This window comes from Pseudoxanthomonas sp. CCNWLW251, from assembly GCF_037402255.1.
Lineage (GTDB): Bacteria > Pseudomonadota > Gammaproteobacteria > Xanthomonadales > Xanthomonadaceae > Pseudoxanthomonas_A.
On record NZ_JBBEGA010000002.1, the window covers coordinates 1 to 55,439 of the forward strand.

Annotated in this window: 59 protein-coding genes (1 of these 59 running past the window's edge); 34 read left to right on the forward strand and 25 right to left on the reverse strand. The window is 66.9% G+C overall.

What is annotated here, in order from left to right; genetic code table 11:
- Window positions 1–119: 119 nt before the first annotated feature.
- Window positions 120–530, forward strand: coding sequence for a GFA family protein (locus WBN46_RS06835; protein WP_337730904.1), 411 nt, complete (start codon window positions 120–122; stop codon window positions 528–530).
- A gap of 450 nt (window positions 531–980) precedes the next feature.
- Here WBN46_RS06835 and lolD read toward each other — a convergent pair whose 3' ends face one another.
- Genes lolD through WBN46_RS06885 form a run of 10 tightly spaced genes read right to left on the reverse strand, consistent with a single transcriptional unit; the run spans window position 981 to window position 7,654 of the window.
- Entirely contained in the window at window positions 981–1,706 is a 726-nt protein-coding gene (gene lolD / locus WBN46_RS06840) for a lipoprotein-releasing ABC transporter ATP-binding protein LolD (RefSeq protein ID WP_337730905.1), read from the reverse strand.
- Window positions 1,699–2,946, reverse strand: coding sequence for a lipoprotein-releasing ABC transporter permease subunit (locus WBN46_RS06845; RefSeq protein ID WP_337730906.1), 1,248 nt, complete (start codon window positions 2,944–2,946; stop codon window positions 1,699–1,701). Before WBN46_RS06845 ends, lolD begins: the two co-directional genes overlap by 8 nt.
- A 6-nt stretch (window positions 2,947–2,952) precedes the next feature.
- On the reverse strand, window positions 2,953–3,408 hold the full coding sequence (locus WBN46_RS06850) for a hypothetical protein (protein WP_337730907.1): 456 nt from the start codon (window positions 3,406–3,408) through the stop codon (window positions 2,953–2,955).
- Window positions 3,359–3,607, reverse strand: coding sequence for a succinate dehydrogenase assembly factor 2 (locus tag WBN46_RS06855; protein ID WP_337730908.1), 249 nt, complete (start codon window positions 3,605–3,607; stop codon window positions 3,359–3,361). The genes WBN46_RS06850 and WBN46_RS06855 overlap by 50 nt, the downstream gene beginning before the upstream one ends.
- A complete protein-coding gene (locus tag WBN46_RS06860) occupies window positions 3,604–4,035 on the reverse strand; it encodes an MAPEG family protein (RefSeq protein WP_337730909.1) in 432 nt (143 codons plus the stop codon). Before WBN46_RS06860 ends, WBN46_RS06855 begins: the two co-directional genes overlap by 4 nt.
- A gap of 4 nt (window positions 4,036–4,039) precedes the next feature.
- Complete coding sequence (locus WBN46_RS06865; RefSeq protein WP_337730910.1) at window positions 4,040–4,822, reverse strand: succinate dehydrogenase iron-sulfur subunit; 783 nt, start codon at window positions 4,820–4,822, stop codon at window positions 4,040–4,042.
- Window positions 4,823–4,840: 18 nt separating this feature from the next.
- Window positions 4,841–6,631, reverse strand: a complete 1,791-nt coding sequence (sdhA, locus tag WBN46_RS06870) for a succinate dehydrogenase flavoprotein subunit (protein WP_337730911.1) — start codon at window positions 6,629–6,631, stop codon at window positions 4,841–4,843.
- A gap of 5 nt (window positions 6,632–6,636) precedes the next feature.
- The gene (gene sdhD, locus WBN46_RS06875; protein ID WP_192201314.1) at window positions 6,637–7,020 is read right to left on the reverse strand and encodes a succinate dehydrogenase, hydrophobic membrane anchor protein; all 384 of its coding nucleotides are present in this window, start codon (window positions 7,018–7,020) and stop codon (window positions 6,637–6,639) included.
- Window positions 7,017–7,409: a succinate dehydrogenase, cytochrome b556 subunit gene (gene sdhC, locus WBN46_RS06880; RefSeq protein WP_192201315.1), complete on the reverse strand. Its 393-nt coding sequence runs from the start codon at window positions 7,407–7,409 to the stop codon at window positions 7,017–7,019. The genes sdhD and sdhC overlap by 4 nt, the downstream gene beginning before the upstream one ends.
- Before the next feature lie 59 nt (window positions 7,410–7,468).
- Window positions 7,469–7,654, reverse strand: a complete 186-nt coding sequence (locus WBN46_RS06885) for a DUF1674 domain-containing protein (RefSeq protein WP_192201316.1) — start codon at window positions 7,652–7,654, stop codon at window positions 7,469–7,471.
- Between the two features lie 123 nt (window positions 7,655–7,777).
- On the opposite strand from WBN46_RS06885, the gene WBN46_RS06890 reads away from it, so the two are divergent.
- Window positions 7,778–8,560, forward strand: coding sequence for a folate-binding protein (locus WBN46_RS06890; protein WP_337730912.1), 783 nt, complete (start codon window positions 7,778–7,780; stop codon window positions 8,558–8,560).
- An 88-nt stretch (window positions 8,561–8,648) separates the two neighbouring features.
- Window positions 8,649–9,878, forward strand: coding sequence for a 5-demethoxyubiquinol-8 5-hydroxylase UbiM (gene ubiM / locus WBN46_RS06895; RefSeq protein ID WP_337730913.1), 1,230 nt, complete (start codon window positions 8,649–8,651; stop codon window positions 9,876–9,878).
- A 17-nt stretch (window positions 9,879–9,895) separates the two neighbouring features.
- Here ubiM and WBN46_RS06900 read toward each other — a convergent pair whose 3' ends face one another.
- The 8 genes from WBN46_RS06900 to WBN46_RS06935 form a co-directional block, all read right to left on the reverse strand.
- Window positions 9,896–10,441, reverse strand: coding sequence for an NADPH-dependent FMN reductase (locus WBN46_RS06900; protein ID WP_337730914.1), 546 nt, complete (start codon window positions 10,439–10,441; stop codon window positions 9,896–9,898).
- 29 nt (window positions 10,442–10,470) lie between these two features.
- The gene (locus tag WBN46_RS06905) at window positions 10,471–12,732 is read right to left on the reverse strand and encodes a thiamine pyrophosphate-dependent enzyme (RefSeq protein WP_337730915.1); all 2,262 of its coding nucleotides are present in this window, start codon (window positions 12,730–12,732) and stop codon (window positions 10,471–10,473) included.
- A gap of 8 nt (window positions 12,733–12,740) precedes the next feature.
- Window positions 12,741–13,397: a glutathione S-transferase family protein gene (locus tag WBN46_RS06910; RefSeq protein WP_337730916.1), complete on the reverse strand. Its 657-nt coding sequence runs from the start codon at window positions 13,395–13,397 to the stop codon at window positions 12,741–12,743.
- Window positions 13,387–13,872, reverse strand: a complete 486-nt coding sequence (locus WBN46_RS06915) for a hypothetical protein (RefSeq protein WP_337730917.1) — start codon at window positions 13,870–13,872, stop codon at window positions 13,387–13,389. The genes WBN46_RS06910 and WBN46_RS06915 overlap by 11 nt, the downstream gene beginning before the upstream one ends.
- Window positions 13,872–14,423 carry a GNAT family N-acetyltransferase gene (locus WBN46_RS06920; RefSeq protein WP_337730918.1) on the reverse strand — a complete coding sequence of 184 codons (552 nt, stop codon included), beginning with the start codon at window positions 14,421–14,423 and terminating at the stop codon, window positions 13,872–13,874. Before WBN46_RS06920 ends, WBN46_RS06915 begins: the two co-directional genes overlap by 1 nt.
- A gap of 6 nt (window positions 14,424–14,429) precedes the next feature.
- Complete coding sequence (locus WBN46_RS06925; protein ID WP_337730919.1) at window positions 14,430–17,057, reverse strand: DUF3857 domain-containing protein; 2,628 nt, start codon at window positions 17,055–17,057, stop codon at window positions 14,430–14,432.
- A 22-nt stretch (window positions 17,058–17,079) separates the two neighbouring features.
- Complete coding sequence (locus WBN46_RS06930) at window positions 17,080–18,243, reverse strand: acyl-CoA dehydrogenase family protein (protein WP_192201323.1); 1,164 nt, start codon at window positions 18,241–18,243, stop codon at window positions 17,080–17,082.
- 145 nt (window positions 18,244–18,388) lie between these two features.
- On the reverse strand, window positions 18,389–19,204 hold the full coding sequence (locus WBN46_RS06935; RefSeq protein WP_337730920.1) for a glycine zipper 2TM domain-containing protein: 816 nt from the start codon (window positions 19,202–19,204) through the stop codon (window positions 18,389–18,391).
- 173 nt (window positions 19,205–19,377) lie between these two features.
- Here WBN46_RS06935 and WBN46_RS06940 point away from each other — a divergent pair, with 173 nt between their 5' ends.
- A complete protein-coding gene (locus tag WBN46_RS06940) occupies window positions 19,378–19,596 on the forward strand; it encodes a DUF6116 family protein (protein ID WP_192201324.1) in 219 nt (72 codons plus the stop codon).
- Window positions 19,596–20,378, forward strand: coding sequence for a TatD family hydrolase (locus WBN46_RS06945; RefSeq protein WP_337731883.1), 783 nt, complete (start codon window positions 19,596–19,598; stop codon window positions 20,376–20,378). The genes WBN46_RS06940 and WBN46_RS06945 overlap by 1 nt, the downstream gene beginning before the upstream one ends.
- A gap of 4 nt (window positions 20,379–20,382) precedes the next feature.
- On the opposite strand, the gene WBN46_RS06950 is transcribed toward WBN46_RS06945, so the two are convergent.
- Together WBN46_RS06950 and WBN46_RS06955 are read right to left on the reverse strand one after the other, a co-directional pair.
- Window positions 20,383–21,798, reverse strand: coding sequence for a nuclear transport factor 2 family protein (locus WBN46_RS06950; protein ID WP_337730921.1), 1,416 nt, complete (start codon window positions 21,796–21,798; stop codon window positions 20,383–20,385).
- Window positions 21,799–21,905: 107 nt separating this feature from the next.
- The gene (locus WBN46_RS06955; RefSeq protein WP_337730922.1) at window positions 21,906–22,715 is read right to left on the reverse strand and encodes a tRNA threonylcarbamoyladenosine dehydratase; all 810 of its coding nucleotides are present in this window, start codon (window positions 22,713–22,715) and stop codon (window positions 21,906–21,908) included.
- Between the two features lie 76 nt (window positions 22,716–22,791).
- Here WBN46_RS06955 and WBN46_RS06960 point away from each other — a divergent pair, with 76 nt between their 5' ends.
- Both WBN46_RS06960 and WBN46_RS06965 read left to right on the forward strand, forming a co-directional pair.
- A complete protein-coding gene (locus tag WBN46_RS06960) occupies window positions 22,792–23,232 on the forward strand; it encodes a cytochrome c (RefSeq protein ID WP_192201327.1) in 441 nt (146 codons plus the stop codon).
- Between the two features lie 141 nt (window positions 23,233–23,373).
- A complete protein-coding gene (locus WBN46_RS06965; RefSeq protein WP_192201328.1) occupies window positions 23,374–23,850 on the forward strand; it encodes a glycine zipper 2TM domain-containing protein in 477 nt (158 codons plus the stop codon).
- 91 nt (window positions 23,851–23,941) lie between these two features.
- Here WBN46_RS06965 and WBN46_RS06970 read toward each other — a convergent pair whose 3' ends face one another.
- Window positions 23,942–24,151: a cold-shock protein gene (locus WBN46_RS06970; protein WP_055944114.1), complete on the reverse strand. Its 210-nt coding sequence runs from the start codon at window positions 24,149–24,151 to the stop codon at window positions 23,942–23,944.
- A 229-nt stretch (window positions 24,152–24,380) separates the two neighbouring features.
- On the opposite strand from WBN46_RS06970, the gene WBN46_RS06975 reads away from it, so the two are divergent.
- From WBN46_RS06975 to WBN46_RS06990, 4 genes are all read left to right on the forward strand, one after another.
- Window positions 24,381–24,866 carry a DUF456 domain-containing protein gene (locus WBN46_RS06975; protein ID WP_192201329.1) on the forward strand — a complete coding sequence of 162 codons (486 nt, stop codon included), beginning with the start codon at window positions 24,381–24,383 and terminating at the stop codon, window positions 24,864–24,866.
- A 70-nt stretch (window positions 24,867–24,936) separates the two neighbouring features.
- Window positions 24,937–26,124 carry a phospholipase A gene (locus tag WBN46_RS06980; RefSeq protein WP_337730923.1) on the forward strand — a complete coding sequence of 396 codons (1,188 nt, stop codon included), beginning with the start codon at window positions 24,937–24,939 and terminating at the stop codon, window positions 26,122–26,124.
- Window positions 26,124–26,543 (forward strand): arsenate reductase (glutaredoxin), encoded by a 420-nt coding sequence (gene arsC / locus WBN46_RS06985; protein ID WP_337730924.1) that lies wholly within the window; start codon window positions 26,124–26,126, stop codon window positions 26,541–26,543. Before WBN46_RS06980 ends, arsC begins: the two co-directional genes overlap by 1 nt.
- A gap of 46 nt (window positions 26,544–26,589) precedes the next feature.
- Entirely contained in the window at window positions 26,590–27,699 is a 1,110-nt protein-coding gene (locus tag WBN46_RS06990; RefSeq protein WP_337730925.1) for a sterol desaturase family protein, read from the forward strand.
- A 176-nt stretch (window positions 27,700–27,875) separates the two neighbouring features.
- Here the strand turns inward: WBN46_RS06990 and WBN46_RS06995 are convergent, their stop codons facing one another.
- Window positions 27,876–28,511 (reverse strand): glutathione S-transferase family protein, encoded by a 636-nt coding sequence (locus WBN46_RS06995; protein WP_337730926.1) that lies wholly within the window; start codon window positions 28,509–28,511, stop codon window positions 27,876–27,878.
- A gap of 150 nt (window positions 28,512–28,661) precedes the next feature.
- Window positions 28,662–30,179 (reverse strand): fumarate hydratase, encoded by a 1,518-nt coding sequence (locus WBN46_RS07000; protein WP_337730927.1) that lies wholly within the window; start codon window positions 30,177–30,179, stop codon window positions 28,662–28,664.
- A gap of 114 nt (window positions 30,180–30,293) precedes the next feature.
- On the opposite strand from WBN46_RS07000, the gene WBN46_RS07005 reads away from it, so the two are divergent.
- The 11 genes from WBN46_RS07005 (at window position 30,294) to WBN46_RS07055 (ending at window position 43,201) form a co-directional block, all read left to right on the forward strand.
- Window positions 30,294–31,181: an RNA polymerase sigma-70 factor gene (locus tag WBN46_RS07005; RefSeq protein WP_337730928.1), complete on the forward strand. Its 888-nt coding sequence runs from the start codon at window positions 30,294–30,296 to the stop codon at window positions 31,179–31,181.
- A 37-nt stretch (window positions 31,182–31,218) separates the two neighbouring features.
- Entirely contained in the window at window positions 31,219–31,665 is a 447-nt protein-coding gene (locus tag WBN46_RS07010) for a carboxymuconolactone decarboxylase family protein (protein WP_337730929.1), read from the forward strand.
- 65 nt (window positions 31,666–31,730) lie between these two features.
- Window positions 31,731–32,375 (forward strand): trimeric intracellular cation channel family protein, encoded by a 645-nt coding sequence (locus WBN46_RS07015; RefSeq protein ID WP_337730930.1) that lies wholly within the window; start codon window positions 31,731–31,733, stop codon window positions 32,373–32,375.
- Between the two features lie 108 nt (window positions 32,376–32,483).
- Entirely contained in the window at window positions 32,484–33,569 is a 1,086-nt protein-coding gene (locus tag WBN46_RS07020) for a histidine kinase (protein ID WP_337730931.1), read from the forward strand.
- Window positions 33,570–33,573: 4 nt separating this feature from the next.
- Window positions 33,574–34,422 (forward strand): LytTR family DNA-binding domain-containing protein, encoded by an 849-nt coding sequence (locus WBN46_RS07025; RefSeq protein ID WP_192201339.1) that lies wholly within the window; start codon window positions 33,574–33,576, stop codon window positions 34,420–34,422.
- 315 nt (window positions 34,423–34,737) lie between these two features.
- Window positions 34,738–37,833, forward strand: a complete 3,096-nt coding sequence (locus WBN46_RS07030; protein ID WP_337730932.1) for an efflux RND transporter permease subunit — start codon at window positions 34,738–34,740, stop codon at window positions 37,831–37,833.
- A gap of 26 nt (window positions 37,834–37,859) precedes the next feature.
- On the forward strand, window positions 37,860–38,957 hold the full coding sequence (locus tag WBN46_RS07035; protein ID WP_337730933.1) for an efflux RND transporter periplasmic adaptor subunit: 1,098 nt from the start codon (window positions 37,860–37,862) through the stop codon (window positions 38,955–38,957).
- 282 nt (window positions 38,958–39,239) lie between these two features.
- Window positions 39,240–41,132, forward strand: coding sequence for an ABC transporter ATP-binding protein (locus WBN46_RS07040; protein WP_337730934.1), 1,893 nt, complete (start codon window positions 39,240–39,242; stop codon window positions 41,130–41,132).
- A gap of 26 nt (window positions 41,133–41,158) precedes the next feature.
- Window positions 41,159–42,367 (forward strand): PQQ-dependent sugar dehydrogenase, encoded by a 1,209-nt coding sequence (locus tag WBN46_RS07045; protein ID WP_337730935.1) that lies wholly within the window; start codon window positions 41,159–41,161, stop codon window positions 42,365–42,367.
- A gap of 10 nt (window positions 42,368–42,377) precedes the next feature.
- Window positions 42,378–42,758, forward strand: a complete 381-nt coding sequence (locus WBN46_RS07050) for a hypothetical protein (protein ID WP_337730936.1) — start codon at window positions 42,378–42,380, stop codon at window positions 42,756–42,758.
- Window positions 42,755–43,201 (forward strand): PaaI family thioesterase, encoded by a 447-nt coding sequence (locus WBN46_RS07055; RefSeq protein ID WP_337730937.1) that lies wholly within the window; start codon window positions 42,755–42,757, stop codon window positions 43,199–43,201. Before WBN46_RS07050 ends, WBN46_RS07055 begins: the two co-directional genes overlap by 4 nt.
- A gap of 881 nt (window positions 43,202–44,082) precedes the next feature.
- Here the strand turns inward: WBN46_RS07055 and WBN46_RS07060 are convergent.
- Window positions 44,083–44,880 carry an amidohydrolase gene (locus tag WBN46_RS07060; RefSeq protein WP_337730938.1) on the reverse strand — a complete coding sequence of 266 codons (798 nt, stop codon included), beginning with the start codon at window positions 44,878–44,880 and terminating at the stop codon, window positions 44,083–44,085.
- Window positions 44,881–45,007: 127 nt separating this feature from the next.
- On the reverse strand, window positions 45,008–46,159 hold the full coding sequence (locus WBN46_RS07065; protein WP_337730939.1) for a pyridoxal phosphate-dependent aminotransferase: 1,152 nt from the start codon (window positions 46,157–46,159) through the stop codon (window positions 45,008–45,010).
- A 70-nt stretch (window positions 46,160–46,229) separates the two neighbouring features.
- Between WBN46_RS07065 and WBN46_RS07070 the strand changes: the two genes are divergently transcribed.
- The 12 genes from WBN46_RS07070 to WBN46_RS07125 all read left to right on the forward strand — a co-directional run.
- Window positions 46,230–46,727: a DUF3293 domain-containing protein gene (locus WBN46_RS07070; protein ID WP_337730940.1), complete on the forward strand. Its 498-nt coding sequence runs from the start codon at window positions 46,230–46,232 to the stop codon at window positions 46,725–46,727.
- A gap of 118 nt (window positions 46,728–46,845) precedes the next feature.
- Window positions 46,846–47,496, forward strand: a complete 651-nt coding sequence (gene ccmA / locus WBN46_RS07075; RefSeq protein WP_337730941.1) for a heme ABC exporter ATP-binding protein CcmA — start codon at window positions 46,846–46,848, stop codon at window positions 47,494–47,496.
- 85 nt (window positions 47,497–47,581) lie between these two features.
- Complete coding sequence (gene ccmB / locus WBN46_RS07080; RefSeq protein ID WP_337730942.1) at window positions 47,582–48,268, forward strand: heme exporter protein CcmB; 687 nt, start codon at window positions 47,582–47,584, stop codon at window positions 48,266–48,268.
- A gap of 13 nt (window positions 48,269–48,281) precedes the next feature.
- On the forward strand, window positions 48,282–49,037 hold the full coding sequence (locus WBN46_RS07085) for a heme ABC transporter permease (RefSeq protein WP_192201350.1): 756 nt from the start codon (window positions 48,282–48,284) through the stop codon (window positions 49,035–49,037).
- The gene (gene ccmD, locus WBN46_RS07090; RefSeq protein ID WP_337730943.1) at window positions 49,034–49,201 is read left to right on the forward strand and encodes a heme exporter protein CcmD; all 168 of its coding nucleotides are present in this window, start codon (window positions 49,034–49,036) and stop codon (window positions 49,199–49,201) included. Before WBN46_RS07085 ends, ccmD begins: the two co-directional genes overlap by 4 nt.
- A gap of 3 nt (window positions 49,202–49,204) precedes the next feature.
- Complete coding sequence (gene ccmE / locus WBN46_RS07095; protein ID WP_337730944.1) at window positions 49,205–49,666, forward strand: cytochrome c maturation protein CcmE; 462 nt, start codon at window positions 49,205–49,207, stop codon at window positions 49,664–49,666.
- Window positions 49,667–50,015: 349 nt separating this feature from the next.
- Window positions 50,016–51,956: a heme lyase CcmF/NrfE family subunit gene (locus WBN46_RS07100; RefSeq protein ID WP_337730945.1), complete on the forward strand. Its 1,941-nt coding sequence runs from the start codon at window positions 50,016–50,018 to the stop codon at window positions 51,954–51,956.
- Window positions 51,957–52,003: 47 nt separating this feature from the next.
- Window positions 52,004–52,549 carry a DsbE family thiol:disulfide interchange protein gene (locus WBN46_RS07105; protein WP_337731884.1) on the forward strand — a complete coding sequence of 182 codons (546 nt, stop codon included), beginning with the start codon at window positions 52,004–52,006 and terminating at the stop codon, window positions 52,547–52,549.
- Between the two features lie 17 nt (window positions 52,550–52,566).
- Complete coding sequence (locus WBN46_RS07110; RefSeq protein WP_337731885.1) at window positions 52,567–53,004, forward strand: cytochrome c-type biogenesis protein; 438 nt, start codon at window positions 52,567–52,569, stop codon at window positions 53,002–53,004.
- Window positions 53,004–54,014: a tetratricopeptide repeat protein gene (locus tag WBN46_RS07115; RefSeq protein WP_337730946.1), complete on the forward strand. Its 1,011-nt coding sequence runs from the start codon at window positions 53,004–53,006 to the stop codon at window positions 54,012–54,014. The genes WBN46_RS07110 and WBN46_RS07115 overlap by 1 nt, the downstream gene beginning before the upstream one ends.
- Before the next feature lie 316 nt (window positions 54,015–54,330).
- Complete coding sequence (locus tag WBN46_RS07120) at window positions 54,331–55,263, forward strand: endonuclease/exonuclease/phosphatase family protein (RefSeq protein ID WP_337730947.1); 933 nt, start codon at window positions 54,331–54,333, stop codon at window positions 55,261–55,263.
- 27 nt (window positions 55,264–55,290) lie between these two features.
- Window positions 55,291–55,439, forward strand: the beginning of a protein-coding gene (locus WBN46_RS07125) for a homoserine O-acetyltransferase (RefSeq protein WP_337730948.1). Its footprint extends 979 nt past the window's final position; 149 of the gene's 1,128 nt are visible here — the first part of the coding sequence; the start codon lies at window positions 55,291–55,293; its stop codon lies off the right edge, out of view.

Below are 55,439 nucleotides of genomic sequence, written 5' to 3' on the forward strand. Positions count from 1 at the left end.
AGGGCGGCGCCTGAGTGCACGCCTTCGGCTATATTCGCACCCAGTCGCCGCCCTGCTGCGGGTCGGCTTAATTCAGGTGTTAGGTACCATCAAGTTATCTCGCCTCCGCAAGGAAGAACATGGACCAACAACACACCGGCTCCTGCCTTTGTCGAACCGTCACCTTCAAGATAGACGGCGCGTTTGAACGTTTTTTCCTTTGCCATTGCTCTCATTGCCGCAAAGACACCGGATCAGCGCATGCCGCAAACCTGTTCTCATCGGTCGCCAAGCTCGAATGGCTCTCTGGTGGGGAGAACGTGCAGACGTACAACCTTCCAAGCACCCGCCATACACGCTGCTTCTGTTCTGTTTGCGGTTCTGCAATGCCACACGTCGGGCACGAGTTCGTTGTCGTACCGGCTGGTTGCCTCGACACGGATCTCACCATGACGCCTGACGCACATATTTTTTCTGGCAGCAAAGCTGCTTGGGACAAGAACCTCGCTTCCATCCAGGAATTTGATACGTTTCCTCAGAGCGGCCCCTAACAATTCGTTCAAGCCGGGCCCCCTTCGCGGTCTTGGGCGTAACCGGACCGCATCGGGCGGGCCGGTTTAACTCAGGCGCTAGGCTGCATGAAGAAACTTCTCGCGAACTTAGTTCTAGTTCTTGGCATAGCCCTCGCAGCCCATGGCCTACTCAGCATGTTTTTCATCCAAGATCTGCTGCCGGCTGACCTCGTTTCGCCGCTCGACAGCCAGAGCTCTCGATACTGGCGCGCGGTCCCCGCCGAGCCTCAGGACGACGTTTACCCGCCCTATGTCATTCTCGCGGCAGGGCTTGCGCTCTGCATGGCTGGAGTAGTGTCTCGTCGCAGGTTGGGCGGCACTGCGGCCTAACAATTCATTCAAGCCGGACCCGCTTCGCGGGTCGGCTTAATTCAGCAACTGTCTTCCAGCCAGCGGTCAGATGGAATGACCCAACGGTTTCTGCACAGGTCAGATCGCGTCGTGGGCCAGTTCGCGCAGTTTGCCCTCGTGCAGTTCCAGCACACGGTCCAGCCGGCGTGCCAGCCGGCGGTCATGGGTCACCAGCACGAGACTGGTCTTCTGCGCACGGTTGAGTTCAAGCATCAGGTCGAACACCGTCGCGGCTGTCTTTTCATCAAGATTGCCGGTCGGCTCGTCGCCCAGCACGCAGGCGGGCTGGTTCACCAGCGCCCGCGCCACCGCCGCACGCTGGCGCTCGCCGCCTGACAGCTCACCCGGCTTGTGCGCCAGACGATGACCAAGCCCCACCGCTTCGAGCAGCGACCTGGCCTTGCTGCGCGCGTCGTCCGTAGCGGCACCGCCGAGCATCACCGGCATCATGACGTTCTCCAGCGCAGTGAATTCAGGCAGGAGATGATGGAACTGGTAGACGAAGCCCAATGCCCTGTTGCGCAGCTGGCCACGCGCGGCATCGGACAATGAAGACATCTTCTGGCCGGCCACGTACACCTCGCCCGAGGTGGGCGTATCCAGTCCGCCGAGCAGATGCAGCAACGTGCTCTTGCCGGCACCGGATGCCCCGACGATCGCCACGGTCTCGCCGGGCTGCACGTTGAGCTCCAGTCCATCGAACACGGGCGTGCGCAGCTTGCCTTCCGCGTAGGTCTTGCCGAGGGCCTCGGCGTGGATGACGGCGGTGCGGATGGCGTCGTTCATGCGGTTCGGTTCACTCATAGCGAAGCGCCTCCGCCGGTTGCGTGCGGGCGGCGCGCCACGCGGGATACAGCGTGGCCAGGAAGCTCATGGTGAGGGCGACGGCGGCGATCAGCACGACCTCGCCCGCGTCTAGCTCATACGGCAGGCCGGTGATGTAGTACACGTCGGGAGGCAGCAACGTCACCTTGAACACCGCTTCGATGGCGGCAAGGATGTATTCCAGATTGATGGTCAGCAGAATGCCGCCGACCACGCCCAGCACCGTGCCCATCACGCCGATCAGGACGCCCTGCACCATGAACACCTGCATGACACCGCGCGGCGTGAGGCCCAGGGTGCGCAGGATGGCGATGTCGGCCTGCTTGTCGGTCACCAGCATGACCTGGGAGTTCACCAGCGAGAAGGCGCCCATCAGGATGATGAAGGACAGCAGGATGCCCATCACCGTCTTTTCCATCTTCAGCGAGTGATAGAGATTGGCGTTCTCGCTGGTCCAGTCGCTGATGCGGTACGGGCCCTGCAGACGCAACGCCAGGTCGCGCGCCACTTCCCAGGACTGATACATGTCGTGCAGCTTCATGCGTACGCCGGTGACACCCTCGCCCATCCTCAACACGCGCTGCAGATCGCCCATGTGGACCAGCGCCAGGTTGCGGTCGACGTCGTTGTGGCCGACGGAGAAGATGCCGGTGACAATGAACCGCTTGATCTTGGGCATCGCCCCCATCGGCGTACCCTGGAAATCACCCGCGGTGACGACCACGCTGTCGCCCACGCCCACGCGCAGCCATGCGGCCAGTTCCTGCCCCAGCAGGATGTGGAACTCGCCCGGCTGCAGCGATTCCAGCGTTCCGGCCTTCATCTTGTCGCCGATCACCGAGACCTTCGGCTCTTCGCCCGGAAGGATGCCGGTGACCAGGGCACCCTGCGGATCGGCATTGCCGGTCAACATGGCCTGCACGTGGATGAAGGGCGCGGCCCCGGACACGCGCGGATCGTCCATTGCGATCCGGGTGGCGTGCTGCCAGTCCTGCATCGCCTCGCCCGCCCCCATCACGGTAGCGTGCGCGGTGGCCTGCAGCAGGCGGTCGCGGATCTCGCGCTGGAATCCGCTCATCACCGACAGCGTGGTGATCAGGATCATCACGCCCAGCGCAATGCCGACGACCGAGGCCAGCGAGATGAAGGAAATGAAACCGTTGCGGCGCTTGGCGCGGAGATAGCGCAGGCCGATGGCGACTGGAATGGGCTTGAACATAGGGCCCTATGGTGCCCGATCCCCCTGACGCCGCCCAGCGCCCTCCATGTCCGCAGCAAGGCGCAGTTCACGCCGCGATGCCGCCGGCAGCGTGTCGGGCCACCACGACACGTGCCGCCAGCGGCCGCCGGGGCCCTCGTGCCACCGCAGGAACGCCAAGGGCCCGCGCCAATGCAGGCGGGCCTGGTGCAGGGGGACGCCATCGACCGTGGGCATGCGTCCGTTTCCGGGAAACCAGAACGCGAGGCGGGGACTTCGGCTTTCGCGGCGGGCGCGCCACACACCGTAGGCAAGCGCCGTCAGGGCCAGCGGCCAGGCGAACATGCGCGGCATCTCGCTGGTCAGCACCGACATCGCGCCCAGCAGTCCCAGCAGGATCAGCAACGCCTGCAGCAGGCGCGACGGTCGCCATTCAAGCCGGCAGTTGACGGATCCGTTCGACCAGCGCGGCGAGTTCGGCATCGGGACACTGCTCATAGCCCATGAACCAGCGCCAGAGCTTATCGTCCTCGCAATCGAGCAGGCGTAGGAAAACCCCGCGCTGCGCCTCGGATTCCGTCGGCCAGCTTCGGTCGAGATAACGTCCGAACAACTGGTCCAGTTCGCGCATGCCGCGCCGGCAGCGCCAGCGGATGCGCTTGAGTTCGGGATCGTCCGTCATGCGGCGGCCAGGGCGATGGCGAGCCGCACCCAAAACGCGATCAGCACCAGCGTCGCCAGCGCATAGGCGATGAAGCGGGTCATCACATGATTGAAGGTGCAGTGGACCACGCTGTGCACCACGCGCAGGCCGACGAAGGCCCATGCCAGCGCGAGCGATGCGCTATCCGATACGCTCAGTTCCGCGGCCAGCAGCACACCGGCGTAGAACAGGACCGGTAGCTCGAACAGGTTGCGGAAGTTGTCGGAAGCACGGGTATCGAGCAGCAGGCGGGCCGAATCGGCAGCACTGGCGAGCGCCTGTGCGTCGATGCGCTTGCGTGCCATTTCACCCAGCCGCAGGTGGTACAGCCTGACCCACACGAGGAAGGTCAGGCTGGCCATGGCCACCGCGGGCCAGAGGATCGCCGTGGCAGGTGCGCCGGTCATGCGATCAGGCGCGACGCGCCATCATCAGCTTCTTGATCTCGGCGATCGCCAGCGCCGGGTTCAGGCCCTTCGGGCAGGTGCGCGCGCAGTTCATGATGGTGTGGCAGCGGTACAGCTTGAACGGATCTTCCAGGTCGTCCAGGCGAGCACCGGTGTCTTCGTCGCGCGAGTCGATGATCCAGCGGTAGGCCTGCAGCAGGATTGCCGGGCCGAGGTAGCGTTCGCCGTTCCACCAGTAGCTCGGGCAGCTGGTCGAGCAGCAGGCGCAGAGGATGCACTCGTACAGACCGTCGAGCTTCTTGCGGTCTTCCGGCGACTGCAGGCGCTCGCGATCCGGCGGCGCCGGGGTTTGCGTGCGGATCCACGGCTTGATCGAGGCGTACTGCGCGTAGAAGTGGGTCAGGTCGGGAACGAGATCCTTCACCACCTCCATGTGCGGCAGCGGATAGATCGGCACTTCGGCCTTGGTGCAGTCACCGATCGCCTTGGTGCAGGCCAGCGTGTTGGTGCCGTCGATGTTCATCGCGCACGAACCGCAGATGCCTTCGCGGCACGAACGGCGGAACGTCAACGTGGGGTCGATCTCGTTCTTGATCTTGATCAGCGCGTCCAGGACCATCGGGCCGCACTTGTCGAGATCGATCTCGTAAGTATCGGTGCGCGGATTGGCGCCGTCGTCCGGGTTCCAGCGGTACACCTTGAAGGTGCGCACGTTCTTGGCGCCCTTCGCGGGGAAGTGCTTGCCCTTGGTGACGCGCGAGTTCTTCGGGAGTGAAAATTCGGCCATGTGTCAGGTCTCCCGGGCTCAGTAGACGCGCGGCTTGGGCGGCACCACATCCACGTCCTTGCTGAGCGTGTACATGTGCACGGGGCGGGAATCGAAGCTGCACGTGCCGTCATCGGCGACGTTCACCAGCGTGTGCTTGTGCCAGTTGACGTCGTCGCGGTCCGGGAAATCCTCGTGCGCGTGCGCGCCGCGGCTCTCGTGGCGCTGCTCGGCCGAGTTGATCGTGGCCACGGCGTTGAGCAGCAGGTTGTGCAGTTCGTAGGTCTCGATCAGGTCCGAGTTCCAGACCAGCGAGCGGTCGCTGACCTTGACGTCCTGGAAGCTCGAGAAGATGTCGGCCATCTTGTCGCAGCCTTCCTTCAGCGTCTTGCTGGTGCGGAAGACCGCAGCGTCGGCCTGCATGGTGCGCTGCATGTTGTCGCGGATCACCGACGTCGGCGTGTCGCCGTTGGCGTTGCGCAGCTTGTCCAGGTGCGCCAGCGCCTTGTCGCAGGCGTCGCCCGCCAGCGGCTTGTGCGACGAACCGCTCTTGATCGTCTCGGCACAGCGGTTGGCCACCGCGCGCCCGAACACCACCAGGTCGAGCAGCGAATTGGAGCCCAGCCGGTTGGCGCCGTGCACGGACACGCAGGCGGCTTCGCCGATCGCGTAGAGGCCGGGAACGACCGCATCCGGATTGTCGCCGACCTTGCGCACCACTTCGCCGTGGTAGTTGGTCGGGATGCCGCCCATGTTGTAGTGCACGGTCGGAATGACCGGGATCGGCTGCCTGGTCACGTCCACGCCGGCGAAGATGTGGGCGCTCTCGGCGATGCCGGGCAGCTTCTCATTGATGACCTCGGGGCCCAGGTGGGTCAGGTCGAGCAGGATGTGGTCCTTGTGCTCGCCCACGCCGCGGCCTTCGCGGATCTCGATGGTCATCGAGCGGCTGACCACGTCGCGCGAGGCCAGGTCCTTGTAATGCGGTGCATAGCGCTCCATGAAGCGCTCGCCGTTGCTGTTGCGCAGGATGCCGCCTTCGCCGCGCACGCCCTCGGTGATCAGGCAGCCCGCGCCGTAGATGCCGGTGGGATGGAACTGCACGAACTCCATGTCCTGCATCGGCAGGCCGGCACGCATCACCATGCCACCGCCATCGCCGGTGCAGGTGTGCGCCGACGTGGCCGAGAAATAGGCGCGGCCGTAGCCGCCGGTGGCCAGCACCACGCCATGCGAACGGAACAGGTGCAGCGTGCCCGTGGCCATGTCCAGCGCGAGTACACCGCGGCAGGCGCCTTCCTCGTCGAAGATCAGGTCCAGCGCGAAGTACTCGACCATGAAGCGCGCATCGTGCGCCAGCGACTGCTGGTACAGCGTGTGCAGCATGGCGTGGCCGGTGCGGTCGGCGGCGGCGCAGGTACGTTGCGCCGGCGGGCCCTCGCCAAACTTGGTGGTCATGCCACCGAACGGACGCTGGTAGATCTTGCCGTCCTCGGTGCGGGAGAACGGCACGCCGTAATGCTCCAGCTCGATGATGGCCGGGATGGCCTCGCGGCACATGTACTCGATGGCGTCCTGGTCGCCCAGCCAGTCCGAGCCCTTGATGGTGTCGTAGAAGTGGTAGCGCCAGTCGTCCTCGCCCATGTTGCCCAGCGCGGCGGAAATGCCGCCCTGCGCCGCCACGGTGTGCGAGCGGGTCGGGAAGACCTTGGTCAGGCAGACGGTCTGCAGGCCCTTGGCGGCCAGGCCGAAGGTCGCGCGCAGGCCGGCACCGCCGGCGCCCACCACGACCATGTCGTACTTGTGTTCGGTGATCTTGTAAGCGGACATGGTGCTCAGTTCCCCAGCGCGATGCGGGCCACGGCGAAGACGCTCACGATGGCGCCCAGCACGGCGATGAATTTGACGGTGGTCTGCACCGCGAGGGCGAGCAGCGAGTTGTGGACGTAGTCTTCCAGCACGACCTGGAGGCCGAGCTGGGCGTGCCAGAACATGGCCACCAGGAAGCCGACCAGCAGCACGGCGTTCCAGGGCTTGGCAACCGCAGCGGTGGCGGTGACGTAGTCGGCACCGATCAGGCTGAGCACGAACACCAGGAACCAGATCGTCAGCGCGACCAGCGCGGTGGCGGTCAGGCGCTGGTGCACGAAGTGCTCGGTGCCGGTTTTCGCGGAGCCCAGGCCACGCGCATTCTTGATCGGCGTACGGAAGTCGCTCATGCGCCACCTCCCAGCAGCACATAGGCCCACACCAGGGCGGTGATCACCAGGCTGGCGATCACCGACAGCCAGCTGCTGCGCACGAACGTGGCAACGCGGTAGCCGATGGCGAAGTCCTGCACGATGTGCCGGATGCCGTTGCACAGGTGGTAGGCGAAGGCCCAGGTCCAGCCGAACAGGAAGACCTGCCCGTACCAGGCGCCCGCCAGCGTGGTGAAGCAGTTCCAGGCTTCAGGGCCGATCACCAGCGTCAGCAACCCCGCAGTGATCAGCAAGGCGCCGGCGGCGAGGACGATGCCCGTGGCGCGATGCAGGATGGAGGTCGCCATCTGGATCTGCCAGCGGTAGACCTGCAGATGGGGGGAAAGCGGACGTTGTGGAGTCGCCATTCGTTGCGCTCGTTGTCTCGGCTGGGCGGTCAGGACCGCGTTGGCTTTACGTACGCTGCTCAAAAATCGATGCAGCGCCCGTTCTTTTCCCAATCCCCGTAACGCGTGGGCTCGGGCCCGTCGCGTCCACCGATCTCCTTCTGCGCAGCCGGTTCCCCTGCCCCTGCGCCTGCGGTCGGCGGTGAGGTTTCGGGCGGCTGTGTTCCGGGATCGGGGTCGGGAGTTGGAGGAGTTTGACCTATCATGTTGGTCTCGCAACGCACAAAATTTTAATCCTCACCCCCTTGGCTTACAACCTTTCCCCTACCAGTGCACCGGTTTTCACCCTTCCCGACCATGCGCTGATAACGCTGGAAGGACCGGATGCCGTGGCTTTCGCCCATGCGCAGTTCGCCAACGACGTGGCAGGTCTTGCCCCGGGACATTGGCAGTGGAATGCGTGGCTGACGCCCAAAGGGCGCGTGATCGCGGTCTTCGCGCTGGTCAGGTTGTCCGGGGATCGCCTGTGGCTGGTGCTGCCCGATCACCCCGTCGACGTGTTTGCCGATGCCCTGCGGCGTTTCGTGTTTAGACGAAAGTTGAAGATCGAGGTGCCAGCGGACACCGGCATCGCGGGCACGTTCGCGACGCCTGCCAGCGCACAGGGTGCCGCCGTGGGCGAGCGACAGGATGTGCTGGAACTGGATTTCAGTGGCGATGGAGGCGCGCGTACCTTGTACGCGGGGCGGCTGGTGGCGTCGGACGATGCCGCCCTGTCCGCCGCGTGGCGCGTCGCCGACCTGTGCCACGGCCTGCCACGCCTGCCCGAATCGCAGCGCGAACAATGGACGCCCCAGCAACTGGCTCTCGACCGACTGTCGGCGTACAGCGTCAAGAAAGGGTGCTACCCGGGCCAGGAGATCGTCGCGCGCACGCATTTCCTTGGTAAAGCCAAACGCGCCCTGCGCTGCTTCCGCACCGACGGCCCGGTAATCGCGGGCGTTCCGGTGCGCGAGAGCGACCGCGATATCGGCGAAGTCGTCTGCACGGCGCAGGACGGCGAGCGCACAATTCTGCTCGCGGTGCTACCGCTGGAGCATGCAGGTGGTGGGCTTGCCGCCGGCGACGGTGTACTGGAACCATGCCCCTTGCTGGACGGCCTGCGTCGCTGAGCATCATCTGCAGGGCGATTGATCCACGTCAATGACGCCCACGCACGCCGCCCTAGACTGCTCGTGAACCCGAGCAGGAAGCCTGCGCATGCAGCATGACGTCATCATCATCGGGGCCGGACCGGCGGGTCTCTGCCTGGCCAAGGCCCTGTGCGACCTCGACCTGAAAGTGGCGCTGGTGGAACGCCAGCCGCGCGCGGCCATCGCCGAGCCCGCCTTCGACGGGCGCGAGATCGCCCTGACGCATGCGTCGATGCGGCAGCTGCGCGACCTAGGCATTTGGCAGCACCTGCCCGAGGACGCCTGTTCGCCGCTGCGCGCTGCGCGCGTGATGGAGGGCGATTGCCTGCACGACATGCGCGTCGATGCCGGCCTGGCCGGCAAGCCGGAGCTGGGCATGCTGGTTCCCAACCACCAGATTCGCGCAGCCGCCTGGAACGCCGTCTGCGACCTGCCCCACCTGGACGTGTTCGACAACGCACGGATACACGCGGTCCGCACCACCGACGACCAGGCCTGCGTGACGCTGGGCGACGGCCTGCGACTGGAGGCGCCCTTGCTGGTCGCCGCGGACAGCCGTTTCTCCGAGACCCGCCGCGCCATGGGGATCGGCGCGGACCAGTACGACTTCGGCAAGAGCATGCTGGTGTGCCGGATGCACCATGAGCAGCCGCATCAGGGCGTGGCGTGGGAGTGGTTCGGCCACGGCCAGACGCTGGCGCTGCTGCCGTTGCAGGAACATCTGTCCTCCGTCGTCGTCACCCTGCCTGACAGTGCGGCCAAGCGCCTTGCATCACTGGACGTGGATGCCTTCGCCCACGAGATGGAACAGCGCTACGGGCATCGCCTGGGGCACATGCGGCTGGAGAGCAGTCGCCATGTCTACCCGCTGGTCGGCGTGTATGCGCGCCGCTTCGTCGGGCGCCGCTTTGCCCTGGTGGGTGACGCGGCGGTGGGCATGCATCCGGTGACGGCGCATGGCTTCAACCTGGGGCTTGCCAGCGTGGAGCGCTTGGGCGCAATGGCGCGCGACGCACGGCAGCGTGGCGGCGACCTGGGATGCGCGGAGGCCCTGGCGCGCTATGAACGCCGGCATCGTCGCGGCACACGGCCGCTCTACCTGGCCACCCGTGCCATCGTGGAGCTCTACACCAACGATCACGCGCCAGCGCGCATCGTGCGCGAGGCCGTGCTGCGCGCAGGTCGCCGGCTTACCCCCTTCCGGCGCGCGCTTGCCCGGACGCTGGCGGACGAGCATCCGGCTGTCCGCCCGCCGCTGCAACGCTTGCGCGACGGGCTGGCATTGCTGCGCCCCTAGCGTGCACCGGGCAAACGCTACGCCGCCAACCAGCCTCCGAAGCGATCGAGGAACAGTTGCAACCGCTTGCGCAGGCGCTCATCGGTGATCGCCCCGTCCGCGTCGACCTGGCCTTCGCGGTACTGGATGGCGATCTCGGGCTGCGGCAACACCGCGACATCCACCGCCGCCAGGACATTGCGCAGGTGCTGCTGGGCCGACACGGTCCCGTGCGCGCCCGGCGAGGTGCCGATCACCGCGGCACGCTTGCCGGCAAATGAATTGCTCCCGCCCGGCCGTGAGCCGATGTCGATGGCATTCTTCAGCACGCCGGGAATCGACCGGTTGTACTCCGGCGTGATGAACAGCAATGCGTCGCAGATCTCCACTTGCTGCTTGAAGCGCAGGCCGGCGGCGGGGAAATCCGCGTCGTCATCCTGGTCGTAGAGTGGCAGGTCACCGATGTCGATGTCCTCGAAGGCGAAACGCTCTCCCGCCAGCGTTCGCACGGCATGGCCGAGCTGCCGGTTGAAGGAGCCTGCGCGCAGGCTGCCGACGATGATGCCGATGCGCGGCGCAGTCATGTTCCGATCTCCAGACGGGGCTGGCGACATCATGCCAGCCGGTCCGCCGCCGCGACGATGTCCTCGTCGCCCGGGAGCACCAGGAATGCCGCGCCTGCCAGCGGCGTGTACGTATCCGCGCCGACCACGCGCTGGAACGGCCGCGCACCATGGCCCGCCTCCGCGATGGCGGTGATGACGCCCTCGCCCACTCCCGCCGCGTGGCGACCCTCGTCGACGACCAGGATGCGCCTGGCGGTCTTCGCCTGCGCCGCGATGAAGGCGTCGTTGAGCGGCACCAGCCAGCGCAGATCGACCACGCGCACCTTCCAGCCGTGCTTGTTCTCGATGCTGCGTGCCGCGCGCAGGCTCATCGGCACGCCATTGCCGTAGGTGAAGATGACCAGATCGTCCGCATCCTCGCCATATACGCGGCCTTCGCCCAGCGGCATCGCCTCGTCCTGCACCGGATACGGGAACAGCCATTGCCCGTCACCCGCCTCGTGCAGATCCTTCGTCATGTACAGCGCGATCGGCTCCAGGAACACGCTCACGCGTCCGTCCACCTTCGCCAGAGCGGTCAGCGTACGCAGCATGGTGGCCGCATCGTCGCCGCGCGACGGACAACCGACGACCAGACCCGGGATGTCGCGCAGCGCGGTGATCGAATTGTCGTTGTGGAAGTGGCCGCCGAAACCGCGCTGATAACCCAGACCCGCGATCCGCACCACCATCGGATTGCGGTACTGGTCGTTGCTGAAGAACTGAAGGCTGGCCGCCTCGCCCCGGATCTGGTCGCAGGCGTTGTGGAAATACGCCAGGTACTGGATTTCCGGCAGAGGCAGCATGCCCATGTTGGCGTAGCCTTGCGCCAGGCCGAGGATCATCGTCTCGTCCAGCAGCGTGTTGAACACGCGACTGCCCTTGAACGCCTTCTGCAGCCCCTTCGTGACGGTATAGACGCCGCCCTTCTGCGCCACGTCCTCGCCGAACAGCAGTGCCTCGGGGTATTTGCAGAACAGGTCGTGCAGGGCGTTGTTGATCTGGATGGCCAGATGCCGTGGCGGCAGTTTCTCCGGCAGCTTGTCTTCGCTGCCGAAGGCAGCGACGCGCACGTCGTGAGGTGCGGCACGCGCGGCTTCCTTCGCCACCGCGTCGGGCGTACACGGCGCCAGCGGCGCCATCACGTGCTCCAGCGTGGTGATGCGGGGACGGCCATCGGCATCCTCGGCGGCCGCGAAGCAGCGTTTGCGCGTGGTTTCGTACAGCACCAGCAATGCCTCTTTCGAGAGCAGGCCGGATTCCAGGGCGATGGCCGCAGAACGCAGCAGCGGATCGGTCGCCTCCACGGCGCACAGTTCCTCCAGCGGGCGCCATTCGATCTCGAAGTCGGTACCCGCATGACCCATGATGCGGGTCGTGCGCAGATGCAGGAATGTCGGCCGGCGCGTGCGCCGGCAGTGATCCACCGCCGCCTGCACTTGCCCGTAGCCCGTCGCCAGGTCGAGGCCGTCGGCGTGGAAGTAGTCCAGGTCCTTGCGATCACGGAAATTGCGCCCGATCCAGCCATCCGGCGTCTTCACCGAAATGCCGATGCCGTTGTCCTCGCAGACGAACAGCACCGGCGCGGGCAGCTTCTGGTAGGCGGTCCACGCCGCCGCATTGAACGCGGTCTGCGCGGTGGCATGGTTGCTCGACGCGTCGCCGAAGGAGCAGATCGCAATGCTGTCGTCGGGAATCGGCAGTGCATGGCCGATGCGGCGCGCCTGCTCGATCGCCACCGCCGTGCCCAGCGCCTTGGGAAGGTGGGAGGCAATGGTCGAGGTCTGCGGCAACACCCACAACGGCTTGCTGCCCCAGACCTTGTGGCGGCCTCCTGACGCGGGATCTTCGGCGCTCGCGGCGAACGAGAGCGCGGAGTCCATCACCGGATCCATGCCCGGCAGCTTGCGGAAGCGCTCGGCCATGAAGCCGCCGCTGCGGTAGTGCAGGAAGGCAGGATCGGTATGGCGTGCCAGCCGCGCGACCATGGCGTTGCCTTCGTGGCCCGAACTTCCGATGGTGTAGAAGACCTTGTTCTGCACGCGCAGTACGCGCGCCATCAAGTCGAGGTGACGCGAGATCAACTGGGATTCCAGCAGCTCGATGAAGCCTTTCGCATCCAGCGCACTGCCCGGCAGGACGGCATCACCGGCAGCAGGCCTGTCGCCGACGTGCCCCTTCCATTCCTTCACGAACTCGATGAAGTTCTGGTCGCAGATCTCGGCACGGTTGAGGCCCTTCATGCGGGCGGGAATGGGGTTTGCGGTCATGTGCTCGCTCAGGATCGGGAAGACGCCAGGCGCGCGGCGACATCGTCGCTCACGCCCGGCATGGGAACAAAACCCGGCGTGGCGTACACACGCGCCAGCCAGTCGGTGATGCGGGGATACGCCGCCAGGTCGAAGCCGCCGTCGTTCGCGCAATGGGTGTAGGCGAACAGTGCGATGTCGGCCACGCCGTACGCCGGACCGGTGAACCAGATCGCGGTCTCCAGGTGTCTTTCCATCACCGCCAACGCCTGAGCGCCCCGTTCGACCAGGCGGGGAAGGTCCGCGCGACGCGGTGAATCCAGCGGCGTCCAGCCACGGATGAAGCGCGCCACGGCAATGTAGGGCTCATGGCTGTACTGCTCGAAGAACAGCCAGCTCAGTGCCTGTGCCCGCTGCCAGGCATCGCCGGGCAGGAAGGGGGTGCCTTCCGCCAGCCAGCACAGGATGGCATTCGACTCGACGAGGATGCCGCCATCGGCGCGCTCCAGCATCGGCACCTTGCCGTTCGGATTCCTGGCCAGGTACTCCGGCGTGCGCGTGCCGCCGTTGGCGCTGTCGACGTCGATCCACGCGTAGGACCGACCCAGCTGTTCAAGCAACAGGCGGACCTTGTGGCAGTTGCCGGAGGTGGACATGCCATGGACGGTGACGGGATCAGGCGACATGCGGAGGCTCCGGCAACGGGGGAATGCGGGCGGCCTTGGCGAGATCCTTGTCGCGACCGAACGCGAGCAGGATGCGGCGCTGTTCCCGCAGCGTCGGGATGCGCAAGGCATCGCCCGCGATGTCCAGGCGCACGTCTTCGTGCACCACCAGGGCCTGCCAGCCGGCGGCGGTCATGACTTCCAGCCCGCCCATTACTTCGACCGGCATCGGCAGATGCACGAAACGCGAGAAGGTGGAACGGAACCGCGTTCCATCCGCGGGACGATATTCCGCATCGGCATGGCCGCACCATGCTTGGCGCAGCCGCAGCGCATCCGCGCGGCTGCAGAGCACATCGATATCCTGCGGCGCGATGTCGTCAATGCCGGCAAGTACCATCGCGGTACTGCCGATGATCCACCAGGGATCGCGCAACGTCCGCGCCAGCTCCGGCAAGGCATGGTGCAGGCCTGCGTGCAGGGCGGAAGCCGGCATCACGATTGCGTGGCCCTGCGGGCTTTCCACTGCGCTCGCGTCTGGCCCCAGACCTCGACCGGCTTCTCGTGGTGCGGCTCGGGCAGGCGATCCATCCGCAGGTAGGTCGAACCGAGCTTGGCGGCCACCGTCCTAGAGTTGGCGTTGGCTGGATCGATGGTATGGATCACCTCGTCCCAGCCCAGATGATCGAACGCCCAATCGATGCTGGCCACGGCCGCTTCCGGCGCATAACCGCGACCCCAGGCTTCCCGCGCGATGCTCCAGCCGACCTCGGTGCCCGGCCATCCTTCCGGTTGCCACGGTCCTACCCTGCCAACCCAGCGACCCGTGGCCTTCTCGATCACCGAGAACATGCCGAATCCCTGCAGGTGCCAGCTCCCCAACGTCGCGGCGAGGCTGCGCCACGCGGGCGAGCGCGCCTGCGTTCCGCCGATGTAGCGCATGGTCTCTTCGTCGGTCGCAAACGCGGCCCACGACTCATAGTCCTCGCGCCGCGGGAGCCTCAGCAGCAGGCGGGGGGTTTCGAGCTGGAAAGCGGTCGGATCCATCGCGACTCAACCCGGCAGGACAAACGCGATGAAGATGATGGCCCCGAGCACGATGGGCAGTACGCTGACGCCCACCACGAGGGCACCTTTCCGGCGTCGCGTGCCCGCTACACCTGCGCAAGCTCCCGCAAGGGAGGCCAGCCACCAGCACATCCCCGTCAACAGCAGCAGACTCGCGGTGATCTGGGCCGGCATCCGCACCGGGTCGGTGAGCAGCTCATCGTCCATCCAATGCAGCCTGAAACCCAGTGCAAGCGAAGCCAGGCACATGAACACCAGCATTGGCGCCATCGCCATGCCATATGCCTGCAGGGTCTGCGAGTAGGAGACACGATTACCGAACACTCTCATCGCGAATCTCAGCAATCCCGCGAAGAACGCCCAGCGGAGCCACAGTACGATCATCGTGCCGATCACCGTCCCGAAAAGGAACGCCGAAGGGTTCTGAAGCAGGGCACCGCCGCGCTCGAAGAGCGCCTCCACCACCACGCATGCGAAGCCCAGACCTGCGCCCACTGCGAGGCGGCCGGCCGAAAGCCGCGCGGCGACGGTTTTACGTGGTCGGAAAAGCATGCCCGCCGTCACCCAGCGATGGCGTGCGAACCAAAGGCCCGCCAGCACCAATCCACCCGTCAGCAACGAGGCCAAGGGCCACGCCCAATCGCGCAACGATCCGCTCGGCATGGCCCAGCCGGCGTCGAGGTCGATATCGTATTGCATCAGGTCGCGTGCCGCCCGCAGGTCCTGGCGTACTCGTGCATAGTCTGCCGCGGGCACTTCGTCGGCCAGTCGCCTCCACTCGATGGTGATCTTCAGCATGTTGCGCTGGACTTCGATCTTGCGACGGACATGGAAATATGTGTTTTCCACCACGTCCTCGCGCGCCTTGATGCTCCATCCCTCGGGGTGGAAACTGCGGATCACCTGCCGCCCATGGCGGGGCCCACCCAGCGACAACGGCGTGCGCCTGGCCTGGTCCGCCAGGCTAGGCGCCCAGTCCAGCACCTGGAACAGAACAACGCCGAACAGCGAACCGTCCATCTCGCCGTCCCATTCCAGGGAATAGGCTTCGCTGACCTTGACGTCCTGCTCGCCGTCCACCAGGACAGGATCGCGTTTGTCGCGCAATCCTTCGTAGAAGTTCTGCATGTAAGCCAGGTAGCGCTTCCCCACCTCGGCGCTCCCCTCGCTGTCGAAGCTGTTGCGAACGTCGGTGGCCTGATCCCGCCGGTACGTCGTCTCGACCAGGAAGTCGACCTTGTACTTGTTGTCTTTCGTGCTGAAGTCCAGGCGCTGCTCGACATCCACCACCGGCTCCGTCGGAAACGGTGCAGGTACTTCCATCAGATCGGCGCTACCGGGGGCAATCTCCAGTCCCAGCCCGAAGGTGAGTGGTGAGCGTCCCGCCAGCGGGCCGCGCTCACGGTCGCGGGTCGGGTCAATCCAGACCGGGCCATCGGGCAACTCCGCACGCACGACCACGTGATCGAAGGCCAACGGACTGGGAAGGCGCTGGGCTATCGCTGCCTTCAGGCGCGTATTGACGAGCACCGGCGATGCGGGAACGCCGGCTTCATGCAGCAGCGCGATCAGCAGCTGCGTCTTGTCTTTGCAATCGCCGAAGCGACGCTCGATCACCCGTTCGGGGCGGTTCGGCGCATGCGATTGCAGGCCCATGTCCAGGCCGGTGTAGCGCACCTCGCCCTGCACGAAGGCGGTTGCACGCGACAAGGATCCTGCGGGGTCTGCATTGTCCAGTTGCAATCGCCGTACCCACTCGGCTGCCATGGCGCGATCCTCGAATCGCCCCGGATAAAGCGGCAATGCCCACTGCACGACATCGCGCCACCCTCGTGCGGTCGATATCTCGACCTCTTGGCTGTCGGTGTAGCTGGCCGGGGTGCCCTCTTCTTCGTCCAGCTTGGAGAGGCCGACGCCGCGTAGTTGCCACCACTGCCCGTCGGCTTGCATGCCATGGCTGGCTGTATAGCCTGACGGGGTCTTTGGCAAAATCAGCGAGAAATCTGCCGGATAGTCGACGCGGATCAAGCGCTCGCCGAGTGGAACGCTGTAGCGCGCGTTCCAGTAATCGTGGTAGTCGTCTCCGAAGACCGGGTTGTAGCCGTGGATCGTATAGCGGTACTCGATGCGGTCGCCTAACCTGATGTCCGGGATAGTTACCGACAACTCCCGTCCCCCGTCGAGTAAACCGGCCTCCAGGCCGGCCTCGCGCCGCAGTACTTCGATCCTCGAGTCCTTGCGGCGGTCAAGGCGTTGGCCGCCGCGCCACACATCAATCGCATGCACCACCACGCTGTGGTACGCGGGCTGGTAGCTGATGCTGAACTGACCCGCCGAAGCCAGGCCGCGCTCCGCCACCACTTCGTAACTGACATGGCGATGCCAGGCTGGTCGTTCGCCTCTCAGGTCGACGCGATCCGCAACGCCCAGATAGCGCACGCCGTCCGAAGCGACGGCAGTGGCGTCGCGCTCCTGATAGACCCAAGGATCAGGTCCCGGCGCATCGTTGGCGAAACGATAGTCCGCCGCTAGCGCAGCGGCGCACTGATACGCCAGCACGAGTGCAAGCCACCACGCTCCCCGGCGCGGACGGTGATCGCCTTGGATACCCAATCGCGGCTCCCCTAGATCGGTCTCAGAACGCGTTGATGCCCGTCAGCTCGCGACCGATCACCAGCTGGTGCACGGTCTCCGTGCCCTCATAGGTGATCACCGATTCCAGGTTCAGCGCGTGGCGGATGGCCGCGTGTTCGGTGGTAATACCGGCGCCGCCCAGCAGGTCGCGGCATTCGCGCGCGATGTCGATGGCCATGCGGCAGTTGTTCCACTTCGCCAGCGACACCTGCGAGGGCTGCATGGTGCCGGCGTCCTTCAGGCGGCCGAGTTGCAGCGACAGCAGCTGCGCGAGTGTGATGCGGCGTGCCATTTCGGCCATCTTGATCTGCGCGCTCTGCGTCGCTGCGACGGGACGGTCGAACAGGATGCGTTCCTTGGTGTAGCCCAGCACTTCGTCGAGGCAGGCGATCGCCGCGCCAATCGGGCCCCAGGTGATGCCGTAGCGGGCCTGGGTCAGGCAGCCCAGCGGCCCCTTCAGGCCTTTTACGTTGGGAAGGCGGCTGCTGTCGGGCAGGCGCACATTGTCGAAGAACAGCGCGCTGGTCACCGAGGCGCGCAGGCTCATCTTGTGCTTGATCTCCTGCGCGGTGAAGCCGGGCGTGCCCTTCTCGATCAGGAAGCCCTGGATGCCGTCATCGGTCTGCGCCCAGACGATCGCGATGTCGGCCAGGTTGCCGTTGGTGATCCACATCTTGGAGCCATTGATGACCCAGTCATCGCCATCACGGCGCGCGGTGGTCTTCATGTTGGCCGGGTCGGAACCGCCGTGGGGTTCGGTCAGGCCGAAGCAACCGATGACCTTGCCCGCCGCCATGTCCGGCAGCCAGCGCTGGCGCTGCTCTTCGCTGCCATAGGCGTAGATGGGGTACATGCACAGTGAGGACTGCACGCTGACGAAGCTGCGGATGCCGCTGTCGCCGCGTTCCAGTTCCTGGCAGATCAGGCCATAGCTGACCGCGTTGAGGCCGGCGCAACCGTATTTCTCGGGCAGCGAAGAACCCAGCAGCCCGAGTTCGGCGATCTCGGGAACGAGTTCTTTCGGGAACCGGCCCTGGTCGAAGGCGTCGCCGATGATCGGCCGCACGCGTTCGTCGGTGAAGCGGGCCACCGCGTCCTGCACGGCACGCTCTTCTTCACTCAGGAGGGAACGGACATCGAACAGGTCGTACGGGTTCAGAGCCATCGTGCTTCAACCGGCGTCAGGTATTCACCGCATTGTATGCGTTGGCCCTTGAGGCCGGTAAGCGCCAGTCCGCACAGCAAAGGCCGGCGAAACGCCGGCCTTTGCGGGGTACCCCGTTGAAACGCAGGCCTGCCCGGCCTGCGTGTCAGCCCTTGTCGGGGGTGTCGACGCTGGCGGTCTGCGTGACCACCTGGCCATCGATCACCGGCAGGCGCTCACCCGGCTTCTGGTCCATCCGGATGGTCTTGTCCTGACCATCGAAACGGTAGGTCACGTCATAACCGATGACCTTGTCCGTCGTGCCCATCGCGATGCGCGTACCCGGCTTGCTGTCCATGCGCATGGTACCGGTGGTGCCATCCGGATTGCGGTAGGTCACGTTGTAACCGGTCACGCGCGAGGACTCGGAGGTCGCATTCTCGGTGTGACACTGACGCTCCGTACGACTGACGACCTTGCCACCCACGTGGCGCTTGTCCACCTGGTTGCCGATCGCACCGCCCGCGACCGCGCCCGCCACGGTGGCGGCCTTCTTGCCGCTGCCGCTGCCGACCTGGTTGCCGAGCAGGCCACCAATCACCGCACCGGCGACCGTGCCGCCGACGTTGCCATCGCGCTCGGGCGCACGCTCCTGCACCACCACGTCCTCGCAGACTTCGCGCGGCGTACTGGTGGTCGTGGTCTCGCGTACGGGTTCGGTGCCGATCACCGTGGCGTACAGCTTCTCCGAACTGGTCACTGGATCGGCCTTGACCACGGTGGCGTACTGAAGCGTGCCCACCGGAATCTGGTTGTCGGTCGCGGCGGCGTCATCGGCGACCAGGGTGCCATCGGCGGCCGTCACCAGGCCATCCTGGCCGGTCGGGCTCTTGTCGCCACCCTTGAGGAAGGCCGCAGTGGCCACACCGCCCACCAGCAGCGCGCCGACGGCGACCAGAATGGTTGTTGTATTGCTCTTCATCGCTGCCTCCAGGTCGGGCCGTGCCCGATTCATATTGGTCATCATTGCACCATTGCCAACCTGAACACAGTCCCCGCTTATGCCCACGAAAACCAACGAAAAGTGAACGCTTCCACCACGCGCCGATCATGCTAGCGTGACGCCCGTTACACACGCCGAGAGCGATCACCGCCATGCCGAATCCCCTGTTGCTGCCTCTGCTCGAGTGGGCGCGAAAGCTGCGTTACCCCACCCTGTTCAAGATCACCGCCGCACTCTTCATGGTCACCCTGGTCCTGCCTGATCCCTTCCCGTTCGTGGATGAAATCCTGTTCGGCCTCGGTACGTTGCTGCTGGCCAACTGGAAGCGGCGCAAGGATCCGCCGCCCACGATAGAGCCCTCGAAGCGCTGATCGAAATGCTGGTCGACAGCCACAGTCATTTCGACGCATCGGAATTCGACCCGGACCGTGACGCGGCGCTGGCGCGCGCGCGCGCGGCGGGCGTCGACCGGCAAGTCGTGCCTGCGGTGGCGGCGGCCAGCTGGCCCAGGCTGCGCGAGGTCTGTGCGCGCGATGGAGGGCTGTTTCCGGCTTATGGGCTCCACCCGATGTACCTGGCCGAGCACCAGCCCGCACATCTGGATGAACTGCGCCAGTGGATCGAGCGCGAAGGCCCCGTGGCTGTCGGCGAATGCGGCCTGGATTTCTTCGTGGAGGGCCTGGATGCGGACGATCAGCAGCACTACTTCGACGGGCAGCTCCAGCTGGCGCGGGAGTTCGATCTGCCGGTGATCGTGCATGCGCGCCGCGCGGTCGATGCGGTGATCGCGTCATTCAAGCGCGTGGGCGGCCTGCGGGGCGTGGTGCACAGCTTTTCAGGCAGTCCGGAACAGGCACGCCAGCTGTGGCACCTGGGTTTCCTGATCGGACTGGGCGGACCGGTCACCTACGAGCGCGCGAATCGCTTGCGTACGCTCGTCCGCTCGATGCCGCTCGATTTCCTGCTGCTGGAAACGGATGCGCCGGACCAGCCCGATGCCGGCATCCGCGGGCAGCGCAACGAACCCGCGCGACTGGCGGTAGTCCGCGACGTCATTGCCGGACTGCGTGATATCGCGCCCGAGGAACTTGCGCGCGCCACCACGCAGAACGCCGAGCGTTTGTTCGGCCTGCCCCCTGTCGTCCGCGACTGAGCTTTCAGCGCACGGCCCGGGCGGGATTAGCCGCCGCGGCGGGAGTTGTTGCGTGATAGGCCTTGACCGCGATCTTCCACGTATCGCCGTAACGCAGCAGCGTCATGTGGTCCAAGGCCTTCATGTCCGGATAGTCCAGTTCGATCACGGCGGTCGCGACGTCACCGGTCACCGTGATCTGGCGGATCCAGCGTTTGCGCATGCCTTCGTCCGCCGGCGCGCGGCCACTGGAAGAGGCCTTGATGTAGTCCTGCGCCGGCCAGTGCCGATACTGGCCATCCTTGTATCCCACCAGCACGGCCTCGTCGGAAAATGCCCGCTGGAAGTGCCGGCGCTGGCCGGTGGCATGGCCATCCAGGTAGGCCTGCAGCGGCAGCCGCACCGCAGCCACATTGTCGCCGCTGGCAATGCCAACATTGTCCGCACCGACCGCCACGACCACCTTGCCGCGGGTGGAACCTGTGCGATTGTGCTGCTGGGCCTGGGCGATCTGGTCCAGCGGATACAGACCATCGACATGGACACCCAACCGGCCTGCCGCAATCAACGGCGCCACTCCGTTCAGCCCTGCCTGCACATCCCACGGCGGCGTCGCGGGACAGACGACGCGACCCGGCACGCACAGCGCAGCGGGCACCTGGCCGACCAGCGTGACCAGCCGTCCTCCCTCGCGCAGCACCCGGGGTGAGCGCGCCAGCGTATCGCCCCCCACGGTGTCGACCACGATGTCGATATCGTGCACCACATTCTCGAAGCGGACGTTGCGATAGTCGATCACGTCATCCGCCCCCAGCATGCGCAGATAATCGTGATTGCGCGCAGATGCGGTCGCGATGACATATGCTCCGCGCGCCTTGGCCAGTTGCACGACCATCGAGCCCACGCCGCCGGCGCCGCCGTGCACCAGGACCCGCTCGCCGGGCCGGACATCTGCTGCGGCGACCAGATAGCGCCACGCGGCGACCGCCACGGTCGGGTACGCGGCGGCCTCCTGCATCGTGAAAGCCGGCGGCGCCGGCACGATGGACGCGACCGGCGCTGACACGTATTCCGCGTAACTGCCGGAACGCTCGCGCGGATCCACGATGCCGGCGACGCGATCACCGCAGGCGAAGGCGGTCACGCCCGGCGCGACCGCCACCACCTCCCCCGCGAAATCGCCACCCGGCGTAGCCGGAAACGGCAGCCGACCCGCTTCCTGCAGTTTCCAGTCGACGGGATTGATGCTCGCGTAGTGCACGCGCACCAGCACATCCCCTGCCTGCAGTACGGGGACAGGCACGCGCTCCACGCGCAACGATTCGGGACCGCCGGCCGCATGGATGCGCGCAGCGCGCATCGCGTCGGGAACGACCGGACAGGCATGGGCGGCTGCGGCGAAAAGCGGCAGCCCGATCAGCAGCAGGGCACGGATATGCATGGCCGATGTGGTAACGGAAGGGGCCGCACTATCCCTCTGCCCCATTGTCCTGCACAGGGGGCGTGCGCCGAAGCGCCGCGCCCATGCGCCAAGGCGAGTCACGTGACTCAGTCGCTACCGGGCATGACCTTGCGCGGCTTGGCCAGCAGCTCCAGCGCCTTGCCCACCATCGCGAACGCGAACGCACCGGTGATGTGGGTGGCGGCACCCAGGCCCACACCGCAGTCCAGCTTGAGCGCGGCATCCGCGCCCAGTTGAGGGCGCAGGCCGCAGACGGAGCCGTCGGCCTGCGGATACTTGACGTTCTCCAGCGAATACACCGCCTGCACGCCGAAGTAGCGATCGCGGTTCTTCGGGAAGTTGAACTCCGCACGGAGCTTCTTGCGCACGAGTGCGAGCAGCGCATCGTGTTCGGTACGCGACAGGTCGCGCAGACGGATCTGGGTGGGATCGGTACGCCCGCCCGCCGATCCGGAAACCACGATGGGCAGCTTGCGGCGGCGGCACCACGCGATCATCTCCACCTTCACCCGGAAACTGTCGCAGGCATCGAGCACCAGATCGAACCCCCGGCCCAGCAATTCGGCCATGTTGGACGCGGTCAGGAACTGCGGCACGACGTCCACGTCGATCAGTGGATTGATCGCGCGGCAGCGTTCCGCCATCGCCTCTGCCTTGTTGCGACCGTACTGGCCCTCCAATGCCGGCAACTGCCGGTTGGTGTTCGACACGCAGATGTCGTCCGCGTCGATCAACGTCAGATGACCCACGCCCGAGCGCGCCAGCGCTTCCACCACCCACGAGCCCACGCCGCCCATGCCGACCACCGCCACGCGCGCAGCGGCATGGCGCGTCACCGCCCCCACGCCGTACAGCCGGTCGATGCCGCCGAAGCGGTCCTTGAGTTCTTTCTTCATGTCACTAGTTTAAAGCGTGGCGCGAACCGTGACGCGCGTCGTACCATCGCGGCGTCAACCACATGGAGCCCGCCGCATGGCCAGCCAGCCCGAGATCAAGAAGCCTTCCGCCGCCTCACGTTACCTGTTCCTGTTCCTGATCGGCCTGGTGGTGGGCGCCGTCTGCACGGTGATGGCGATGCGAGCGTTGCAGGCACGACAGGATCCATTCCCGCACGCGGTGATGCACGTGATGGCCAAGCACTCCGGGCAGTTGTCGGACAAGGTGAAGCAGAATCGTTGCGCCGCGACCGACACGATTCCGCACGTGCGCACGCTCCGGGCGATCGCCAATGACCTGGAGGTCGCTTTCCCGGACCTGGCCGACGACTCGCGCTTCAAGACCCACACCAGCCAGTTCCGGGCAGACCTCGACGCCGCCTTGAGTGCACCGCCGACCGATTGCGTCGCCGCCGGCGCAGTGGTGGAGAAGATCGGTACGGATTGCAAGGCGTGCCACCAGGACTTCCGCGGCTGACCGACGGCCGGCGTCTGAATCGCAACTGACATCCGGGCCGCTCATGCGGCCCGATTCTCATCATGTTCACGCGTTGCTGTGGAGCATGGTCATCTAACGGTTCCATCACCACGCGGGGCCGGCCATCCACAGGAGATTCCCATGAACATGCGCCTGCTCGTCATAGGCTTGACCGCCACCGTCGCGCTCGCCGGCTGCGCCAGCACTTCGCCGGGCTACGGCAGCGGTTATGGTGGTGGCTACAGCAACACGGCCCCCGCCAACCGGTACTGCGCGGACTGCGGCATCGTCGAACGCATCGATGTCGTGTCGTCGGGCCGCAGCGCACCGTCCGCCACCGGCGCGGTACTGGGCGGTATCGTCGGTGCGGTCGCCGGCCGCCAGATTTCCGATCGCACCGGCGGTAGCGAAGGCAACAAGAATGTGTCCACCGTGGCGGGCGCCGTCGCGGGCGCGGCCGCAGGCAATGCGATCCAGAACCGCACCACCGGCGAAACCTACAACGTGACCGTGCGGATGGATGACGGTCGCCGCGTGACCATCAGCCAGCGCGACCTGGGCGGCATCCGCGAGAACACCTACGTGCGTGTCCAGAACGGTCGCGTGGTGCTGCGCTGATCGCGACCCCGACCCAAGGCAAAGAAAAAGCCCGGCATCAGCCGGGCTTTTTCTTGCGGAGCACGCGCCGAGGCGCGGTTCGGCGGTCAGGTCAGACGGGCTGCACGGCGTCCGCCTGCAGGCCCTTCTGGCCCTGCACGACGGTGAAGCTGACCTTCTGTCCTTCCTTCAGGCTCTTGAAGCCCTGGGTCTGGATGGCGCGGAAGTGCACGAACACGTCTTCGCCATTCTCGCGGCTGATGAAGCCGAAGCCCTTGGCATCGTTGAACCATTTCACGGTTCCGGTTTCACGATCAGACATCTACTTGCTCCTTGAAACGGGTGGTGGATACGCCTGCTGGGCGGCTGGTTGCAAGGAGGAAGCGAGGTACAAGGATGCAGCGGATCATGGATCTACCCCATCAGGCCACGATTCACGGTGACCTTGGCAACGGCAGCGGCCGCACAGTAACCCGGCATTTGGCAAAATGCAAACGCTTGAACGAGAAAGTCAACCCCCTTCCAACCCCTTGATTCACTAGGAGAATTGTTTGGATATCCAGATGCTCTACTACGCCCTGGCCGTGGTGCTGATCCTGGTGGGCATCGCGGGGGTGATCCTGCCCGCCCTGCCCGGCCTGCCCCTGGTCTTCGGCGGCATGCTGCTGGCTGCCTGGGCAGGCGATTTCCAGCAGATCGGCTGGGTCACGCTGGTGGTGCTGGGCCTGCTGACCGCGCTGTCCTTTGCGGTCGACATCTTCTCCACCGCGATCGGCGCCCAACGTGTCGGCGCCAGTCGCAAGGCATTGCTGGGAACCGTGCTGGGCACGTTTGCCGGCCTGTTCTTCATGCCTATCGGCCTGCTTGCAGGCCCCTTCGTCGGCGCGCTGCTGGGCGAACTGTGGCATGGCCGTGAATTCCGCCAGGCCACCAAGGTGGGCCTGGGCACCTGGCTGGGCATCCTCCTGGGCGTGGTGCTCAAGCTGGGTCTGGCATTCGCCATGCTGGGGCTGTTCGTGTTCGCCTGGATCTTCTGAAGGCCGCATCGCGCGTGTCATCCACGCCGGCTGGCAGAATGTCGCCGCCCCCCACCCTTCGAGTCCCTGCATGACGCACCCCACCCGTCTTCTGCCCCTGGTAATCGGAGTTACCTTTGCACTGACCGCGCAGGCCCAGGACGGCTCCCAGGCCGGCACGTCCGCCGAGGCATGCTTCTCGCTCGAGAACGACGCTGCACGCCTGGCGTGCTATGACGCTGCGCTCGGTCGCACCGCGGCCGACACCCGCCAGGCCGACGAACAGGCGCTGGCTGCCAGGGAAGCCGAAATCCAGGCGCGTGCGCAGGCCCGTGCCGAAGCCAAGGCCGCCGCCGACATGGAGACCGGCCAGGATCTGCCCCTAAGCCAGCGCACACGCCGCCGCCTGGGCGCATGGTTCCGCACGGACGATCCGGCCGACGCCGACCTGATCGCCAATGCGGGTCGCGGCTCGCTGCTGGACAGCCGCTGGGAACTGGCCAAGGACTCCAAGCTGGGTGTCTTCCAGCTGCGCGCCTACAAGCCCATGTACCTGCTGCCCGCGTTCTGGACCAGCCAGGTCAACGAGACGCCCTCCTCTCCCAACCCGGACAACACGGTCACCGAACCGCAGGACCTGCAGGACATCGAGGCGAAGTTCCAGCTGAGCTTCAAGACCAAGTTCGCGGAAAACCTGTTCGGCGACAACGGCGACATCTGGGGCGCCTATACCCAGAGCTCGCGTTGGCAGGTCTACAACGGCGACGAGTCGCGCCCGTTCCGCGAGACCAACTACGAGCCTGAAGTGATGCTGGTGTTCCGCAACAACTACAGCATCGCCGGCTGGAAAGGCCGCATGGCCGGGATTGCGCTCAACCATCAGTCCAACGGGCGCAGTGATCCGCTGTCGCGCAGTTGGAACCGCGTCATCGCCACCATCGGCCTGGACCGCGAGAACTGGGCGCTGGTGCTGCGGCCGTGGTACCGCGTGCCGGACGGCAACGACGACGACAACCCCGACATCGAGAACTACATCGGCCGTGGCGATGCGATGCTCACCTATGCGCGCAACGGCCATGTGTTCACGGTGCTGGGCCGGCATTCCCTGCGCGGCGGCGACGACTCGCATGGTGCCCTGCAGGTGGACTACGGGTTCCCGATCAACCGGAGCTTCCGTGCGCACGTGCAGCTGTTCCATGGCTACGGCGAGAGCCTGATCGACTACAACCACAAGGCCACCTACGTGGGCCTGGGCATTTCGCTGCTGGACTGGTACTGATGGACACCGTGACGATCTACCACAACCCCGCCTGCGGCACGTCGCGCAACACCCTTGGACTGATCCGCAATGCCGGCATCGAGCCGCAGATCATCGAGTACCTGCGGACCCCGCCGGATCGCGCCACCCTGCTGTCGCTGATCGCCGCGATGCAGGTACCGGTCCGCGACGTGGTGCGCGCCAAGGAACCCCTGTACGCGGACCTCGGCCTGGCGGAGGCCGGCGACGACACGCTCCTTGACGCGATGCTGGCCCATCCGGTGCTCATCAACCGGCCGATCGTGGCCACGGCGAGGGGAACCGCGCTCTGCCGGCCATCGGAGCGTGTGCTGGACATCCTCCCACGACCGCAACAGGGTGCCTTCGCGAAGGAGGATGGAGAACGCGTGGTGGATGCGGCCGGAAATCGCATCGTCTGACGTAAAATCTGGCGCAGGAAGCCACTCGACCTGCCAAGGAAGCACCATGCCCCGCCCGCGCCGTTCGTTCTTCGCCTACGCCTCCGCCCTGCTCGGACTGCTCAGCCTGATGGCGGTGCTCTGCTTCCACCATCCCGAACTACTGACCAGCAGGGAATTCCGCGCGGTCTACAACGAGCAGTTCGCGCGCCACCTGTTGCTGGTCGGCCTGGCAGCGGCCTTCGGCATGGGCACGCTGGCCATCCTGCGCGACCGCAACAAGCGCATCGCTCTGGTCGGCGTGGGTGGCGCCACGCTCGCCGTGCTGCTCGGCGGCACCAACGTGCAGTTCGATGCCATCGGCAAGACCCCGTACTCGCTGGGACTGGACTGGTTCGTGATCTCGCTGTTCTTCTCGGCGCTGGTGTTCGTGCCGCTGGAGCACTACCTGGGCAAGCGCCGTATTTCCCCTCTGCGACCCGGCTGGCGCACGGACGTGGGCTACTTCTTCATGAGCCACGTGCTGGTGCAGTTCATCCTGATCCTGGTGACGGCATCCACCTCGACCATCGCCGGGCTGGCGGCCTTCCCGGTACTGAAGGACGCCATCCAGTCGTTGCCCGTGTGGGCGCAGTTCCTGATCGCGGTGTTCGTGGCCGATCTGGCCCAGGCGCTGCTGCACCGTGCGTACCACAACATCCCGTGGCTCTGGCGCTTCCATGCCGTCCATCACTCCAGCCGCGAGATGGACTGGCTGGCAGGTTCGCGCATCCACTTCGTCGAGATCGTCCTGACCCGCAGTGCGGTGCTGCTGCCACTGCTGATCCTCGGCTTCTCGGCACCGGCGGTGAACGCCTACGTGATCCTGGTCGGCCTGCAAGCCGTGCTGGCACATGCCAACCTCGGCATCCGCTTCGGCGTGCTGGAGTACCTGCTGGTGCTGCCGCGCTACCACCACTGGCACCACGCGCGGCACAAGGACTACCTGGACGTGAACTACGCCATCCACCTGCCGCTGGTGGACATGCTGATGGGCACGTTCAAGCTGCCGCCGAAGCAGGAAGACTGGCCCGAGGAGTACGGCGTGATGAAACTGGAGACGGTGCCGCGCGGCATCCTGCGCCAGCACCTCATGCCGTTCCAGGGCGGACGGAAGTTCGACGAGTACGTGGACTGAGTGTCCGCTGTTGCCTGCTGTAGGAGCGACGTAAGTCGCGACCGCGCGCCACGACGGGCAGGAACGCTGCTCCAAGCGATGTATCCGAGGCGCGCGCCATTCGTGGCCACGGCTTCACGCTACTTCCCGATCCACGGTCGCGACTTACGTCGCTCCTGCATTGGATCAGGTGCCGGTCACGTCCAGTCGGTCAGCCCTTCCCGTGCATAGACTTCCCTGAAGCTCGGCAGCGCTTTCATGCGCTGCGCGTAGGCGTGCAGCACGGGCCAGGTATCGGTCGGCCTGGGCATGTTGCGCGACCAGCGCATCAGCATGGTCAGCAGGAAGTCGGCCGCGCTGCGCTGTGCACCCAGCAGGTAGGGGCCATGCGTCTCCAGATGGTCGGCAACCTGACCCCAGGCCTTTTCCAGCTTCGCCCGGGCGTGCTGCTGCGTGGCCTGGATGTTGGCCTCGCCTGCGATCTCATCCGAGTAGAACCACGCGCGGTACGCCGGCATCAGCGTATTGGCGCAGAACAGCATCCAGCGGTAGTACTGCGCGCGCTGCATGCTGGCGATCGCCGGCGCGAGCTCCGCGCGCGGGTGCGTGTCGGCGAGATGCATCAGGATCGCAGCGGTCTCGGTGATCACCTGCCCGTCCATCACCAGCGTGGGCACCACGCCGGCGGGATTGAGCTTCAGGTAGTCGTCGGATTTCTGGTCGCGCTTGTCGAAGTCCAGCTCATGAAGCTCATGCGGGATGCCCAGCTCGATCAGCAGCCAGTGCACGACCAGGCTGGCGGTGCTGCGGGAGTAGTAGAGCTTCGTCGACATGCAAGGACTCCAGGAATTGAAAGCCCCTCTCCCGTCGGGAGAGGGGTTCGGGTGAGGGCGACGAAAGTCCGAATGATTCGAGCATCCTGACTCCGCTCTTCCCTCATCCGCCCTTCGGGCACCTTCTCCCGAGGGGAGAAGGGACCACCGCTACGCCACCACCACTGGAATCTTCCCGATCCGCGCCTGCCATTCCTTCGGCCCGGTCTGGTGCACCGAAGTGCCTTGCGAATCGACGGCGACCGTCACCGGCATGTCCTGCACGGTGAACTCGTAGATCGCTTCCATGCCTAGGTCGGCGAAGCCGACGACCTTGGCCGCCTTGATCGCCTTCGAAACGAGGTACGCCGCGCCGCCGACCGCCATCAGGTAGGCCGACTGGTGCTTCTTGATCGCCTCGATCGCGGCCGGGCCGCGTTCGGCCTTGCCGACCATGCCCAGCAGGCCGGTCTGCGCCAGCACCTGTTCGGTGAACTTGTCCATGCGGGTGGCGGTGGTCGGGCCGGCCGGGCCGACGACCTCGTCGCGCACCGGATCGACCGGGCCGACGTAATAGATGAAGCGTCCCTTCAGATCGACCGGCAGGGCCTCGCCCTTGTTGAGCATGTCGACCATGCGCTTGTGCGCGGCATCGCGGCCGGTCAGCAGCTTGCCGTTGAGCAGCAGCACTTCGCCGGGCTTCCAACTGGCCACGTCCTCGCGGGTCAGCGTGTCGAGATCGACGCGACGGCCCTTGGAGGCGTCATACGTCAGCTCCGGCCAGTCTTCCAGCGAGGGCGGGTCCAGCATCACCGGGCCGCTGCCATCGAGCGTGAAATGCGCGTGGCGGGTGGCGGCGCAGTTCGGGATCAGCGCGATCGGCAGATTGGCCGCGTGGGTCGGGTAGTCCTTGACCTTGATGTCGAGCACGGTGGTCAGGCCACCCAGCCCCTGCGCGCCGATGCCGAGCGCATTGACCTTCTCGTACAGCTCCAGCCGCAGTTCCTCGGCACGGTTGGATGGACCTCGCGCCTGCAAGTCGGTGATGTCGATCGGCTCCATTAGCGACTCCTTCGCCAGCAGCATCGCCTTCTCGGCGGTGCCGCCGATGCCGATGCCGAGCATGCCCGGCGGACACCAGCCGGCGCCCATCGTCGGCACGGTCTTCAGCACCCAGTCGACGATGGAATCGGACGGATTGAGCATCGCGAACTTCGACTTCGCTTCCGAGCCGCCACCCTTCGCGGCGACGATCACATCGACCGTGTTGCCCGGCACGACCTTGACGTTGACCACGCCCGGCGTGTTGTCCTTCGTGTTGGTGCGCTTGCCGGCCGGGTCGGCGAGCACGCTGGCGCGCAGCTTGTTGTCGGGGTGGTTGTAGGCGCGGCGCACGCCTTCGTGGACCATGTCCTCCACACCCATCGTGGCGTCGTCCCAGCGCACGTCCATGCCGATCTCGAGGAACACGGTGACGATGCCGGTGTCCTGGCAGATCGGGCGGTGGCCCTCGGCGCACATGCGCGAGTTGATCAGGATCTGCGCGATGGCGTCCTTCGCGGCCGGCGACTCTTCGCGCTCGTAGGCGGCGGCGAGGTTCTTGATGTAGTCGACCGGGTGGTAATAGCTGATGTACTGCAGTCCATCGGCGATGGACTGGATGAGGTCTTCCTGCTTGATCGAGGTCATGGGGCGGGCAAAGCCGGGGCTGCCGGTGGGTAGCGGGCGGAAGCGCCCATTTTAGGCCAAAGTGACACGTTGCCCGCCTGTCACAGCCAGGCACCCTGCCCCGTCTTTGGTCGCATGAACGCCGAAAACACCTTCGAAGCCCACCGTTCCCGCCTGTTCGGCCTGTCGTACCGCCTGCTGGGCAGCCGCAGCGATGCCGAGGACGTGGTCCAGGACACCTGGCTGCGCTGGCAGCAGGTCGACAGGACCGGCATCCGCGACCCCGAAGCCTGGCTGGTCACCGCAGCCACCCGGCTGGGCATCGACCGGCTGCGCGCCGCTCGGGTGCAGCGCGAGCATTACCCCGGCCCCTGGCTGCCCGCCCCGTCGGAGATCGACGAATCCCCGACCCCCGAGCATTCGGCCGAGGTCACCGAGCAGGTTTCGCTGGCCTTCCTCGCCGTACTGGAACGGCTGGGCCCGGAGGAGCGCGCGGCCTTCCTGCTGAAGGAGGCCTTCGACTACGACTACGCGCAGATCGCGCCGCTGCTGGGCCAGAGCGAGGCGAATTGCCGGCAGATGGTCCATCGCGCCCGCGAGCGCGTGCAGGCCGGTCGTCCCCGCTTCGATGTGGCGCCCGAACACCATCGCCATCTGCTGGAGCGCTTCATGCGCGCGGCGCAGCGCGGCGACCAGCCCGCGATCACCGCCCTGTTGAGCGAAGACGCGCGCCTGGTGTCCGATGGCGGCGGCAAGGCGGTGGCCGTGATCCGTCCGCTGCTGGGGGCGGCGCGCATCGCGCGGTTGTTCTGGGCGGTCTACCGGCGGCACGATCCAGCCATCGCCTGGCGCATGGGCACGGTCAATGGCGAACCCGCCATCCTGCGCTACCGCGACGGCATCCTGGCAGCGGTGATGGTGGCCGTGAGCGATGGCGAACGCATCAGCGAACTGTTCACCGTCGCCAATCCGGACAAGTTGGGCACGGCTGTCACGGCGAAGGACGGTGGCGCGTCCTGGTAGTGAAGGCGGCCACCGTGGCCGTCACGGAAGCACTGCCATGACCAAGAAGTTCCATCGCGTCGAGTATCCCAAGCACGTTCCCGAGGCGTTCCGCGGCCTCTACGCCGCAAGCACCGCGCTCCACAACGGTGCGCTGGGCAAGGAGTTCCTCGAACTCATCTTCCTGCGCGTCTCGCAGATCAACGGCTGTGCGTTCTGCCTGGACATGCATGCCAGCGCGTTGCGCAAGGCGGGCGTGGAGCCACGCAAGATCGACACCGTCGCCGGCTGGCGCGACAGCCGCTTCTTCGATGCCCGCGAAAGCGCGGCGCTGGCGTGGGCCGAGCAGTTGACCACCCTGCCGACGGGTGCCCCCGCTGAGGCCACGTACGAGACATTGAAGGAACACTTCGACGAGCACGGCATCGCCGAGCTGACCATGGCCGTGGCCACCATCAACGCCTGGAACCGGCTGGGCGTGGGCATGCAGCCGATCCTGCCCTGATCCGAAGTGGCGTCGCGGGGCGGTGCATGCTCGCCCCGCACGCACCACGGCGGCACAATGGCGGCATGGAAGCCCTGGTCCTCATCCTCGATCTGGTCGGCACCTTCGTGTTCGCGCTGAGTGGCGCGACCATGGGGGTGCGCCGTCGCCTGGACATCTTCGGCGTGCTGGTGCTGTCCTTCGCGGCCGCCACCGCCGGCGGCATCATGCGCGACCTGCTGATTGGCGCCACGCCACCGGCCGCGCTCAGCGACTGGCGCTATCCGGTGACCTCGCTGGCAGCCGGCATCGTGACCTTCTTCCGCGCACCGCTGATCGAGAAACTCCACCATCCCGTACGCATGTTCGACGCGATGGGGCTGGCGCTGTTTGCCGTGGCTGGCACCCAGAAGGCGCTGGAATACGGCCTGTCCCCGCCCATGGCGGCGGCGATGGGCATGCTGACCGGCATCGGCGGCGGCATCCTGCGTGACTTGCTGCTGGCGCAGGTGCCGCTGGTGCTGCAGGCCGAGCTGTACGCGGTGGCGGCGCTGGCCGGCGCGCTCATCGTGGCAACGGGGCACTGGCTCGCCCTGCCTGCGGTGCCCTGCGCCCTCGTCGGCGCCGGGGTGTGCTTCGGCCTGCGCATGATGGCGGTGACCTATGGCTGGCACCTGCCGGTGGCGCTGCAGTCCGGTGGCGATGGCGAGCCGCCCGGTCCGCTGAAGTAGCGCAATGCCGGCCGCCTTGCGCCCAAACGTGGCACGGCGCCGACGAACCGTGCGGACCGCCGCGCCCGGTGGCGTTAGCATGGCGCCATCTGCGTCCTGATCGACACCATGGCCATCGCCACCTCCCATCCGCTGGACCTGCCCCGCCAGCGCGTCTTCTGGCTTCTGCACCTGTCGGGCTGGGGCGCCTACTTCGCGCAGGGCTGCCTGTATGCCGTCGCCCACGGCAAGCCGTCCGGCTACTGGGTGGTGCCCGCGACCGCCGCCACCATGGGCGCACTGGTCACGCTGGGCCTGCGCTTCCTGCTGAGGACCTACTGGAGCCTGCCGCCCCGCCAGCTGCTGGCATTGATGATTCCGGTGGTCCTGGCCAGCTCGGCGTTGATCGATTTCGTCACCCGTGAAGTCCTGGTCGACTTCTGCGAGACCTGCAAGCCGACCACCCGCCTGGAGTTCATCGCCTATTCGCTCGGCTACATCTATGTGGTGCTGGCGTGGGTCGGCGCGTACATGGGCATCAAGTACTACCAGCAACTGCAGGGCGAAACCGAGCGCACGCTGGCCGCACGCAGCATGGCGCACCAGGCGCAGTTGAAAATGCTGCGCTACCAGCTCAACCCGCACTTCCTGTTCAACACGCTCAACGCGATCTCCACGCTGATCCTGGACCGCGACAATGCCACCGCCAACCGCATGGTGCAGGGCCTGTCGTCGTTCCTCCGGCACTCGCTGGACAACGACCCGATGCAGCGCGTCACGCTGCGTCAGGAACTCGATGCGCTGACGCTGTACCTGGACATCGAGAAAATCCGCTTCGCCGAACGGTTGCGCATCGAGACCGATATCGACGAGGACTGTTGGCGTGCGCTGCTGCCCAGCCTGTTGCTGCAACCGCTGGTGGAGAACGCCATCAAGTACGCCGTGGCCAAGCAAGTCGCAGGTGGCCTGTTGCGCATTGAAGCCGAGCGGGACGGCGCGCAACTGGTGCTGCGCGTCACCGATGACGGGCCCGGCTGCGGGAGCCTGGAAGGCGACGAATTGCCGCCCGGCAAGGGCGTGGGCCTGCGCAATACGCGCGAACGCCTGAGCGTGCTGTACGGCGGGTCCGGTGGTTTCTCCGTACGCAATCTGGAGCGCGGCATCGAAGTCACTCTGCGCCTGCCGTTCGAAACCTCGCAGACGCTGGCGGACTGAGCCGATGGACCACGCCACCTCACTGCCCCGCCCGGCACGATTGCGCGCCTTCATCGTCGACGACGAACCACTGGCGCGGCGCGGGCTGGAAATCCGCCTGGCCGCGCATGCCGACATCGACATCGTCGGCCAGTATGGCGATGGCGCATCGGCCATCGCCGGTCTGCGCGAACACCGACCGGACCTGGTGTTCCTCGATGTGCAGATGCCGGGGATGGACGGCTTCCAGACACTGCGCGCGATTCCCGCCAGCGAGATGCCGCTGGTGGTGTTCGTCACCGCCTACGACCATTACGCCATCCGTGCCTTCGAGGCCTCCGCCACCGACTATCTGCTCAAGCCTGTGGACGATTCACGGCTGGCGCAGGCCCTGTCGCGCGTGCGCCAGGCGCGCGCGCAGCGCGAGGCCAGCGGCCATTGCGCCACCCTGCTCGGCCTGTTGGGCGAACTGAGCGGCCGTCCCCCCCTGCACCTGGACGACGCCCTCAAGCCCGATGCGCTGGATCTGCTGCGGCGCGAGGAAAAGCTCGCGATCCGCGATGGCGGCCGCACCGTGCGCGTGGACCTGCACAGCATCCGCTGGATCGATGCCGCGGGCGACTACATGTGCATCCACGTGGATGGCGAAGGCCAGACCGGCACGACCCTGATCCTGCGCGCCACCATGCGCGAGCTCGAGAAGCAGCTGGATCCGCAGCGCTTCCCGCGCATCCACCGCTCCACCATCGTCAACGCGCGGCGGGTGGTGGAGATGCGGCCGCATACCAACGGGGAAAGCTTCCTGCGGCTGGACTGCGGCCAGGAACTGAAACTGTCGCGCAGCCATCGCGACAAGCTGGCGGTGTTGCTGTAACCCGTTCTTCTGCAGGATCGACGTGAGTCGCGACCGCACGGCTGCCACTGCGATGGCGCGTGACGCGCGAATCGATCTCGACATGCCGACATCGCGCCCTCTGTCGAGGCGCGGCGAAATCCGACGCGTGCGGTCGCGACTCACGTCGCTCCTACATCAGTGCCAACCCGGCGTAACGTGGATTCTCGATCTTCGGTTCATCGCGCCCGCTCCACCACTTGCCGCAATACGGCACATGACATGACTTCCGGGCCATAACCATCACGGAAGACGCGCGCATCGTGCGCTCCGCCGAGACCAGAGCGGACCTGTACGATGAAACTCACCGAAGCCTCCCTGCGCAATCCCGCTGCCGTCGCGGTGGTCGTCGCCATGGTCTGTGCCTTCGGCCTGATGAGCCTGATGAAGCTGCCACTGCAGCTGTTCCCCGACATCGAGCGGCCGCAGATGTCGATCCAGACCGGCTGGCGCGCGGCATCGCCGCAGGAGATGGAGTCGGAGATCGTCGAACCCATCGAAGCCGTGATGCAGGGCCTGCCCGGGCTGGAGGAAATCTCCTCCAACGTCAACGCGGGCAACAGCTTCATCAACCTCACCTTCGCCGTCGGCAGCGACATGGACGCGATGCTGGTGGAGGTGCTGTCGCGCATGAACCGGCTGCAGCCGCTGCCGCGTGATGCGACACCGCCCGTGGTGCAGGCGGGCGCCGACAATGCCAACAACTCGCTCACCTATTTCTTCGTGCAGAAGCTGCCGGGCACGCGCGGCGACATCCTCGACTACCGGCAGATGATCGAGGATCGCATCGTCCCGCGCATCTCCGCGGTGCAAGGGGTGGCCGGCGTCGAGATCAACGGTGGCGCCGAGGAAGAACTGACCATCACCCTCAATCTGGAACGTGCCGCCGCGCTGGGCATCCAGATTCCCGAGGTCGCCGCCGTCGCGGCACGCGCCACCGATGTGTCCGGCGGCGTGGTAGAAGCCGGGCGGCGCGAGTACGTGCTGCGTTTCGCCGGGCGCTATTCGCCCGAGGCCCTGGGCGAGCTGATCCTGGCCTGGCGCGATGGCCGGCCGGTACGGCTTGGCGATGTCGCACGCGTCGAAGTGAAACGGCCGGAGCAGCGCTTCTTCGCCTACCAGAACGGAAACCCCGCCATCGGGCTGCGCATCCTGCGCGAGAACGGGGCCAACGTGCTGGACACGCTGGATGAAGTGAAGCGCGTCGTGGCGGACGTTCGCGAACGGGAACTGAAGCCGCTCGGGCTGGAGATCGCGCAGAGCTTCGATGCCTCGGTATTCATCAACCGCGCACTCGGCCTGCTGTCGGGCAGCCTCACCGTCGGCGTGCTGCTCGCGGTCGGCTGCCTGTGGTGGTTCCTGCGCGACGTGCGTGCCACCGCACTGATCGCGTGCGCCATTCCCATCTCGTTGCTGGCCACCTTCATCGTGCTGCAGCTCACCGGCCGCAGCCTCAACGTCATCTCGCTGGCGGGGCTCGCGTTCGCGGTCGGCATGGTGATGGATGCCGCCGTGGTCGTCGCGGAGAACATCGTGCGGCTGCGCGAGGAAGGCATGCCGGCAGCGCGCGCCGCCCTGGAGGGCACGCGCCAGGTGGGCGGCGCGCTGGTTGCGTCCACGCTCACCACCGTGGCCGTGTTCCTGCCGGTGATCTTCATGGATGACGTGGAAGGCCAGCTGTTCGCCGATCTGGCGCTGACCATCTCCATCGCGGTGGGGATCTCGCTGCTGATCGCCGTCACCGTGCTGCCCGCCGCCGCCGGCAGCTGGCTGCGCACGCGTCCCGGCGATGCCACGCAGCACCGTGCCTGGTCGCGCGTCAGCGACTGGGCGCTGCGTGTCACCGAGGGTCGCCCGCGTCAGCTTGCGTGGGTCGGCGCACTGGTGCTCGCGCCCGTGCTGCTGGCGACGCTGCTGATGCCGCAGATCGACTACCTGCCGCCGGTGAAGCGTGCTGCGGTGGATGCCTTCTTCAACTTCCCGCCCGGCATGAGCCCGGAACGCGTGAACCGCGAGATCGCCCCCGTGGTGCTCGAGCGCATGCGCCCGTACATGGAGGGCGAAAAGGGGCCGCAGCTGAGCAATTGGTACCTCAACCTGTGGCCGGGTGGTGGTTCGCTCGGCGCGCGCGTGGTCGATCCCGCCGATATCGGCGAGCTGGAACGCATCGTGCGCGACGAGATCGTCGTCGGCTTTCCGGACACGCGCGCCTTCGCCAGCGAAGGCGAACTGTTCGGCAGCTTCGGCGGATCGGCACGCGCCATCGCCATCCACCTGCAGCACAGCGATGGCGACGCACTGGCCCGGGCGGCGGAAGCAGGACGCAAGCTGCTGTCGGAGCGCTTCGCCGGCGCCAACGTGCAGGCGTGGCCCAGTGCCGATGCCGGCACGCCGGAACTGCGGGTGAATCCGAACGACCGCCGCCTGGCAGAAGCGGGCTGGCGGCGGCCCGAGCTGGGCACCGTCGTACGTGCGCTGGGTGATGGCCAGTGGCTGGGCGAGCATTTCGACGGCGACCGACGGCTCGCCATCATCCTGCGCAGCGACCGCGCCGACGATGTCGAACGGCTGGGCGCCGCACCCCTGGCGACACCCCAGGGCGGCGTACTGAGCCTGGCCGAACTCGCACAGGTGGAAACGGTGCTCGCACCCAACCAGTTGCGCCGCATCGACCGTCGCCGCACGGTGACGCTGACCGTCGATCCCCCGGCCGCGATGTCGCTGGAAGAAGCGCTGGACATCGTCAATGACGAGATCGTGCCTGCGTTGCGCGATGGACTGCCCCCCGATGCCGCCATCCGGATTTCCGGCAGTGCCGACCGGCTCGGCGAAGTGGTGCGCAGCATGGGCACGAACTTCGTGATCGCGCTGGTGGTGCTGTTCATGCTGATGGCGGCGATGTTCAAGTCGTTGCGCGACAGCGCTTTCGTCATGGCGACCCTGCCGATGGCGGTGCTCGGTGGCGTGCTGGGCCTGCGCGTGCTCGACGTGGCGGCCGGACAGACCCTGGACCTGCTGTCGATGATCGGCTTCATCATGCTGCTGGGCATGGTGATCAACAACGCCATCCTGCTGGTGGCGCAGGCGCGCGAGGCCCAGGCGGGCGGCGCATCACTGGACGAAGCGCTGAAACAGGCCCTGGACCAACGCCTGCGACCGATCCTGATCGCGGCGCTGACCGGTGTACTGGGCGCATTGCCGATGGCGATCAATCCCGGCCCCGGCGCGGTGATCTACCGCGGCCTTGCGGCGGTCTCGGTGGGCGGCGTGGCGCTGAGCCTGCTGTTCACCGTGGTGCTGGTGCCCGCCCTGCTGCGGCTGGCTGGCACACGCGCTGCCCGCGCGGATGTGCGCGACACCCCCGCCACGCCGCTTCCGTCCCCTGCAACCTGATCCCCTCCCCCTTCCTGGAAAACGACATGCGCACCCTGCACAAGACCCTGATCGCCGTCGCGCTGGCCGGCGTCCTCGCCCTCCCCCTGCTCAAGCTGGACGCCGATGCCAGCGCGCCGGTGAAGCCTGACGCACCGCCGGCCATCGTCAGCGTTGCCCCGGCGGTGACCGCGGAATTCGCGCCGCGCCACTGGTCGCCGGGCAGCGTGATCAGCCGGCAGGACGCGCGCGTCGCCAGCGAACAGGGCGGGCGCGTCGTCGAGGTGGTCGAGGTGGGCGAACGCATACGCGCCGGCCAGGCGCTGGCGGTGCTGGACGACACGGCATTGCGACTGCGCGAACAGGAAGGCCGCGCCGACCTGGCCCGCATCCAGGCCCAGCTCGACCTTGCGGCCCGGCAGGAACAGCGCTACGCGCAACTGGCCGCACAACAGAACATCGCGCGTGCGCAGTACGAACAACTGCGGGCCGATCGCGACATGCTGGTGCAGGAGCGTGCGCGCGCGCTCGCGCAACTGGCGCAGACGCGTCACCAGCGCGAGCAGATGGTGGTGCGCGCTCCGTTCACCGGGATCGTCGCCGAACGCCACACCCAACTGGGCGAATACCTGACCACCGGCGCATCCGTGGCGCGCCTGGTGGACACGGCATCGCAGGAAGTCCGTGTGCGTGCGCCGGTGGACCTGGCGCAGCACCTGGGTACGGGCACCTCGGTGCTCGTGCGTGCGGGCGACACCGAGCGCGCGTGGCCGGTGACCGCTCTGGTGCCGGTCGGCGACGAATCCTCGCGCCAGCTGGAACTGCGCATCGCCATCGATGCCACCCAGATGCCGGTGGGCAGCGCGGTGGATGTCGGACTTCCCAGCGCAGGCACGCGCAGCGTGGTCGCGGTGCCGCGCGACGCGGTGATGCTGCGTCGCGAGGGCGACTTCGTGATGCGCGTGGATGGCGCCGGCAAGGCCGAACGCCTGCCGGTGGAAACCGGCGCCGAAGTCGATGGCCTGGTGGAGGTGACCGGCGATGTGCGCGTCGGCGACCGTTTGATTGTGCGTGGCGGCGAACGCATCGAACCCGGGCAGGCGGTCAGCATCCAGCCGGCATCACTGGCGGTCGCGATGCGCTGAGCATGGTGCGAGGCGGCGCGGATCGCGGCTGGAGTTGTCCGTAACCTGGAGAGGTCCGGTCGAACGGGGTCATACCGCTTCCCCGAACAACTGGATACGGATGCACGGAGAACTTCCAGTCGCGATCCGCGTCGCTTCCCGATGATGCCCCTGACGCCCCTGTGGGAGCGACGTCGGTCGCGACTGGACAGATGCAATGCCTGATCGCGACTGACGTCGCTCCCACACCGCAGGCAGCCGCGCTTTCACCCCAAATCCATCCGGGGCAGGCACAATCCACGCATGGCCTCGTCACCCCCGCCTGCGGGCAAGCCCAAGGGCGCCGCCCCGCGCCCTGCCAACAAGCCCAACCTGCGTGAGCGCTTCGATGCGATGCGCAACCTGGCGCCGTTCCTGCGCCAGATCTGGCAGACAAGTCGTGTCCTGACCACCGCCAGCCTGGGCCTGCGCGTGATCCGCGCGCTGCTGCCCATCGTCACGCTGTACATCGGCAAGCTGATCATCGACGAAGCCATCCGCCTGGTCGGTGCCGGCGTGCCGCAGGAAGGCCTGATGGCCGCGTGGCGCAGCGGTGTGCTGGACCACCTGCTGTGGCTGCTGGCGGTGGAGTTCGCGCTGGCGATCCTGTCCGACCTGCTGGGCCGCATGGTGAGCTATGCCGACGCCCTGCTGTCGGAGCTGTTCACCAACGCCACCAGCATCCGCCTGATGGAACACGCCGCCACGCTGGACCTGGAGGACTTCGAGGATCCGGACCTGCAGGACAAGCTGGACCGCGCGCGCCGCCAGACCATGGGGCGCATGAACCTGATGAGCCAGCTGTTCGGCCAGGTGCAGGACGCCATCACCGTGGTTGGCTTCGCCGCCGGCCTGCTGGTCTACGCGCCGTGGTTGATGGTGCTGCTGGCGGTGGCGCTGATTCCCGCCTTCATCGGCGAGGCGCACTTCAATGCGGTGGGCTATTCGTTGAACTTCCAGTGGACGCCGGAGCGCCGGCAGCTGGAATACATGCGGCAGATGGGTGCCAGTGTGGAAACCGCGAAGGAGGTGAAGATCTTCAATCTCCACCGCTTCCTGATCAGCCGCTACCGCACCCTGGCGGACAAGTTCTTCATCGCCAACCGCGCGCTGGCACGCCGTCGCGCGGTGTGGGGCACCCTGCTGGCGGCGCTGGGCACGCTGGGGTACTACGTGGCCTACGGCTACATCGCCTGGCGCACGGTGCGCGGCGACTTCAGCATCGGCGACCTGACCTTCCTGGCCGGCAGCTTCCGCCGCCTGCGCCAGCTGCTGGAAGGCCTGCTGGTGGGTTTCTCGCAGGTCGCGGGCCAGGCGCTGTACCTGGACGACCTGTTTTCGTTCTTCGAGATCGAACCGGAAATCACCTCGCCCGCCGATCCCGTCCCGGTGCCGAAACCGATCACGCGCGGCTTCACCTTCGAGAACGTGGGCTTCCGCTATCCCGATGCCGAACGCTGGGCGGTGCGCGGTCTGGACTTCGAACTGCGTGCCGGCGAGGTGCTGGCGCTGGTCGGCGAGAACGGCGCCGGCAAGACCACGCTGGTCAAGCTGCTGGCGCGTTTGTACGACCCGGACGAGGGGCGCATCCTGCTGGACGGTCGCGACCTGCGTGACTACGACATCGATGAGCTGCGCGCCAACATCGGCGTGATCTTCCAGGATTTCGTCCGCTACCACCTGACCGCCGGCGAGAACATCGGCGTCGGCCAGATCGACGCGATGCACGACCAGGCCCGCATCCGCGACGCCGCCGCGCGCTCCATGGCCGACGAAGTGATCGCCGGGCTGCCCCAGGGCTACGACCAGATGATCGGCCGCCGCTTCAAGAACAGCGTGGACTTGTCCGGCGGACAATGGCAGAAGATCGCCATTGCGCGTGCATACATGCGCGATGCGCAGGTGATGATCCTGGACGAACCGACCGCCGCGCTGGACGCGCGCTCGGAGTTCGAGGTCTTCCAACGCTTCAAGGAATTGTCGGACAATCGGACCGCGGTGCTGATCTCGCACCGTTTCTCCAGCGTACGCATGGCGGACCGCATCCTGGTCCTCAATGAAGGACGCCTGGAAGCCAGCGGCACCCACGAACAACTGCTGGCCGAGGGCGGCCGTTACGCCGAACTGTTCGAACTGCAGGCCGCCGGCTACCGCTGATTATGTTCCCCACAGGAGATACGACGTTGCGCAACGCATCCCATCGACTCGCCACCGCCCTGCTTCTCGCGCTGCCCCTGGCTGCGTGCAATTCGCCCGCGAACGGTGAAGCCAAAGGCAACGCCACCGCCGCTGCGGAGCAGCCTGCGCCCGCGAGCCAGCCCGCGCAGACGCTGACCAGTGCCAAGGGCCAGGTCCGGGCCACGCAGGTGGCGGGCGGCCTGGATCATCCCTGGGGGCTCGCGTTCCTGCCCGACGGCAGCATGCTCGTCACCGAACGCAGCGGGCAGTTGCGCCGCGTCGGTGCCGACGGCGCGGTGTCCGCACCGGTCACGGGCGTGCCCAAGGTCTTCGCCACCGGCCAGGGCGGCCTGCTCGACGTGGTGCCCGCGCCGGATTTCGCCACCAGCCAGCGCATCTACCTGAGCTATGCCGAGCCGGGCGACAACGGTACCGCAGGCACCGCAGTGGCCTACGGCACGCTGGCCGACGGCGCGCTCGCCGACGTCAAGGTGATCTACCGCCAGGAACCGAAGGTCGATGGCCCGAACCACTTCGGCTCGCGCCTGGTCTTCGATGATGCCGGCCACCTCTTCATCAGCCAGGGCGAGCGCAACAAGCGCGCGATGTCGCAGGAACTCGACAAGCTGCAGGGCAAGCTGGTGCGCCTCAACCTGGACGGCAGCGTGCCGCAGGACAATCCCTTCGTCGGCCAATCCGGCGCGCGTGCGGAAATCTGGAGCTACGGCCACCGCAACATGCAGGGCATGGCGCGCGACCCGCGCACCGGCACGCTCTGGCAGAGTGAGCATGGCCCGCGCGGTGGCGACGAGATCAACCTGCCCCAGCCTGGAAAGAACTATGGCTGGCCGGTCATCACCCACGGCATCAATTATTCCGGCCAGCCGATTCCGGAGGCGGAAGGCAAGGCGAAGGACGGCATGGAACAACCGCACCACCTGTGGGAGAAATCCCCCGGCGTGTCCGGCATGGCGTTCTATACCGGACGCCCGGAGAGCCCCTGGAACGACAGCCTGTTCCTCGGCTCGCTGGCCGAACGCAACCTGATCCGCCTGACCCTGGACGGCGACAAGATCGTCGGCGAAGAACGCCTGCTCAACGAGATCGGCGAGCGTGTGCGCGACGTCCGCGTCGGGCCGGACGGCAACGTCTACGTGGTCACCGACGAAGACGACGGCAAGATCTGGCGGGTCGAACCGCCGAAGGCGCCGTGAGGAGTAGCCAGTGATCAAACACCTCCTGCTCGCATTCGGATTGTGCTGCGCCCCTGCGGCGCACGCACAGGCAACGCTCGATTACACACAAGCCAAGCAACGCGCGGATGCCGACGAAGCCGCGCTGGCTCCGGAGCAGGCGGCATCGCTGCGCGATGCGCAGGCCGTCGCGCTCGATGCCGGCGTCAGCGCATGCGCGACCCCCACGGCGGACACCTCGCCGTTCGTGATCGTGGCGGAGCTGGACGCCACCGGCAAGGTGGTACGCACGTGGCGGGAAGGCGCGACGCCCCTGGCGATCTGCGTGCAGAAGCAGATCGCGGGCAAGACGCTGTCGGCGCCACGGCGCGCGCCTTTCTTCACTTCGTTCGAGTTGAGTTTCACACCATGAGCGACGGCACCGACATCAATGCCCTGCTGCGCGCGCGCCTGCCTGCCGGCGCACCCCTGCAGATTCCGCCGCCGTGCCTGCTCGACATGCAGGGCGAGCCGGTCGCCTACGTGGAAGGCGAATCGCTGGCGATGCGTTTTCCCGTGCTGCCCCGCTACCAGAACCCGATCGGCCACATGCAGGGGGGCTTCATCGTCGCCGCGCTGGACAACACGCTGGGCCCGTTCTCGTACCTGATCGCGCCGCCCAGCGTCACGACCTCGCTCAACACGCAGTATTTGCGCCCGGTGACACCGGACATGCCGCACATCACCTGCCATGCGCGGTTGGTCGAACGCACGCGCAATCAATTGTTCCTCGCGGGCGAGGTGCGTGACGACGCGGGCCGCGTGCTGGTGATGTGCCAGGCGGTGTGCCAGATCCTCCCGCAGAAAAGCGCCTGACCTGTTTGACCTACCTGCGCTTGAAGCCCTGCGCTTGAAGCCCCTCTCCCTGCGGCGACCGAAGGAAGTCCCTGTGGGAGAGAGGGGTTGGGGTGAGTGGCAACGAAGACGACACACCTGATGTCGCGCGATTCGACAACAACCGCCGCGAGCGCGATATCCACACGCGCCCATGAGCCTATTGGGCTCATGAGTCTGCTGGGAAATGGCTGTGGGTTTAGGCATGGTGCCGCTCGCCGGGGGGGGCCTGCTTTTCTTTGCTTGTGCAAAGAAAAGTAGGCAAAAGAAACACCCCCCGGCGGTCCGCCCGCCGCTGCGCGGCGGGTGCGCAGTCCCGGCGGGAATTTTCGGACGGGGCCTCCTGACCCGGCCGAAAACGGCGCACATCCTTGTGCGCCGCCCTGCGGGTTTTGCCCGCCGTGACTGCCGGACCTTAAGGGGCCCCAAGAGCCGCGCCTGACAGATCGACGAGCACCGTGGCTTTGCTCTCGCTCCTGCCTTCGGGCCTCCATGAGGCACGGCGAGTGGGCCGGGTAAAACCCGAAGGGCGCCGCCCCGGATGGGCGGCGTTTTCGTATGGCACAAGGATGTGCCTTACGAAAATTCCCGGGCCGCTCGCGGACCCGGAGCGAAGCGCAGGGCGTGCCGCTTGGGGTGTGTTTCTTTGCTTCTTTCTTTGCACAAGCAAAGAAAGAAGGCCTCCGCGGCGAGCGGCACCATGCATGAAGCGCGTGAACGCATACGACGAGGAAACGTCTTGCGCTCAGACATGATGAGCGCATCGCGCTCATGGTGGGTGTTGATGGTTTCGGAGTAGCCGGGACATACGGGCTTCGTTGCCCCTCACCCCAACCCCTCTCCCGCAGGGAGAGGGGCTCAACTCAGCGCAGCTCGAACCTGTCCGCATCCAGCATCGCCGGGAACCGCTCCCGGTGCGCCAACAGCGCCTCCGCCGAGATCGTCGACGTCGTCACTCCCTCGCCTGCCGGCAACTCCACCACCGGCTGCCCCAGGAAATCGATCACCGCACTGTCGCCGCTGTATTCGTGCCCATTGCCATCCGTGCCCGCACGATTGACCGCCGCGACGTAGCAGAGATTCTCGATCGCCCGCGCGCGCAACAGCGTCTTCCACGGATACGCACGCGCCGCCGGCCAGTTCGCGACGAATATCTGCAGATCGAAGTCGAGCTGGCCCGGGCGCTCCACGTCATAACGATTGCGCGCGAACACCGGGAAACGCAGGTCGTAACAGACCAGCGGATTGATCCGCCAGCCCTTCCATTCCACCGTCAGGCGCCCGCTGCCGGCCGCATAACGCTTGTGCTCGTTCGCATAGCGGAACAGATGCCGCTTGTCGTAGTGCTGCAGCGCGCCGTCGGGCGTGGCGAACAGCAGACGATTGAACACCCCCTCCGAGGTGCGCAGCTGCACGCTGCCGGTAACCGCGGCACCCAGGGTCCCGGCCTGCTCGCGGATCCACGCCACCGTGGCGCCGTCCATGCCCTCGGCCTGGTCGATGGCCTCGTTGCTGAAACCGCTGGTGAACGTCTCCGGCAGGATCACCAGATCGGTCTGTCCCGCGAGCGGCGCGATCAGCCCGCCGTAGTAGTCGCGGTTGCCCGCCGGATCGTGCCAGCGGGTTTCGCCCTGGATCAGGGAAATGCGCAGGTCCTGCATGGTGTCGGTGTTCCTGATCCTGTCGAAAGGACGTGCATTGTAGGAGGGGCTTCAGCCCCGACGCTTCTCCGTCAGCCTTCCGGATACTCCGGCAAAGGCGTCGGGGCTGAAGCCCCTCCTACAGGGCTCAGAGTTTCTTCAACCTTGCGATCGCCGCATCCAGCGTCGCCTCGTTCTTGGCGAAGCACAGGCGCGCCAGGCGCTGGCCCGCCGGAGGCTTTTCGTAGAACGGCGACAGCGGGATCGCAGTGACGCCGTGCTCCACGGTCAGCCACTTCACGAACTCGGTATCCGGCAGGTCACTGACGGCGGAATAGTCCACCAGTTGGAAGTAACCACCCGGCACCGGCAACGGTTTGAACTTCGTGCCCAGCAGCTGTTCGCGGAAACGGTCGCGCTTGTCCTGGTAGAACGCACCCAGCTGCTCGTAGTGTTCCGGCTCGTCGCGGATCATCGCGGCGAAGGCGAACTGCGCCGGCGCGAAGGTGCAGAACACGTTGTACTGGTGCACCTTGCGGAACTCCGCCGTCAGCGCCGGCGGTGCGACGGCATAGCCGATCTTCCAACCCGTGCAGTGGTAGGTCTTGCCGAAGCTGGACACCACGAACGCACGCGCGGCCAGCTCGGGGTAGCGCAGGATCGACTCGTGGCGACGCCCGTCGAACACGATGTGCTCGTACACCTCATCGGAGATCAGGTAGATGCCGGTGCCTTCCAGCAGCGCGGCCAGTGCGCGGATGTCGGCGGCGTCGAACATCGCGCCGGACGGGTTGTGCGGGCTGTTGATGATCAGCAGGCGCGTCTTCGGGGTGATGGCCGCGCGCACGCGGTCCCAGTCCACGGCGAAGGTCTGCGGATCCAGCGGGACATGCACGGCACGCGCGCCGGCCAGGTCGATGGCGGGCTCGTAGCTGTCGTAGGCCGGGTCCAGCACGATGACCTCTTCGCCCGGGCGCACTACCGCATGGATGGCGTTGAACAACGCCTCGGTAGCACCACTGGTCACGGTGATCTCGGTGTCGGGATCCACCTCGCGGCCGTAGCAGCGCAGCGCCTTCTCGGCGATGGCCTGGCGCAGCGGCGCCACGCCCGTCATCGGTGCGTACTGGTTGTGGCCGGCCCGCATGGCGGCATCCAGTTCGTCCACCAGCCGCGGCGGCACCGCGAAATCCGGGAAACCCTGCCCCAGGTTGACCGCGCCATGTTCGGCGGCCAGTTGCGACATCACGGTGAAGATGGTGGTGCCCACCTTGGGCAGCTTGGTCTGGGGCTGGAACATCCCGGGTCAGGCACTCGATGAAGGGGAAGGCGGAGTGTACGCGCTCCGCTTTACGCGCGATGATGCGGCCATGGGCGACTCCCGCGATCCCGACGCCATCGACCAGGTTCCCGAGGCCGAACGGGCGCGTCTGGCCACCGCGTGGGCAGCCGCGCATTACTTCGTGGCGGTGGGGCGGCAGGAATGGCTGTTCCGCACCGGCCTGACCGCAGCGGATGTCGAGCGGCAGATCATGGCGACCCGCTATCTGTTCATCACCGCATGGAATCCCCCGCCCGGCGACACCTCGCGCCCGCTCAATGACGCCGCGCAGGAACGCCTGCATGCCCGCGTGCAGGCGCTGGGCCTGTCCTTCCATCCCGCGCTGGGCTGCAACAGCCAGGGCGGCATGGTGGAACACGGGTGCCTGGTGCTGGATGCCACTCCGGAGCAGGCCGATGCCCTGGCCCGCGAGTTCGGCCAGGGCGGCACCCTGTTCTGGCAGGCCGGCGAACCCGTCCGCCTGCGCATGATGTGGCCGCGACCGGCGCAGGCCGACGGCGACCCGCATACCGACTGGGTGGGCTGAGCCTGTCGGGGTCCGGGGCGCGACCGTCTGTCGCAGGCGGCCGGCCCGGCGCCTCCGCTTACAATGCGCGGCTGAGCCCCCAGGACACCCAGCCTCCCGCCCGGGAACGCCCGATCCGATGACCGACGCCGCTCCCCGCCATCCGCCGTTGCTGGCCGCCCGCGCCTTGGCGTTCTCGCGCAATGACGAGCCGGTGTTCGGGCCGCTGGACTTCGCCGTGGACGCAGGCGAGGCGCTGCTGGTGCAGGGCGGCAATGGCGTCGGCAAGACCACCCTGCTGCGCGTCCTGGCCGGCCTGCTGCGGGCCGATACGGGCCACATCGACATCGACGGCCAGCCCGCCGGCCCGGCGCGTCGCGCCCACGCGATGGCCTACCTCGGCCACCTGCCGGCGCTGAAGGCGGACCTGAACGCGCTGGAGAACCTCAACTTCCTCTGCGGCCTGCACGGTCGCCGCGCGCGGCAGATGCCGGGCAATGCCCTGGCGATGGTCGGCCTGGCCGGCTACGAGGACGCGCTGGCGCGGCAGCTCTCCGCCGGCCAGAAGAAGCGGCTGTCGCTGGCGCGCCTGTGGCTGTCGCCGTCGCCGCTGTGGCTGCTCGACGAGCCCTACGCCAACCTCGACCTGGACGGCATCACCCTGGTCAACCGGATGATCTCCGCGCACCTGCGCGACGGCGGCGCTGCGCTGGTGACCACGCACGGCGCGTATGCCGCGCCACCGGTGCAGACCCGCATGCTGCTGCTGGAGCGGGGAGACGCGACATGAGTCCGATGGCTGTGTCCTCGAACCCGCCGCACCCCGCCCTTTCCCCCGCAAGCGGTGGACGGGGTTGCTTCACGGGAGCTCGCGCATGAGCACCGCGCCCTCGCTCCTCCAGACCGCCCGCGCGCTGATCACGCGCGACGTGCAACTGCTGTGGCGCCGCCGTGGCGATGCACTGCAGCCTGCCCTGTTCGCCATGCTGGTGGTCGTCTTGTTCGCACTCGGCCTGGGCACCGCGCCGCAGGCGCTGTCGAAGGTGGCGCCGGCGGTGCTGTGGGTCGCCGTGCTGCTGGCCGGCCTGCTGTCGCTGGACACGCTGTTCCGTGGCGATGCGGAAGATGGTTCGCTCGAACAATGGATCCTCGCGCCGGTGCCGCTGGCGTGGCTGGTGCTGGTGCGCGTGCTGACCCACTGGGCCACCACCGCCCTGCCCCTGGTGCTGGTGACGCCGCTGCTGGGCGAGATGCTGCACCTGCCGCGCAGCGACCTGCCGATGCTGCTGGCCACGCTCGCGCTGGGCACGCCGCTGCTGAGCCTGCTGGGCGCCGTGGTGGCCGCGCTGACGGTGGGCATGAGGCGCTCTGGTATCCTTGTCGCCCTGCTGGCGTTGCCGTTGTACGTGCCCGTGCTGGTGTTCGGCGCAGGGGCCGTGACCGCCAGCGCACAAGGGCTGGATGCTTCCGGCGCCCTCCTCTGGCTGGCCGCCGGCCTGCTGCTCTCGCTGCTGCTGGCGCCGCTGGCCGCCGCCGCGGCGATCCGCATCGCCCTGACCTGAAGACCGCCGCCGCATGAATCCTCTCGTCCGCTGGTTCCACCAACTCGGCTCACCGCCCTACTTCGACCGCTTCGCCGCGCGCTGGACGCCGTGGTGCTACCTGGCGGCGCTCGTGCTGTTCGGCGTGGGCCTGTGGCAGGCGCTGTTCGTGGTGCCGGCCGACTACCAGCAGGGCGACAGCTTCCGGATCCTGTACATCCACGTGCCCAGCGCGTGGATGAGCATGTTCGTGTTCGGCCTGATGGCGTTCTATGCCGCCATCGCGCTGGTCTGGCGCATCAAGCTGTGCGAGATCCTGGCGATGGCCTGCGCGCCCACCGGCGCCGCGTTCACCGTCATCACCCTGGCCACCGGCAGCATCTGGGGCAAGCCGATGTGGGGCACCTGGTGGGACTGGGATCCGCGCCTGACCACCGAACTGATCCTGCTGTTCCTCTATCTCGGCGTGATGGGCCTGTACGGCGCCATCGACGACCGCCGCAGCGCGGCGCGTGCGGCCGGCCTGCTGGCCATCGTCGGCGTGGCGCTGCTGCCGGTGATCCGCTACTCGGTGGTGTGGTGGAACTCGCTGCACCAGGGCCAGACCATCCGCGTGTTCGGCGAGTCCAGCATGGACGACAGCATGCTGCTGCCGCTGGTACTGATGGTGATCGCCACCAAGTTCTGGTTCGCCGGCTCGCTGCTGGCGCGCGCGCGCGCCGACAACCTGCACCGCGAAGCCGGCAAGGCCTGGGTGGCGAAACTCGCGTCGGACGGAGCCGCCCCATGAGCTATCTGGAATACGTCATCGGCGCCTACGCCGTGTTCGCCGCCGTGCTGGCCTGGGACTTCATCGCCCCGCGCCTGCAGGTGCGCCGCGAACTGCGCGCCGCCCGCCTGCGCGTCGCACGCGATTCGCGCCGCAACGCCGCCCCCACCGACCTGGAACGCTGACCGATGAATCCCGTGCGACGCCGTCGCCTGCTGTTCGTGCTGCTCGCCGTCGTGGTGGCCGGCATCGCCACCGCGCTGATTGCGATGGCCCTGCAGCGCAACGTGGCCTACCTGTACACACCGGCCGAAGTGTTGCGCGGTGATGCCAAGCAGTCCCGCTTCCGGCTGGGCGGCATGGTGGAAAAGAACTCGTTCAAGCGCGAAGCCGGCTCGCTGACCTCGCACTTCCGCGTGACCGATGGCGACGCGCAGCTGACGGTGCGCTACGACAAGATCCTCCCGGACCTGTTCCGCGAGGGACAGGCCGTGGTCGCCACCGGCACCCTGCAGGATGGCGTGTTCGTGGCCGAGGACGTGCTGGCCAAGCACGACGAGGCGTACATGCCGAAGGAAGTCGCCGACAAGATGGGCAAGGCGCACCAGAAGCACGACGTGCCTGCAGCACCTGCGGGGTCGGCGAATTGATCGCCGCTGCCATCGCCGTTTCCCTTCTCCCCGCGCGCGGGGAGAAGGTGCCCGGAGGGCGGATGAGGGGCGCTTTTCCTGTCATTCGCCGTCCTCGTGCCCTGCGCTTGTTGACGCTTCCCGCGTGGTCGACACCCCACACCTCCGCTCGCCCCTCACCCGCCTTCGGCACCCTCTCCCCGCTGCGCAGGGAGAGGGACTCGAACGCACGACGCTCTCGAAGAGTGCAAACCGCCACACCCCTTCCCGACCATGCTGTTCCTCTCCTTCTCCCCGCCTGCGGGGAGAAGATGGCCGGAGGCCGGATGAGGGGCGCTTTTGCTTCCGTGCGTACAGGAATGGATGACTGATGCTGCCTGAACTCGGACAAATCGCGCTGATCCTGGCACTGCTGGTGGCGATGCTGCAGGCGGTGCTGCCTCTGGCCGGCGCGCAGCGCGGCAAGGCGTCATGGATGGAAGTCGCGCGCCCGGCGGCCTACGCACAGCTGTGGCTGGTGATGCTGGCCTTCATCGCGCTGACGGTAGCCTTCGTGCAGCAGGACTTCTCGGTCAAGTACGTGGCGGGCAACTCCAACTCGCTGCTGCCGATGGTCTATCGCTACACCGCAGTGTGGGGCTCGCACGAAGGCTCGCTGCTGTTGTGGGCGCTGGTGCTGGCGATCTGGACCGGCGCCGTGGCGCTGTTCTCGCGCGGTCTTCCGGACGTGGTGATGGCGCGCGTGCTCGGCGTGATGGGCGTGGTCGCCATCGGCTTCCTCGCCTTCCTGATCTTCACCTCCAACCCCTTCATCCGCCTGCTGCCGTCGCCCGGCGAAGGCCGCGACCTCAACCCGCTGCTGCAGGATCCGGGGATGATCATCCATCCGCCGCTGCTGTACGTGGGCTACGTCGGGTTCGTGGTGCCGTTCGCGTTCGCCATCGCCGCGCTGCTCGACGGCCACGTGGACGCACGTTGGCTGCGCTGGACGCGGCCGTGGACGAACGTCGCCTGGGGTTTCCTCACCCTCGGCATCGCGCTGGGCAGCTGGTGGGCGTACTACGAACTGGGCTGGGGCGGCTGGTGGTTCTGGGATCCGGTCGAGAACGCCAGCTTCATGCCCTGGCTGGTGGGCGCGGCACTGATCCATTCGCAGGCGGTCACCGAGAAGCGCGGCGCGTTCCGGGGCTGGACGCTGCTGCTCGCCATCGCCGCGTTCTCGCTGTCGCTGCTGGGCACGTTCCTGGTGCGCTCCGGCGTGCTGACCAGCGTGCACGCCTTCGCCGCCGATCCCACCCGTGGCCTGTTCGTGCTGATCTTCCTGGGCGTGGTGATCGGCAGTTCGCTGCTGCTGTACGCCTGGCGCGCACCGCAGCTGTCCGAGGGCGAATCGGAGAAGTCGTACTTCGCCGCCAATTCGCGCGAGACGCTGCTGCTGGCCAACAACCTGCTGCTCGCCGCCGCCTGCGCGATGGTGCTGCTGGGCACGCTGTACCCGCTGATCGCCGACGCGCTGGAACTGGGCAAGATCTCGGTCGGCCCGCCGTACTTCAGCCTGCTTTTCATCGTACTGATGGCGCCGCTGGTGGCACTGGTGCCGTTCGGGCCGATCACCAAGTGGCAGCGCGAGAACCTGCGCAAGCCGCTCGCCATGCTGCTGCCGTGGGCCGGGCTGGCGATCGCACTGGCCGTCATCGCCTGGTTCGTGGCGCCCCAAGGCAAGCTGAAAGCCGCCGCCGGCATCCTCGGTGCGGCGTGGGTTGGCCTGGGCACGTTGCGCTTCGTCTGGTCGCGCCTGCGCGCGAACGGCCGTTTCACTCCTGAGATGCTGGGCATGACGCTGGCGCACACCGGCATCGCCGTGTTCCTGGTCGGCGCGCTGCTGGTGGAGGCGCTCAACGTGCAGCGCGAACTGGCGGTGAAGCCCGGCCAGACGGTCGAGGTCGGCCGCTGGGGCTTCCACTTCCAGGGCGTCGATGAAACCCAGGGACCGAACTACCTCTCCGACCGGGGTCACGTGCAGGTACTGCGCGATGGCAAGCCGGTGACGTTGCTGCATCCGGAGAAACGCGCGTACGCCAGCGGTGGCCAGGTGATGACCGAGGCCGGCATCCGGCCCGGGGTGCTCGGCGATGTCTATGTCGCCATCGGCGAACCGCTCGGCGACGGCGCCTGGGCGCTGCGCGTGCACATCAAGCCCTTCGTCCGCTGGATCTGGCTGGGCGCCGCCCTGATGGCGCTGGGCGGCTTCGTCACCGCCGCCGACCGCCGGTTCCGCAACCACCGCAAGCCCGAGGCCAATCCCGCATGAGCAACGCGTCCGAACTCCCGCCGTCGCCGCCGCGCTCGCGTGGCGCGATGACCTTCGCGCTGATCATCATCGGCCTGTTCTTCATCGGCCTGATGGGCCTGCTGTACTACGGCGTGAAGCAGTCCGACCGTGCCGGCCGCGATGCCCTGCCCTCGCCACTGATCGGCAAGCCGTCGCCGGCCTTCGACCTGCCACTGCTGCACGAGCCCGGCAAGCGCGTGACCAACGCCGACCTCAAGGGGCAGCCCTACGTGATGAACGTATGGGGCAGCTGGTGCCCGGAATGCCGCGTGGAGCATCCCATCCTGACGAAGTTCGCGCTGACCAAGCGCGTGCGCTTCATCGGCTACAACCTCAAGGATGAGCGCCAGGATGCGCTGCGCTGGCTGGAGCAGTTCGGCAATCCGTACATGATGGTCATCGCCGACATCGAAGGCCGCGCGGCGATCGACTGGGGCATCTACGGCGCGCCGGAAACCTTCCTCGTCGACGGCAACGGCGTGATCCGCTGGAAGCACGTCGGCGCCATCGACCAGGCCATCATCGACCACCAGTTGATCCCCGCGCTGGAAAAAATCGAAGCCGGCCGATGAACGCGTCTCCGATGCTCCTGCTGCGCGCTCTGCTGCTGGCCCTGCTGGTCGCCGTCGCCGCGCCCTCCTTCGCCCAGGCCAGCGACCCCACGCCGCTGCAGTTCCGGGATACCGCCGAGGAAGCCCGCTTCCACACGCTGACCGCCGAACTGCGCTGCGTGATGTGCCAGAACCAGTCGCTGGCCGATTCCAACGCGCAGATCGCGCACGACCTGCGGCGTGAGGTGCTCGACCTGATGCGCCAGGGCAAGGACGACGCGCAGGTGAAGCAGTTCCTGGTCGATCGCTACGGCGAGTTCGTGCTGTACAAGCCGGAGATGGCACCGGGCACCTACGTGCTGTGGTTCGGGCCGCTGCTGCTGTTGCTGGCCGGCGGCGTGTGGGTCGGCCGGATCGTCGCCAAGCGCGCGAAGCAACCCGCGCCGACCACCGACGACGACAACCAGGAGTGGTGATGACCACCTTCGTGATCCTCTCCATCGTGCTTTCCGCCGCCGTGCTGCTGGCGGTGCTGTGGCCGCTGTGGCGCGATGCGCGCGGGCTGGTGCTGGGTGGCGTCGCCGCGCTCGGCATCGCCACGTTCGCGCTGTACCGCGTGGTGGGCACGCCTGCCGCGCTGTCGCCGCAGGCCACCGCCACGATGCCCACGACGCTGGACGATGCCGTGACCCAGCTCGAAGCCGAGCTCGCGAAGCAGCCCAACGAACCGGAAGGCTGGCGCCTGCTGGGCAAGTCCTACGCGGCGCTGCAACGTTACGACGACGCGCAGAAAGCCTTCGAGCGCGCCGTGCAGCTGCTGCCCACCGACGCCGACCTGCTGGTCGAAACCGCGCAGGCGCGCCTGTTCAACAATGCCGAACGCAAGCTCGACGCGCAGTCGATGGCACTGCTGGACAAGGCCATCGCCATCAATCCCGATCACCAGCGCGCGCTGTGGTTCCTCGGCCTCGCGCAGCGGCAGGAAGGCAAGCACGCCGAGGCGGCGAAGACCTGGGAACCCCTGCTGGCCAAGGTCGACCCCAACACGGCCGCCACCCTGCGCACGCAGATCAACGAAGCCCGTGCCGACGCCGGCCTGCCGCCACTTGCCGACACTGCGCCTGTCACCGCCGCGGCACCTGCATTGCTCACCGTCACCGTTGAGCTGGCCCCGGCACTGAAGGACAAGCTGGCACCGGGCGACACGCTGTTCGTGTTCGCCCGCCAGATGGGCGGCCCGCCGATGCCGGTCGCCGCCAAGCGCCTGCCGGTAGATACCTTCCCGGTGACCGTGCCGCTCGGCGACGGCGACAGCCCCATGCCCACGCTCAAGCTGTCGCAGCTGCCGCAGGTGCATCTGGTCGCCCGCATCGCAAAGGGCAGCGGCCCCGCCGCCCAGACCGGCGATCTGGAAGCCGCTGCCGTCACTGCCGACGTCAAGACCGGCAACAGCTACACGCTGACGATTGATCGCGTGGTGCCGTAAGGCCACGCCATACCGCGCTGCCGCTTCTCCTTCTCCCTGCGCAGCGGGGAGAAGGTGCCGAAGGCGGATGAGGGGCGCTCTTCGCGCGAACCCTCCGCCTCGCGTTATTGAGGCACGTTGACCGCTGATCGTAACGCCGGCATCCCCACTCCGTCCGCCCCTCACCCGCCCGTTGGGCACCCTCTCCCCGCTGCGCAGGGCGAGGGATACGGATGCTGCGTTGCGATGTATCCGTGCCCTGCCTGCATCTGCATGACATGGCATCGATAAACCGCCTTCCCTACACTCTGGCGATGATCCATCTCCCGCTCACTGCATGAAGCGCGCACGCGTCGTGTCACGGCTAGCTCTCTGGCTCTCCGCACCTGCGCTGCTCGGACTGCTGCTCCCGCTGCAACGCGCATGGATGCCGGGCCAAGGATCCATTGGCTGGGCGCTGGACCTGTTCGCGCACTGGCAGCCGCTCTATGGCGCAGCCTGGCTGATCGCCTGCCTGCTCGGCGCCCTACGCGACAGGCGCTGGCTCCTCGGCCTGCCACTGCTTGCTATGCCATGGCTTACCGCAAGTCCCGTCGCGCCGCACTCGGACGAGCCTCCACATCTCCTGGTCGCGGTCGCCAACGTCAACATCCATCAGCGCGATCCCGGCGCGCTGCTCGCCTGGCTGCGACAGAAGCCGGCCAATCTCGTGGTGCTGACCGAGTTGTCGCCCTACTACGCTGAGGCGCTGGAAGATCGGAAATACGGCGGATTCGTCCACCAAGCGCTGCATCCGCTCGCGTCGCCGCCAGGCCTTGGGGTGTTGTCCGACCGTCCTCTCCGCAACGTGCGCGTGCTGCCCGACGGACTGGGTGCGCTGCGAATGGAGGCCGATCTCGATATCGGCGGCCGCACCGTCCACTTTATCGCCGCGCATCCCAAGCCGCCCATGGCCACGCGCAAGTACCACGCGCGTGATCAGTTGCTGCGGGAACTCGCCACGACTGCCGCCACGCGGCCGACAATCGTCGCCGGCGACCTCAATGCCACGCCATGGTCCAGCGCACTGCTGGGCAGCGACATGCGCTCGCTGCGACGCGCTACCGGCTGGACACCCACCTATCCCAGCGAGGGCGGCGGCATGTTCGGCATCGGTATCGACCATGTCCTGGTCTCACCAGAGTTCGCACGCACCTGGGCGGAACGCGGCCCCGATATCGGTTCTGACCACCTGCCCTTGCGTGCCGGGCTGCGCTGGAAGGGCGAATAGCGTCGCCCGGATCGCTACACTTCACCCATGACCGAATTCATCCCCCCCGGCACGCGCTTCCATCCCCTGCCCTCGCCGTTCCGCATGAAGCGCGGCGGTGCGCTGCACGGGGCGCGGATGGCGTATGAAACCTGGGGCACCTTGAACGAGCGCCGCGACAACGCGGTGCTGATCGT

Bases quoted from the DNA above. Each gene is read 5' to 3' on its own strand.
- WBN46_RS06835 (WP_337730904.1), top strand. From the start codon at position 120: ATGGACCAACAACACACCGGCTCCTGCCTTTGTCGAACCGTCACCTTC.
- lolD (WP_337730905.1), bottom strand. From the start codon at position 1,706: ATGAGTGAACCGAACCGCATGAACGACGCCATCCGCACCGCCGTCATC.
- WBN46_RS06845 (WP_337730906.1), bottom strand. From the start codon at position 2,946: ATGTTCAAGCCCATTCCAGTCGCCATCGGCCTGCGCTATCTCCGCGCC.
- WBN46_RS06850 (WP_337730907.1), bottom strand. From the start codon at position 3,408: ATGCCGAACTCGCCGCGCTGGTCGAACGGATCCGTCAACTGCCGGCTT.
- WBN46_RS06855 (WP_337730908.1), bottom strand. From the start codon at position 3,607: ATGACGGACGATCCCGAACTCAAGCGCATCCGCTGGCGCTGCCGGCGC.
- WBN46_RS06860 (WP_337730909.1), bottom strand. From the start codon at position 4,035: ATGACCGGCGCACCTGCCACGGCGATCCTCTGGCCCGCGGTGGCCATG.
- WBN46_RS06865 (WP_337730910.1), bottom strand. From the start codon at position 4,822: ATGGCCGAATTTTCACTCCCGAAGAACTCGCGCGTCACCAAGGGCAAG.
- sdhA (WP_337730911.1), bottom strand. From the start codon at position 6,631: ATGTCCGCTTACAAGATCACCGAACACAAGTACGACATGGTCGTGGTG.
- sdhD (WP_192201314.1), bottom strand. From the start codon at position 7,020: ATGAGCGACTTCCGTACGCCGATCAAGAATGCGCGTGGCCTGGGCTCC.
- sdhC (WP_192201315.1), bottom strand. From the start codon at position 7,409: ATGGCGACTCCACAACGTCCGCTTTCCCCCCATCTGCAGGTCTACCGC.
- WBN46_RS06885 (WP_192201316.1), bottom strand. From the start codon at position 7,654: ATGATAGGTCAAACTCCTCCAACTCCCGACCCCGATCCCGGAACACAG.
- ubiM (WP_337730913.1), top strand. From the start codon at position 8,649: ATGCAGCATGACGTCATCATCATCGGGGCCGGACCGGCGGGTCTCTGC.
- WBN46_RS06900 (WP_337730914.1), bottom strand. From the start codon at position 10,441: ATGACTGCGCCGCGCATCGGCATCATCGTCGGCAGCCTGCGCGCAGGC.
- WBN46_RS06905 (WP_337730915.1), bottom strand. From the start codon at position 12,732: ATGACCGCAAACCCCATTCCCGCCCGCATGAAGGGCCTCAACCGTGCC.
- WBN46_RS06910 (WP_337730916.1), bottom strand. From the start codon at position 13,397: ATGTCGCCTGATCCCGTCACCGTCCATGGCATGTCCACCTCCGGCAAC.
- WBN46_RS06915 (WP_337730917.1), bottom strand. From the start codon at position 13,872: ATGCCGGCTTCCGCCCTGCACGCAGGCCTGCACCATGCCTTGCCGGAG.
- WBN46_RS06920 (WP_337730918.1), bottom strand. From the start codon at position 14,423: ATGGATCCGACCGCTTTCCAGCTCGAAACCCCCCGCCTGCTGCTGAGG.
- WBN46_RS06930 (WP_192201323.1), bottom strand. From the start codon at position 18,243: ATGGCTCTGAACCCGTACGACCTGTTCGATGTCCGTTCCCTCCTGAGT.
- WBN46_RS06935 (WP_337730920.1), bottom strand. From the start codon at position 19,204: ATGAAGAGCAATACAACAACCATTCTGGTCGCCGTCGGCGCGCTGCTG.
- WBN46_RS06940 (WP_192201324.1), top strand. From the start codon at position 19,378: ATGCCGAATCCCCTGTTGCTGCCTCTGCTCGAGTGGGCGCGAAAGCTG.
- WBN46_RS06950 (WP_337730921.1), bottom strand. From the start codon at position 21,798: ATGCATATCCGTGCCCTGCTGCTGATCGGGCTGCCGCTTTTCGCCGCA.
- WBN46_RS06955 (WP_337730922.1), bottom strand. From the start codon at position 22,715: ATGAAGAAAGAACTCAAGGACCGCTTCGGCGGCATCGACCGGCTGTAC.
- WBN46_RS06960 (WP_192201327.1), top strand. From the start codon at position 22,792: ATGGCCAGCCAGCCCGAGATCAAGAAGCCTTCCGCCGCCTCACGTTAC.
- WBN46_RS06965 (WP_192201328.1), top strand. From the start codon at position 23,374: ATGAACATGCGCCTGCTCGTCATAGGCTTGACCGCCACCGTCGCGCTC.
- WBN46_RS06970 (WP_055944114.1), bottom strand. From the start codon at position 24,151: ATGTCTGATCGTGAAACCGGAACCGTGAAATGGTTCAACGATGCCAAG.
- WBN46_RS06980 (WP_337730923.1), top strand. From the start codon at position 24,937: ATGACGCACCCCACCCGTCTTCTGCCCCTGGTAATCGGAGTTACCTTT.
- arsC (WP_337730924.1), top strand. From the start codon at position 26,124: ATGGACACCGTGACGATCTACCACAACCCCGCCTGCGGCACGTCGCGC.
- WBN46_RS06990 (WP_337730925.1), top strand. From the start codon at position 26,590: ATGCCCCGCCCGCGCCGTTCGTTCTTCGCCTACGCCTCCGCCCTGCTC.
- WBN46_RS06995 (WP_337730926.1), bottom strand. From the start codon at position 28,511: ATGTCGACGAAGCTCTACTACTCCCGCAGCACCGCCAGCCTGGTCGTG.
- WBN46_RS07000 (WP_337730927.1), bottom strand. From the start codon at position 30,179: ATGACCTCGATCAAGCAGGAAGACCTCATCCAGTCCATCGCCGATGGA.
- WBN46_RS07005 (WP_337730928.1), top strand. From the start codon at position 30,294: ATGAACGCCGAAAACACCTTCGAAGCCCACCGTTCCCGCCTGTTCGGC.
- WBN46_RS07010 (WP_337730929.1), top strand. From the start codon at position 31,219: ATGACCAAGAAGTTCCATCGCGTCGAGTATCCCAAGCACGTTCCCGAG.
- WBN46_RS07015 (WP_337730930.1), top strand. From the start codon at position 31,731: ATGGAAGCCCTGGTCCTCATCCTCGATCTGGTCGGCACCTTCGTGTTC.
- WBN46_RS07020 (WP_337730931.1), top strand. From the start codon at position 32,484: ATGGCCATCGCCACCTCCCATCCGCTGGACCTGCCCCGCCAGCGCGTC.
- WBN46_RS07025 (WP_192201339.1), top strand. From the start codon at position 33,574: ATGGACCACGCCACCTCACTGCCCCGCCCGGCACGATTGCGCGCCTTC.
- WBN46_RS07030 (WP_337730932.1), top strand. From the start codon at position 34,738: ATGAAACTCACCGAAGCCTCCCTGCGCAATCCCGCTGCCGTCGCGGTG.
- WBN46_RS07035 (WP_337730933.1), top strand. From the start codon at position 37,860: ATGCGCACCCTGCACAAGACCCTGATCGCCGTCGCGCTGGCCGGCGTC.
- WBN46_RS07040 (WP_337730934.1), top strand. From the start codon at position 39,240: ATGGCCTCGTCACCCCCGCCTGCGGGCAAGCCCAAGGGCGCCGCCCCG.
- WBN46_RS07055 (WP_337730937.1), top strand. From the start codon at position 42,755: ATGAGCGACGGCACCGACATCAATGCCCTGCTGCGCGCGCGCCTGCCT.
- WBN46_RS07060 (WP_337730938.1), bottom strand. From the start codon at position 44,880: ATGCAGGACCTGCGCATTTCCCTGATCCAGGGCGAAACCCGCTGGCAC.
- WBN46_RS07065 (WP_337730939.1), bottom strand. From the start codon at position 46,159: ATGTTCCAGCCCCAGACCAAGCTGCCCAAGGTGGGCACCACCATCTTC.
- WBN46_RS07070 (WP_337730940.1), top strand. From the start codon at position 46,230: ATGGGCGACTCCCGCGATCCCGACGCCATCGACCAGGTTCCCGAGGCC.
- ccmA (WP_337730941.1), top strand. From the start codon at position 46,846: ATGACCGACGCCGCTCCCCGCCATCCGCCGTTGCTGGCCGCCCGCGCC.
- ccmB (WP_337730942.1), top strand. From the start codon at position 47,582: ATGAGCACCGCGCCCTCGCTCCTCCAGACCGCCCGCGCGCTGATCACG.
- WBN46_RS07085 (WP_192201350.1), top strand. From the start codon at position 48,282: ATGAATCCTCTCGTCCGCTGGTTCCACCAACTCGGCTCACCGCCCTAC.
- ccmD (WP_337730943.1), top strand. From the start codon at position 49,034: ATGAGCTATCTGGAATACGTCATCGGCGCCTACGCCGTGTTCGCCGCC.
- ccmE (WP_337730944.1), top strand. From the start codon at position 49,205: ATGAATCCCGTGCGACGCCGTCGCCTGCTGTTCGTGCTGCTCGCCGTC.
- WBN46_RS07100 (WP_337730945.1), top strand. From the start codon at position 50,016: ATGCTGCCTGAACTCGGACAAATCGCGCTGATCCTGGCACTGCTGGTG.
- WBN46_RS07105 (WP_337731884.1), top strand. From the start codon at position 52,004: ATGACCTTCGCGCTGATCATCATCGGCCTGTTCTTCATCGGCCTGATG.
- WBN46_RS07115 (WP_337730946.1), top strand. From the start codon at position 53,004: ATGACCACCTTCGTGATCCTCTCCATCGTGCTTTCCGCCGCCGTGCTG.
- WBN46_RS07120 (WP_337730947.1), top strand. From the start codon at position 54,331: ATGAAGCGCGCACGCGTCGTGTCACGGCTAGCTCTCTGGCTCTCCGCA.